The organism is Agrobacterium sp. 22-223-1 (genome assembly GCF_053522385.1).
This window is the reverse complement of sequence record NZ_JBNWCN010000004.1, coordinates 285,927-342,058: the sequence shown is the minus strand read 5'-3', so window position 1 is coordinate 342,058 and position 56,132 is coordinate 285,927. Positions and strand designations below refer to the sequence as shown.

Annotated in this window: 53 protein-coding genes and 1 riboswitch (2 of these 54 cut by a window edge); of the genes, 32 read left to right on the top strand and 21 right to left on the bottom strand. The window is 60.9% G+C overall.

Annotated features, from left to right (window positions below):
• A protein-coding gene (locus ACQZ60_RS19045; protein ID WP_020808888.1) for an LLM class flavin-dependent oxidoreductase crosses the window boundary here: on the bottom strand, nt 1-891 show its 5' portion. It extends 180 nt beyond the left edge of the window; 891 of the gene's 1,071 nt are visible here — the first part of the coding sequence; the start codon lies at nt 889-891; its stop codon lies beyond the left edge, outside the window.
• A 398-nt stretch (nt 892-1,289) separates the two neighbouring features.
• Between ACQZ60_RS19045 and ACQZ60_RS19040 the strand changes: the two genes are divergently transcribed.
• From ACQZ60_RS19040 to ACQZ60_RS19010, 7 genes are all read left to right on the top strand, one after another.
• Nucleotides 1,290-1,892 carry an alpha/beta hydrolase gene (locus ACQZ60_RS19040; protein WP_448735884.1) on the top strand — a complete coding sequence of 201 codons (603 nt, stop codon included), beginning with the start codon at nt 1,290-1,292 and terminating at the stop codon, nt 1,890-1,892.
• Between the two features lie 263 nt (nt 1,893-2,155).
• Nucleotides 2,156-3,085, top strand: a complete 930-nt coding sequence (locus ACQZ60_RS19035; protein WP_448735883.1) for a sulfurtransferase — start codon at nt 2,156-2,158, stop codon at nt 3,083-3,085.
• A gap of 78 nt (nt 3,086-3,163) precedes the next feature.
• Nucleotides 3,164-4,345 (top strand): YeeE/YedE family protein, encoded by a 1,182-nt coding sequence (locus ACQZ60_RS19030; protein WP_448735882.1) that lies wholly within the window; start codon nt 3,164-3,166, stop codon nt 4,343-4,345.
• A gap of 208 nt (nt 4,346-4,553) precedes the next feature.
• On the top strand, nt 4,554-4,751 hold the full coding sequence (locus tag ACQZ60_RS19025; RefSeq protein WP_003524684.1) for a hypothetical protein: 198 nt from the start codon (nt 4,554-4,556) through the stop codon (nt 4,749-4,751).
• A 167-nt stretch (nt 4,752-4,918) separates the two neighbouring features.
• On the top strand, nt 4,919-6,088 hold the full coding sequence (gene ssuD / locus ACQZ60_RS19020; RefSeq protein WP_020808882.1) for an FMNH2-dependent alkanesulfonate monooxygenase: 1,170 nt from the start codon (nt 4,919-4,921) through the stop codon (nt 6,086-6,088).
• Nucleotides 6,089-6,277: 189 nt separating this feature from the next.
• Nucleotides 6,278-6,823, top strand: a complete 546-nt coding sequence (locus ACQZ60_RS19015; RefSeq protein ID WP_003524682.1) for a flavin reductase family protein — start codon at nt 6,278-6,280, stop codon at nt 6,821-6,823.
• A gap of 50 nt (nt 6,824-6,873) precedes the next feature.
• Entirely contained in the window at nt 6,874-7,818 is a 945-nt protein-coding gene (locus tag ACQZ60_RS19010; protein WP_020808881.1) for an acyl-CoA dehydrogenase family protein, read from the top strand.
• Between the two features lie 31 nt (nt 7,819-7,849).
• On the opposite strand, the gene ACQZ60_RS19005 is transcribed toward ACQZ60_RS19010, so the two are convergent.
• Nucleotides 7,850-8,299, bottom strand: a complete 450-nt coding sequence (locus ACQZ60_RS19005; protein ID WP_059753414.1) for an RrF2 family transcriptional regulator — start codon at nt 8,297-8,299, stop codon at nt 7,850-7,852.
• 302 nt (nt 8,300-8,601) lie between these two features.
• On the opposite strand from ACQZ60_RS19005, the gene ACQZ60_RS19000 reads away from it, so the two are divergent.
• The 7 genes from ACQZ60_RS19000 (at nt 8,602) to ACQZ60_RS18970 (ending at nt 16,675) form a co-directional block, all read left to right on the top strand.
• Nucleotides 8,602-9,606: an LLM class flavin-dependent oxidoreductase gene (locus tag ACQZ60_RS19000; protein ID WP_448735881.1), complete on the top strand. Its 1,005-nt coding sequence runs from the start codon at nt 8,602-8,604 to the stop codon at nt 9,604-9,606.
• Between the two features lie 22 nt (nt 9,607-9,628).
• Nucleotides 9,629-10,969: an LLM class flavin-dependent oxidoreductase gene (locus tag ACQZ60_RS18995; RefSeq protein ID WP_448735880.1), complete on the top strand. Its 1,341-nt coding sequence runs from the start codon at nt 9,629-9,631 to the stop codon at nt 10,967-10,969.
• An 82-nt stretch (nt 10,970-11,051) separates the two neighbouring features.
• Nucleotides 11,052-12,239, top strand: a complete 1,188-nt coding sequence (locus ACQZ60_RS18990; RefSeq protein WP_448735879.1) for a M20 aminoacylase family protein — start codon at nt 11,052-11,054, stop codon at nt 12,237-12,239.
• Between the two features lie 21 nt (nt 12,240-12,260).
• Nucleotides 12,261-12,815 (top strand): GNAT family N-acetyltransferase, encoded by a 555-nt coding sequence (locus tag ACQZ60_RS18985; protein ID WP_142780521.1) that lies wholly within the window; start codon nt 12,261-12,263, stop codon nt 12,813-12,815.
• 13 nt (nt 12,816-12,828) lie between these two features.
• Nucleotides 12,829-14,634: an amino acid ABC transporter permease/ATP-binding protein gene (locus ACQZ60_RS18980; protein ID WP_448735878.1), complete on the top strand. Its 1,806-nt coding sequence runs from the start codon at nt 12,829-12,831 to the stop codon at nt 14,632-14,634.
• Between the two features lie 23 nt (nt 14,635-14,657).
• Nucleotides 14,658-15,596 (top strand): ABC transporter substrate-binding protein, encoded by a 939-nt coding sequence (locus tag ACQZ60_RS18975; RefSeq protein ID WP_448735877.1) that lies wholly within the window; start codon nt 14,658-14,660, stop codon nt 15,594-15,596.
• 143 nt (nt 15,597-15,739) lie between these two features.
• The gene (locus ACQZ60_RS18970; RefSeq protein WP_020809916.1) at nt 15,740-16,675 is read left to right on the top strand and encodes an ABC transporter substrate-binding protein; all 936 of its coding nucleotides are present in this window, start codon (nt 15,740-15,742) and stop codon (nt 16,673-16,675) included.
• A 67-nt stretch (nt 16,676-16,742) separates the two neighbouring features.
• On the opposite strand, the gene ACQZ60_RS18965 is transcribed toward ACQZ60_RS18970, so the two are convergent.
• Nucleotides 16,743-17,666 (bottom strand): LysR family transcriptional regulator, encoded by a 924-nt coding sequence (locus ACQZ60_RS18965; protein ID WP_020809917.1) that lies wholly within the window; start codon nt 17,664-17,666, stop codon nt 16,743-16,745.
• A 113-nt stretch (nt 17,667-17,779) separates the two neighbouring features.
• Here ACQZ60_RS18965 and ACQZ60_RS18960 point away from each other — a divergent pair, with 113 nt between their 5' ends.
• The 3 genes from ACQZ60_RS18960 to ACQZ60_RS18950 are packed head-to-tail and all read left to right on the top strand — an operon-like array spanning nt 17,780 to nt 20,596.
• A complete protein-coding gene (locus tag ACQZ60_RS18960; protein WP_020809918.1) occupies nt 17,780-18,091 on the top strand; it encodes a (2Fe-2S)-binding protein in 312 nt (103 codons plus the stop codon).
• Nucleotides 18,070-19,452, top strand: a complete 1,383-nt coding sequence (locus tag ACQZ60_RS18955; RefSeq protein ID WP_020809919.1) for an FAD/NAD(P)-dependent oxidoreductase — start codon at nt 18,070-18,072, stop codon at nt 19,450-19,452. Before ACQZ60_RS18960 ends, ACQZ60_RS18955 begins: the two co-directional genes overlap by 22 nt.
• Entirely contained in the window at nt 19,445-20,596 is a 1,152-nt protein-coding gene (locus tag ACQZ60_RS18950; RefSeq protein WP_020809920.1) for an NAD(P)/FAD-dependent oxidoreductase, read from the top strand. Before ACQZ60_RS18955 ends, ACQZ60_RS18950 begins: the two co-directional genes overlap by 8 nt.
• A 7-nt stretch (nt 20,597-20,603) precedes the next feature.
• Here the strand turns inward: ACQZ60_RS18950 and ACQZ60_RS18945 are convergent, their stop codons facing one another.
• A complete protein-coding gene (locus ACQZ60_RS18945) occupies nt 20,604-21,929 on the bottom strand; it encodes an NAD(P)/FAD-dependent oxidoreductase (protein WP_035264212.1) in 1,326 nt (441 codons plus the stop codon).
• Between the two features lie 230 nt (nt 21,930-22,159).
• On the opposite strand from ACQZ60_RS18945, the gene ACQZ60_RS18940 reads away from it, so the two are divergent.
• Nucleotides 22,160-22,636, top strand: a complete 477-nt coding sequence (locus ACQZ60_RS18940) for an Lrp/AsnC family transcriptional regulator (RefSeq protein WP_003506856.1) — start codon at nt 22,160-22,162, stop codon at nt 22,634-22,636.
• A 216-nt stretch (nt 22,637-22,852) separates the two neighbouring features.
• Here ACQZ60_RS18940 and ACQZ60_RS18935 read toward each other — a convergent pair whose 3' ends face one another.
• From ACQZ60_RS18935 to ACQZ60_RS18905, 7 genes are all read right to left on the bottom strand, one after another.
• Nucleotides 22,853-24,508, bottom strand: a complete 1,656-nt coding sequence (locus ACQZ60_RS18935) for an ABC transporter ATP-binding protein (protein WP_020813310.1) — start codon at nt 24,506-24,508, stop codon at nt 22,853-22,855.
• Entirely contained in the window at nt 24,508-25,359 is an 852-nt protein-coding gene (locus tag ACQZ60_RS18930) for an ABC transporter permease (protein WP_035264215.1), read from the bottom strand. The genes ACQZ60_RS18935 and ACQZ60_RS18930 overlap by 1 nt, the downstream gene beginning before the upstream one ends.
• A complete protein-coding gene (locus ACQZ60_RS18925; protein ID WP_003524664.1) occupies nt 25,359-26,309 on the bottom strand; it encodes an ABC transporter permease in 951 nt (316 codons plus the stop codon). The genes ACQZ60_RS18930 and ACQZ60_RS18925 overlap by 1 nt, the downstream gene beginning before the upstream one ends.
• 92 nt (nt 26,310-26,401) lie before the next feature.
• Complete coding sequence (locus ACQZ60_RS18920; RefSeq protein WP_020813309.1) at nt 26,402-28,012, bottom strand: ABC transporter substrate-binding protein; 1,611 nt, start codon at nt 28,010-28,012, stop codon at nt 26,402-26,404.
• Nucleotides 28,013-28,104: 92 nt separating this feature from the next.
• On the bottom strand, nt 28,105-28,818 hold the full coding sequence (locus tag ACQZ60_RS18915; RefSeq protein WP_003524662.1) for an HAD-IA family hydrolase: 714 nt from the start codon (nt 28,816-28,818) through the stop codon (nt 28,105-28,107).
• A gap of 256 nt (nt 28,819-29,074) precedes the next feature.
• Nucleotides 29,075-30,448 carry an aspartate aminotransferase family protein gene (locus ACQZ60_RS18910; protein ID WP_020813308.1) on the bottom strand — a complete coding sequence of 458 codons (1,374 nt, stop codon included), beginning with the start codon at nt 30,446-30,448 and terminating at the stop codon, nt 29,075-29,077.
• 14 nt (nt 30,449-30,462) lie between these two features.
• Complete coding sequence (locus tag ACQZ60_RS18905) at nt 30,463-31,299, bottom strand: GNAT family N-acetyltransferase (RefSeq protein ID WP_020813307.1); 837 nt, start codon at nt 31,297-31,299, stop codon at nt 30,463-30,465.
• Between ACQZ60_RS18905 and ACQZ60_RS18900 the strand changes: the two genes are divergently transcribed.
• The 3 genes from ACQZ60_RS18900 to ACQZ60_RS18890 are packed head-to-tail and all read left to right on the top strand — an operon-like array spanning nt 31,264 to nt 33,580.
• A complete protein-coding gene (locus tag ACQZ60_RS18900) occupies nt 31,264-31,614 on the top strand; it encodes a hypothetical protein (RefSeq protein WP_147401565.1) in 351 nt (116 codons plus the stop codon). The two genes, ACQZ60_RS18905 and ACQZ60_RS18900, sit on opposite strands and share 36 nt — an antisense overlap.
• Nucleotides 31,615-31,621: 7 nt before the next feature.
• Nucleotides 31,622-32,290 carry a haloacid dehalogenase type II gene (locus ACQZ60_RS18895; protein ID WP_031234533.1) on the top strand — a complete coding sequence of 223 codons (669 nt, stop codon included), beginning with the start codon at nt 31,622-31,624 and terminating at the stop codon, nt 32,288-32,290.
• A 15-nt stretch (nt 32,291-32,305) separates the two neighbouring features.
• The gene (locus ACQZ60_RS18890; protein WP_020813305.1) at nt 32,306-33,580 is read left to right on the top strand and encodes an NAD(P)/FAD-dependent oxidoreductase; all 1,275 of its coding nucleotides are present in this window, start codon (nt 32,306-32,308) and stop codon (nt 33,578-33,580) included.
• Nucleotides 33,581-33,839: 259 nt separating this feature from the next.
• On the opposite strand, the gene ACQZ60_RS18885 is transcribed toward ACQZ60_RS18890, so the two are convergent.
• The 9 genes from ACQZ60_RS18885 to argE all read right to left on the bottom strand — a co-directional run bounded on the left by ACQZ60_RS18885 (nt 33,840) and on the right by argE (nt 45,022).
• Nucleotides 33,840-35,297 (bottom strand): NAD-dependent succinate-semialdehyde dehydrogenase, encoded by a 1,458-nt coding sequence (locus tag ACQZ60_RS18885; RefSeq protein WP_020813304.1) that lies wholly within the window; start codon nt 35,295-35,297, stop codon nt 33,840-33,842.
• Between the two features lie 15 nt (nt 35,298-35,312).
• Nucleotides 35,313-36,356, bottom strand: a complete 1,044-nt coding sequence (locus tag ACQZ60_RS18880; RefSeq protein WP_020813303.1) for a tartrate dehydrogenase — start codon at nt 36,354-36,356, stop codon at nt 35,313-35,315.
• Between the two features lie 13 nt (nt 36,357-36,369).
• Nucleotides 36,370-37,833, bottom strand: a complete 1,464-nt coding sequence (locus tag ACQZ60_RS18875; RefSeq protein ID WP_031234532.1) for an aldehyde dehydrogenase family protein — start codon at nt 37,831-37,833, stop codon at nt 36,370-36,372.
• A gap of 141 nt (nt 37,834-37,974) precedes the next feature.
• A complete protein-coding gene (locus ACQZ60_RS18870) occupies nt 37,975-39,942 on the bottom strand; it encodes a hydantoinase B/oxoprolinase family protein (protein WP_020813301.1) in 1,968 nt (655 codons plus the stop codon).
• A 3-nt stretch (nt 39,943-39,945) separates the two neighbouring features.
• Nucleotides 39,946-41,988, bottom strand: a complete 2,043-nt coding sequence (locus tag ACQZ60_RS18865; RefSeq protein ID WP_448735876.1) for a hydantoinase/oxoprolinase family protein — start codon at nt 41,986-41,988, stop codon at nt 39,946-39,948.
• Nucleotides 41,989-42,116: 128 nt separating this feature from the next.
• Nucleotides 42,117-42,572, bottom strand: a complete 456-nt coding sequence (locus ACQZ60_RS18860; RefSeq protein ID WP_003524652.1) for a GNAT family N-acetyltransferase — start codon at nt 42,570-42,572, stop codon at nt 42,117-42,119.
• Nucleotides 42,569-42,925: a cupin domain-containing protein gene (locus ACQZ60_RS18855; protein WP_003524651.1), complete on the bottom strand. Its 357-nt coding sequence runs from the start codon at nt 42,923-42,925 to the stop codon at nt 42,569-42,571. The genes ACQZ60_RS18860 and ACQZ60_RS18855 overlap by 4 nt, the downstream gene beginning before the upstream one ends.
• Before the next feature lie 26 nt (nt 42,926-42,951).
• The gene (locus ACQZ60_RS18850; protein ID WP_448735875.1) at nt 42,952-43,875 is read right to left on the bottom strand and encodes a 2-hydroxyacid dehydrogenase; all 924 of its coding nucleotides are present in this window, start codon (nt 43,873-43,875) and stop codon (nt 42,952-42,954) included.
• Between the two features lie 22 nt (nt 43,876-43,897).
• Entirely contained in the window at nt 43,898-45,022 is a 1,125-nt protein-coding gene (argE, locus tag ACQZ60_RS18845; protein ID WP_448735874.1) for an acetylornithine deacetylase, read from the bottom strand.
• Nucleotides 45,023-45,225: 203 nt separating this feature from the next.
• On the opposite strand from argE, the gene ACQZ60_RS18840 reads away from it, so the two are divergent.
• From ACQZ60_RS18840 to ACQZ60_RS18820, 5 genes are all read left to right on the top strand, one after another.
• Nucleotides 45,226-46,104, top strand: coding sequence for a GNAT family N-acetyltransferase (locus tag ACQZ60_RS18840; RefSeq protein ID WP_448735873.1), 879 nt, complete (start codon nt 45,226-45,228; stop codon nt 46,102-46,104).
• Nucleotides 46,105-46,143: 39 nt separating this feature from the next.
• Nucleotides 46,144-46,378, top strand: a riboswitch (cobalamin riboswitch).
• Between the two features lie 158 nt (nt 46,379-46,536).
• Nucleotides 46,537-47,568: an ABC transporter substrate-binding protein gene (locus ACQZ60_RS18835; RefSeq protein ID WP_448735872.1), complete on the top strand. Its 1,032-nt coding sequence runs from the start codon at nt 46,537-46,539 to the stop codon at nt 47,566-47,568.
• Nucleotides 47,565-48,593 (top strand): FecCD family ABC transporter permease, encoded by a 1,029-nt coding sequence (locus tag ACQZ60_RS18830; protein ID WP_448735871.1) that lies wholly within the window; start codon nt 47,565-47,567, stop codon nt 48,591-48,593. The genes ACQZ60_RS18835 and ACQZ60_RS18830 overlap by 4 nt, the downstream gene beginning before the upstream one ends.
• The gene (locus tag ACQZ60_RS18825; protein ID WP_448735870.1) at nt 48,590-49,390 is read left to right on the top strand and encodes an ABC transporter ATP-binding protein; all 801 of its coding nucleotides are present in this window, start codon (nt 48,590-48,592) and stop codon (nt 49,388-49,390) included. The genes ACQZ60_RS18830 and ACQZ60_RS18825 overlap by 4 nt, the downstream gene beginning before the upstream one ends.
• Nucleotides 49,387-49,866 (top strand): pseudoazurin, encoded by a 480-nt coding sequence (locus ACQZ60_RS18820; RefSeq protein WP_448735869.1) that lies wholly within the window; start codon nt 49,387-49,389, stop codon nt 49,864-49,866. Before ACQZ60_RS18825 ends, ACQZ60_RS18820 begins: the two co-directional genes overlap by 4 nt.
• A 117-nt stretch (nt 49,867-49,983) precedes the next feature.
• Here the strand turns inward: ACQZ60_RS18820 and ACQZ60_RS18815 are convergent, their stop codons facing one another.
• Entirely contained in the window at nt 49,984-50,814 is an 831-nt protein-coding gene (locus ACQZ60_RS18815; protein ID WP_125145778.1) for a class I SAM-dependent methyltransferase, read from the bottom strand.
• A gap of 113 nt (nt 50,815-50,927) precedes the next feature.
• Between ACQZ60_RS18815 and ACQZ60_RS18810 the strand changes: the two genes are divergently transcribed.
• The 6 genes from ACQZ60_RS18810 to ACQZ60_RS18785 all read left to right on the top strand — a co-directional run.
• Entirely contained in the window at nt 50,928-52,061 is a 1,134-nt protein-coding gene (locus ACQZ60_RS18810; RefSeq protein ID WP_003524640.1) for an ABC transporter substrate-binding protein, read from the top strand.
• 96 nt (nt 52,062-52,157) lie between these two features.
• Nucleotides 52,158-53,297, top strand: a complete 1,140-nt coding sequence (locus ACQZ60_RS18805; protein WP_448735868.1) for an ABC transporter substrate-binding protein — start codon at nt 52,158-52,160, stop codon at nt 53,295-53,297.
• The gene (locus ACQZ60_RS18800) at nt 53,294-54,361 is read left to right on the top strand and encodes a FecCD family ABC transporter permease (RefSeq protein WP_448735867.1); all 1,068 of its coding nucleotides are present in this window, start codon (nt 53,294-53,296) and stop codon (nt 54,359-54,361) included. Before ACQZ60_RS18805 ends, ACQZ60_RS18800 begins: the two co-directional genes overlap by 4 nt.
• Nucleotides 54,355-55,107 carry an ABC transporter ATP-binding protein gene (locus ACQZ60_RS18795; RefSeq protein ID WP_448735866.1) on the top strand — a complete coding sequence of 251 codons (753 nt, stop codon included), beginning with the start codon at nt 54,355-54,357 and terminating at the stop codon, nt 55,105-55,107. Before ACQZ60_RS18800 ends, ACQZ60_RS18795 begins: the two co-directional genes overlap by 7 nt.
• 188 nt (nt 55,108-55,295) lie before the next feature.
• Entirely contained in the window at nt 55,296-55,796 is a 501-nt protein-coding gene (locus tag ACQZ60_RS18790; protein ID WP_020813249.1) for an RNA polymerase sigma factor, read from the top strand.
• Nucleotides 55,797-55,907: 111 nt separating this feature from the next.
• Nucleotides 55,908-56,132 carry the 5' end (the start) of a FecR family protein gene (locus ACQZ60_RS18785; protein WP_020813250.1) on the top strand. 771 nt of this gene lie beyond the right edge of the window, so the window shows 225 of its 996 coding nt (coding positions 1-225); its start codon is at nt 55,908-55,910; its stop codon lies beyond the right edge, outside the window.

The window sequence follows — 56,132 nt, the reverse complement described above, 5'->3', positions numbered from 1 at the left end:
CGGCGCGGTATAGAGATTGTCGTCCAGTACGTCGCTCTGACGGTGCAAATCCAGCAGGCGGCGCTGGCCGACCGCCACGGCCTGAAGATGGTCGTTCCAGCGTACGCCATTGTTTGCGGCCATCTCGGCAACTTTCGCTTCCGCATCGCGCCATGCCTCGGCCGTGGTTTCTCGCACCAGCGTGGTGATCCGCAGGCCGAATTGCAGCGGCGGCAGATCGCGGCCGAGCTTTTCGCTGAAGTTTCTCAGCCGCTCGATCCTTTCACGCACGCCGGCGAGCGGTTCTCCCCAGAAAAGCTGCACGTCGGCCTCGGTTGCGGCAACCTGCTCGGCTGCTTCGGAAGCGCCGCCGAAATAGAGTTTGGGATGCGGCCGGCCTTCGCGCACGGCGATGCGCGGCGAAACGGTGGAGTTCGTCACCCGGAAATGATCGCCATTAAAAGTGACGTTCTCCTCGGTCCAGAGCCGCCGCACCAGCCGCATGAATTCTTTCGTGCGGGCATAACGCTGCGCCTGATCGCCTTCTTCATCGCCATAGGCGGCAAGCTCATCCCTGCCGGAAACGATGTTGATCCGAACTCGACCGCCGGAAAGCTGGTCGAGCGTGGCGGCGGCGGATGCGAGGTTGGCAGGCTTCCAGTAGCCGGGACGAATAGCGATCAGCGGCTCGAATGTGGTGGTGCGGGCCGCAAGCGCCGCCGCCACCGTAAATGTATCCGGACGTCCCCAGCCGGTGCCGATCAGCGCGCCTTTCCAGCCATGGGTTTCAAGCGCCCTGGCATGGCTCGTCAATGTATCGAGACTGTTGTGGTCTTCGCTGACGGCGTCGCCCCGGTGGCCGGGTTTGACGTCGTTGGGAATGTACCAGAGAAATTCGCTTGTGCTGCTCACATTATCCGCCTGAATTTTTGTTTTATGGTGCGGTGGGTGGCCCTGCTGACGTTTGGCCTTCACCACTTGGGCCTACGGGAGGCGCAAACCTCCGCAGGTGCGAGAATGGCAAAGCGGCGGCGGCCCGGCGAAGCAGCGACGTTTCTTTTGTCATGCGGCGGAGGAAAAGCTTTCCGTCTGGAAAGACTATATTGCACATATTTTCTATATAAAAAATTTGAGGAAATGATTCCCTCTGGTCGACATTATCTGCATCGCTGAGAACGCATTTTCTGCATGATCGAAATTGTCTGGATCGATTTTTCGCGAGGCTTCGAAAGGTGAGCAAGGCAATAGTCGACGGAAATCGCGAAATTCACCATGCTTGCGACATACCGCCCACAACCCATGGAGCAGGCATGTGTACCACCTTGATTGTCCCTGGCCTGAATGGTTCGGATGAAGGACATTGGCAGCGGCACTGGTTGCTGGATGATCCCGACTCGCGGCTGGTCGATCAGGACAATTGGCAATGCCCGGTTCTCGAGGACTGGCTTGATCGTCTCGAGGCCGCGCTGGCGACAGTCGAAAGCGCTTATATCGTCGCCCACAGCCTCGGTTGCCTGCTGGTGGCGAATATGGCGTCTCGCCCCTCGGCCGCCAAAATCAAGGGCGTGCTTCTGGTCGCACCCGCTCATCTCGACCGCGTGGAGGCGATGCATCCCTGTATCGTCCGGTTCGGTGCGTTTCCGCAGCAACCGCTTGCTTTCCCCAGCCTCGTCGTGGGCAGCATGAACGATCCCTATATGGATTGCGAAGAGCTCGCGCGCAGTGCGAGCCTGTGGGGGAGCGATCTCATCAATCTCGGCGCCGTCGGACATATCAATATTGCCAGCGGCTACGGACGATGGCCTGAGGGTTATGCTCTTCTCGAACGGTTGAAGGCAGATGGCGCACCTGCAAAGGCGGTGGCCGGATCACGGCTGCGCAGATTGGCTGCCCTGGGCGACGCGCATTTTTAGAGAAAGGCTAGGGCTTTCCAGCCTTCCTTGCCGCATGGGATGAGTGCGGGTTGGTTGATTGCTTCTTTTGGTTTTGGCATCGTTTGCAACCATTGAGCGTTTTATTGATGATTTTTACCGATATAATTTTGAATTTCGCCTGAAGATTGTTTTTGAGTGGCCGCATTTATTTTCCATAAAAAATATAGAAAAACATTTCTTCGCTCCGGTCGGTTTTGCCGTCACCTTTCATAGGTCATCAAATCAGGGAAAGGGGTAAGGAAATGTCCAGGATCAAGCTTGTAACGTCGGCTCTTGGCGGATTGTTGTTGTCGACGGTATCGTTGACCACGGCTGGGGCTTCGGAAGCGCTGGTAACGGCCGGCTGGCTGAAGGAAAATCTCGATAATCCGAAAGTTCGGGTCTTTGAAGTCAGCGTCGATACGGGTGTCTATGAGCGCGGGCATATTCCCGGTGCGGTGAACCTCAACTGGCATACGGATCTCGTCGACAAGGAAAAACGCGACATTGCCGCGCGCGACAATTTCCAGTCTCTGCTGCAGAAGGCCGGCGTGGGTGACGATACGACGATCGTTCTATATGGCGATAACAACAACTGGTTTGCCGCCTGGGGGGCATGGATTTTCGAAACCTACGGTCTGGGCGACCGGGTGAAATTGCTGGATGGCGGCCGCAAGCTCTGGGAAGCGCAGGGACTGCCTTTCGACACATCCGCACCGGCAACGGCTGAAACGAAACTGAAGCTTGCCGAGCCCGACACCTCGGTCCGGGCGCGCTTTGTGGACGTCGTTGCGGTGGCCGAGGGCAAGCACAACATCAAGCTGGTGGATATCCGCTCGGCGGATGAATATTCCGGCAAGATTTTCGCGCCGGATGGCGTCAAGGAGCTGTCCGTCCGGGCCGGCCACATTCCCGGCGCCGTCAATGTTCCGTGGGGCACAATCGTCAACAAGGATGGAACCTTCAAATCGGCCGAAGAGATCAAGGCGATCTATGCCGAGAAGGGCGTCGACGGCTCGGCTCCCATCATCACCTATTGCCGCATCGGCGAGCGTTCCAGCCACACCTGGTTCGCGCTGAAAAATATCCTCGGTTACGATGTCCGCAACTATGACGGTTCCTGGACCGAGTACGGAAATGCGGTCGGTGTGCCGATCAGCAATCCGACGGGAACGGTCTGGACGGGCAAATAAGCCTTAGCTGTCTTCATCCGTGAGCCGGTGCGTCGGGTGGCGCGCCGGCATCCATTCTTCCGACATTGCCGGTATTCCATGCGCTCGACCCTTTCCCGCCTCGTGGCGCTTGCCATCTTATGTGCCGTGACGGTTGCTGCTTATCGATTGGAGCTGCTTGAGAATGGCAGGCCGCTTGCATTTTCTCTTCTGGCCGGGGCCGCTTTCGGCATCGTGATGCAGCGCGGACGGTTCTGCTTTCTCTGCAATTTTCGCGATTTTATCGACGGCAGGCGTTCGGACGGTGCTGTGGCTATTCTTGTCGCCCTGCTGGCGGGGGTGGTTTTTTACCAGATCGTCACCGCAGCGTGGATGCCGGTGCCGCAACCCGGCCGGCTGCCGCCCGATGCGCATATCGGCCCCGTCGGCTGGATTCTGGCGGTGGCGGCGACCGTCTTCGGTTTCGGTGCAGCGCTCTCCGGCTCCTGCCTGTCAGGGCATTTTTATCGGCTGGGCGAGGGGGCTTTCGGTTCCGTGCTTGCCATAGTGGGAGCGGGGGTCGGTTTCCTGCTGGCGTTTCTGAGCTGGAATTTTCTTTATACGGTCAGCATTTTCGACGATTGGCCCATCTGGTTGCCGCATCATCTGGGATACGGCCCGGCGCTGCTGATCGCCTGCACTGTGTTGATCGTTCTGATCCTTCTCGTTCTATTTTTCGATAAAGCCGCCCCCGCTTCTGCGACCGCGGCCCCGGAAAACCGGCTGCAACAGGCATTCCGAAGCGTTTTCATCGACCGCTGGCCGCCCGTCATCACAGGGGTTCTCGTCGCGGCCATCAGCGCCTTTTCCTATTTCCGTGTCGCACCGCTCGGGGTGACGGCCGAACTCGGCAGCATCGTCAGAACGGCAGGGGCTGCGGCGGGCTGGGTGCCGGAAACGCTTGCGGGGCTCGACACGGTGCGGGGATGCATCAGTGCCGTTAAAACGACGATCCTGTCGCCGAACGGCCTCTTCGTTTCGGGACTGATATTTGCAAGTCTCGCGTCTGCGCTTTCATCAGGAAAATTTCAGCCCGCATGGCCTTCCGCCGGTGGCTTGGCGACACGGTTTGCCGGTGGTGTGCTGATGGGCTGGGGCGGCATGACCGCGCTTGGCTGCACCGTTGGCGTGCTGCTGTCGGGCATCCATGCGGGCGCGCTTTCCGGCTGGGTATTTCTTGTTTTTTGCGGTTTGGGCGCATTTGCCGGCCTTCTTCTCAAGCGCCGGTTTGCCTTGCCATGAGGCCGCACACCTGAAAATTACCGCCGTCGCCAGATGAGGCGGCGATGGCCCCATTATCGGTGGTCGGAAACGGATTTTTTCCCGCCGCCGCAACCTTAGTCCACATTTGCCGGCGATCCTCCAATTATAGAATAGTAATTTTATGGAAAATATTGACGATTTCGGACGGTCGCCTGAGGATAAGGGGAGTTGAGCAAAGGAGGCGCACATGCCGCAGGGACTTCATGCGTTTACTTTCGATCTGTTCGGTTTGACCCGGCGTCAGCCGCGGGAAGAGGAACAGGTCAGCCTTCATCCTCTGGATCATTCCGGACGCATCAGGCAGGAGAAAAGCGATCTCGAACTCGAACGGGAAGAGATTTGCGAAATGAACTTTGCGATGCTCGGCCTCTATCCGGTCTTCTGACGACCATCATCGAGGGCTCCTTTTCCCTTCGCAGCGCGGTTTATCCGGGAGAGAAACTCTCCTCGCCGGATGGAAATTGGAACAAAATTTCTTAAACGCGCCGGGGAATTGGCTACCCTTTTATCATCAAGCGCATTGCCCGAGGGCAGATTGCAAAGGACCTGCCGATGAGCACATCCGATAAACCACTCGATTTTCTGTGGTTCATACCCACCTCAGGCGATGGCAGCTATCTCGGCTCGGATGATCTTTCGCGTCCTGCCGATCCCGGCTATTTCCGGGAAATAGCCCAGGCCGCCGATCGGCTCGGTTATTCAGGCGTGCTCATCCCCACCGGTGTCGCCTGCGAAGAATCCTTCATCCTTGCGGCCAATCTCGCCGCCTATACCGAAAAGCTGAAATTTCTCGTCGCCATCCGTCCGGGCGTCGCTTCGCCTGCCTATTATGCGCGGCTTGCTTCGACGCTCGATCGCGTTTCCCATGGCCGGCTGCTTCTCAACATCGTGGTTGGCGGCAGCGCGCAGGAATTGGCCGGTGACGGCATTTTCCTGCCGCATGACGAGCGTTACGATCACGCCGATGAGTTCTTCCAGGTGTTCAATTCGCTGATCGAAACCGGCAAGGGGAGCCTAGACGGCAAATATATCAAGGCGGTGGACGCGAAACTCGGGCTGCCGCCGGTGCAGGAACCGCGCCCGCCGCTTTATTTCGGCGGCTCTTCCGATGCCGGCATCGAGTTTTCCGCCGGTATCACCGACAAATATCTCACCTGGGGCGAACCGCCGGCGCAGGTGGCGGAAAAAATCGCCAAGGTGCGCGCCGCCGCCGCCAAAAAGGGGCGCAAGGTTACCTTCGGCATCCGTCTGCATTTCATCGTGCGTGAGACCGACGAGGAAGCATGGGCCGATGCCGAGCGGCTGATCTCGAAGCTCTCCGACGAAACCATCGCATCTGCTCAGGAGGTCTTCTCCAGGGCTTCGGATTCCGTCGGGCAGGCGAGAATGCAGGCGCTGCACAATGGCCGGCGCGACCGGCTGGAAGTCTCTCCGAATTTGTGGGCGGGCATCGGTCTCGTTCGTTCGGGTGCGGGCACGGCGCTGGTCGGTTCGCCGAAGACGGTGGCGGCGCGGCTCAGGGAATATCAGGCGCTGGGCATCGATACCGTCATCGCCTCGGGTTATCCGCATCTGGAGGAAGCCTATCGACTATCCGAACTGCTGTTTCCGGAAATCGGGCTCGGCGGGCCCCGCAACCAGATACGATCTTCTTTCGGCGCGAAACAGGTTTTCGGCGGCGGCGGTCATGGCGGCAACGTCAAGCTGGTGTCCGGATCCTGATCCTTCGACGGGAGGCGACCTCTGCCTCCCACCTTTTCGGCAGATATCCTTGCGGCGGGGCGAAATTGGACGGCGACACATAAAACATTATTTCTATAGAATATTATCATTATGGAAAACGATGTCTATTTCGCCCCCCGCCGCCGCTGCTAGCTATTGAACAATTCAGCTGTTTTCAGGAGCAACCCGATGACATTGCAATATGCGGCCAAGGATCAACAATTCATCAACCTCCGCGACCCGGTCGCCGGCAAGGCGGCGGATGCCGACAGCCTCAAGGCGGCGCTGAGAACACTGGGCGGTGGCGTCAGCGTGATTACGGCGGGTGAAGGCGACGAACGAACAGGCGCGACCGTGACCTCGGCCACCGCTTTGTCGGTCGATCCGCCGCGCATTCTGGTGGCGCTCAACCGCTCCTCGTCCACATGGCCGGTGGTGCAGCGTTTCGGTCATCTCGCCGTCAATATCGTCGGGGCGAACCACCAGTTCGTCGCCAATCAGTTTGCCGGCATCGGCGGCCTGAAGGGCCCGGACCGGTATCGCGGTGCGGAATGGACCCGGCTGTCGAGCGGAGCGCCCATTCTCGAAGACGCTGTTGCCGCGATCGATTGCACCATTGAAGAGACGATCGAACGGCACAGCCATGTCATCGTCATCGGTAAGGTGGAGGCGATCCGTATCGGCTCCGGCCATTCGCTGCTCTATCAAAACGGGCGTTATCATTCTCTGGACTGAGCGTCGGCCGTTCGGCGCTTTCACTTTGTCATTCTTGGAGGGAGTTGAGCATGGGATCCGTCACGCCTCTCGGCGAAAGACTTCGTTTCGTTCCTCCACGCCTCGGCGCGGATGTCGATGTGCTGACCGTTGCCCGGACGATCGCCGAAAACTGCGCCGTTGAAAGTCCCGGGCAAATCCATGCGCGGATCGCCCGTTCCGGTCTTCTTGCTCTTTCCGTTCCAACGGAACTGGGCGGGGCGGACATCACCAATGATGTTCTCTCGCAGGCGCTCGCCATCATTTCCGCAGCCGATGCGGCGGCGGCGCATGATCTCGTCGAACATTTCACCGCGCTTGAATTCATCAGGAATGCGGGCAGCGAGGACCAGCGCAAGGCGCTCTTCGCCCGTCTCGATCTTGGCGAGACCTTCGCACTGGCAATATCTGCCGCGGATCTGGATCAGGCGGTTACGGTGACGGAAGACGACTACGCCCTGCGGCTTCCCGATGACGTTGCGGGGTCGGTGAGGGGCGACGCGGACTGGATTGTCGTGCCGGCCGTCAACACGGCCGGGCAGCCTTTGCTTGTCGTTCTGCGCAACCGCCCCAATACGTCATGGGAAGGTCTGTTACGCGCCGATCAGGTGGTGTTCCTGGCTCAGGGAGCCGGAAATCTGGCCGTTTCCGTTTCCACCCTTTTGAAAGCCGCCGTGGCACTGGGGCAAAAGCAGCGTGAACTTTCGGCGTTGCTGATCGACAGGCTGGCCGGCGATGGCGCGGCGCGGCCCGTCATAGGCGAAATATTTCTCGCCATCGAACTCCTGAAGGCGCAGATATCCAGCCTTGCGGCCAATATCGATGCGGCGCAGGTGGGAGCGGAAAACGTCACCTTTCGTTCGGTTCGCAACAATGCCATCACGCTTGAAATCCTGATGGCGCGCCTCGGCCTTGTCGAAGGCGTCAGTGAAGCCGGGCTGATCGCGTCGCTGGACGACGATCTGCGCAGGCAATAGGCAAAGCTCGAATGAAGGGCCGTGCGGAATCCTATTCGCCGGCCGGAATGGAGCGGGCGTTCTGCCCGTCCTTCGCCACGAATTGCGCAAGCGTCATATTGTCCAGAATGGTTGCGATGGCGTCACGCACGTCCGTCATCGAAACCCTGACCTGACAGGTCTCCGGATCATCGCAGTCGTCACAGGCTTCAAAGGCCGTGCGGCTTGCACAGCGGATGGGGGCCAGAGGTCCGTCCAGCGTGCGGATGACCTGCCCGATCATGATTTCGGATGGCATTTTCGACAGCGAATAACCGCCATTCGGGCCCTTCTTGGAGCGCAGAATGCCGCTATTGCGCAGCTCCAGAAGAATAGTATCCAGGAATTTTTTCGGGATATTGTTGCGGGTCGCAATTTCGGTCACGAAGGCGGTCTCGCCCTGGGGCAACCGCGCCAGATCGACAAGAGCCTTTAATCCGTATTTGCCTTTTTTGGTCAACATCGCATGATCCGAAAAGAGAGTCGGCACGTTTTACGGCGCCGGGCCATATTATTCCTAACTTACTAAGTAGTTTTTAGCGAATTCCGGCGCAAGCCCGTTTCGTCCGGGTGTGGCGCGGAAAACGGCTTGTTGCAGCCTTTTTGGGCCATTCCTTCGGCTTTGCCGATGGCTTTGCCAGGGCCGGCTTCCGAAAACATCACTGAAAACAATATTTTCTCTGATCGCGCTGCAACGTGGAACGATCATCCTTTATTAGAATATAAAATCGGTAGACAAAGTATGCATCAAAGACACGCGAGGTGATGATGTATACGCTCAGTTTGCTGGACAAGAGCCCGGTTCCGACGGGTGAGGACGCGGCGAGTGCATTCCGCGACACGATCAATCTTGCCAGACGCGCCGAAGAGCTGGGTTACCGCCGTTTCTGGGTGGCCGAACATCACAATTCGCCGGAGCTTGCCGGCTCCGCGCCGGAAGCGCTGGTTGCATGGATATTGGCGAAGACCTCCCACATTCGCGTCGGCTCGGGCGGCGTCATGTTGCAGCACTATAGCCCTTACAAGGTCGCCGAGGTTTTCAACGTGCTGTCGTCGCTCGCGCCCGGCCGGGTCGATCTCGGCATCGGCAAGACACCGGGCGGGTTGCCGCTGGCGACGTCGGCCTTGCAGCAGGCCTATGATCCTGCCCGTAAACCCGATTTCGAAACGGCCTTTAGTGAACTCACCATGTTTTTGTCCGGCGCCGCGCCGCAGGACCACGCACAGGCCGGGCTGCGGGCAACACCTGCGCCGCCGGTCTCTGCGGAACGATTTTTGCTCGGCGCCAGCCCGGAAAGCGCAAGGCTTGCGGCTTCAAGGGGATGGAATTTCGTCTTTGCCGGCCACCTCAATGGCGATGCGGAGGTTCTTCGCCGCAGCCTCTCGGCTTTCCGGGAAGAAAGCGGCGGAAGCGCTCCGATCCTTGCCCTGTCGGCTTTTGCGGCCAGTGACCCCGCCCATGCTGCGAGACAGGTGGAAGGTCAGCGCATCTACCGGGTATTCCTCAGCGACGGCCGGGCATTCAACCTCGGCCGGCGTGAACAGGCGGAGGAATTCGCCCGCCAGTCCGGCGATACCGATTACCGCATCGAAGAGCGAAAACCCAACGTCCTGCATGGCGGGCCGGAGGATATTCACAAGGCGCTTCGTGCGCTTTCCGGGGAGCACGGCATCGAGGAATTCATCATCGAGCCACCGCATGTCGGGGCCGATCAGCGGCTTGCCTCGATAGAACTGCTTGCCACGCATCGCCTTTCCCGGGCGGCGTAATTTTCTCTGAGGAGGGAATGACATGACGAGAAAGAAAATCCGTTTCGGCATCATGCTTCAGGGCCCCGGCGGGCACATGAATGCCTGGCGGCACCCCAAAAGCCCGGTGGATGCCAGCGTCAATTTCGACTTCTTCAGGAAGACCGCGCTGAAGGCGGAAGCGGCGGGCATCGCCTTCGCTTTCGTGGCGGATGGGCTCTATATCAATGACAAGTCGATCCCGCATTTCCTCAACCGGTTCGAGCCGCTGACGATCCTTTCGGCGCTCGCCTCCGTGACCTCGAAGATCGGTCTCGCCGGCACCGTTTCGACCTCCTATAGCGACCCCTTCACCATTGCTCGCCAGTTCGCCTCGCTCGATCTCCTGAGCGGCGGCCGCGCCGGGTGGAATGCGGTCACGACACCGCTTGAAGGTACGGCGAAGAATTACAGCCGCAACCACCCCGAACATGCGCTGCGTTACGAGATTGCCGACGAATATCTCGAAGTGATCAAGGGCCTGTGGGATAGCTGGGACGACGACGCTTTCCTGCGCAATCGTGAGACGGGACAGTTCTTCGACCGCGCCAAACTCCACACGCTCGGCCATAAGGGCCGTTTCTTCCAGGTGGAAGGCCCGCTCAATATCCAGCGTTCGCCGCAGGGGCAGCCGGTGGTGTTCCAGGCCGGCTCCTCCGATGCCGGCATCGGTCTTGCGGGCAAACACGCGGATGCGGTCTTCACCAATTCCGCTTCGCTTGAGGAAAACCACACTTTCCTGAAGCGTGTGAAACAGAGCGCCGTCGCGCAGGGCAGGTCGGCTGCCGATGTGAAGATTTTCCCCGGTATCGGCCCGATTGTCGGCGAGACGCAGGAGGAAGCGGAGGCGAAATACGACGTCATCCGCAACCTCATCACCATCGAGGATGCGCTGGCCTATCTCGGCCGTTTCTTCGATCATCATGATTTCAGCGTCTATCCGCTGGATGAGCCTTTCCCCGAACTCGGCGAGATCGGCAAGAACAGTTTCCGCTCCACGACCGACCGCATCAAGCGGCGGGCAAAGGAAAAGAACCAGACGCTGCGCGAGGCGGCGCTGGAGGCCGCGACCCCGCGTGAAGGTTTCATCGGCACCCCGGACAAGGTGGCTGACGAAATCATCCGCTGGGTGGAGCACGATGCGGCCGATGGCTTCATTCTGGGCTTCCCGGTGATTGCCGAGGGACTGGACGATTTCATCCGCCTGGTCATCCCCGTACTGCAACGGCGCGGTTATTTCGATCCGCATCTGGAAGGGGCGACGCTGCGCGACCATCTCGGCCTGCCTTTCAGGGAAAGCGTCTATTCCCGCGACGAAAACGGGTCGGACAAGGCCATCGCCTGAGCTTGCAGCCGGGCGGAGACGATTGCCGCCCGGTGCAGATTTCAAGACGCGGCGCGTAGCGAGCCGCGCAGGAGACAGAACCATGAATATCCGCATTGACGGCGCGCGTCCGCAGGACGACGCCGAACGGGGAATCCTTGCCTTCATCGACGAGAGCATCGCCATCCGGCATGATCTCCATCGGCATCCGGAGCTTTCGCTCAAGGAAAAACGCACGGCGGCGCTCATTGCCCGCTATCTGTTGTCGTTCGGATATGAGGTGACGGAAGGTGTCGGCGGTCACGGCGTTGTCGCCACGTTGAAACGCGGTCATGGCGACAAGCGCGTCGGCATTCGCGCCGATATCGACGCCCTGCCGATTATCGAGGAAACCGGCCTTGCCTATGCCAGCCAGACGCAGGGCGTCATGCATGCCTGCGGTCACGATGGTCATACGACGATCCTGCTTGCCGCCGCCCGCTATCTTGCCGAAACATCGAATTTTTCCGGCACGCTGACGCTGATCTTCCAGCCGGCCGAGGAGATCGGCGCCGGGGCAAGGGCGATGATAAAGGACCGGCTTTTCGAGCGGTTTCCGGTCGATGCGGTCTTCGGGCTGCATAATTGGCCGGGTGTCGACACCGGGCAGTTCGGCTTCGTCGAGGGCCCCGCCATGGCCTCCGTCGACAAGGCGAAGGTGCGGATCGTCGGCAAGGGCGGGCATGGCGCCGCGCCGCATGAGACGGTCGATCCGGTTCTCGCCTCGGCAAGCTTCGTCACCGCCCTGCAGAGCATCGTTTCGCGCAATGTCGATCCGCGCGAGATGGCGGTTCTGACGGTCGGTTCCATCCATGGCGGAACCGCCTCCAACGTCATTCCCGAGAGCGTCGAGCTTCAGATCACCGCCCGGGCTTTTTCGCCTGCCGTGCGTGACAGGCTGGAGGAGCGGCTTCCGGTGCTGGCCAAAGCGCAGGCCGAGAGCTTCGGCGCGAAGGCCGAGGTCGCCTATTCCCGCGGTTTCCCGCCGGTCATCAACCACACTCCTCAGACGGTCTTCGCCCGCGATGTCGCCAAACGGCATTTCGCCGTCGGGCAAGTTGCCGAAGCGTTCCAGCCGCGCACGGCGAGCGAGGATTTCGCCTTCATGCTGCAGGAGCGGCCGGGTTCCTATCTGTTCGTCGGCAATGGCGACAGCGCGCCGCTGCACAGCCCCCACTACGATTTCAACGACGCGATCATCGCACCGGCAGCACGCTTCTGGGTGCGGCTGGCGGAAGCCTATCTCTCCTGACGCGAAAATTAGGACAAGGACATGAGCGACAGTTTTTTCTACACATCGGTCAAGGATCCGCTCGCAACCCCGCTTCTGGAGGAGTTGCTGTTCGAATATGACAGCCGTTACGGCACATTCTTCAATGCGGAAGGGGCCAAGGCGGAGCTGAACAAATATCCGCCGGAAGCCTTCAGCCCGCCATCGGGCAATTTCCTGCTGCTCCTGCGTGACGGCAAAGCGATCGCTGGCGGCGCCTTCATGCGTTACGACGACGAAACGGCGGAATTCAAGCGGGTCTGGACCCATTCCGCCCATCGCCGGCAAGGACTTGCGAAAATCGTGCTCCGGGAACTGGAGCAGCAGGCGATCCGGCAGGGTTATGCCCGCGTTTATCTGACCACCGGCTTCCGTCAGCCGGAAGCGGTCGGCCTTTATCTCACCAATGGTTATCGCGCCTTGTTCGATACCGCGGCCGATCCCGAGACGATCCGGTCGTTGCCCTTCGAAAAATTTCTTTCCGACACGGCCACCTCCATCCCGGATGGTGCGCCAATAAAGGCCGCCCGGCCGCAACTTTCACCGGCTCATCCCTGAAAGGCTTTCTCCGATGACAATAGCCTCCGATTTTCCGCATGTTGCGGTGAGCGAACAGAAGGGTGAGCCGGCCAGGCACGGCTATGCGCATTTTCGCGTCGTCCCCGCCCGTTATCCGCTGCGCACGGCGGGCACCGTGCTTGCGGTTCTCATCATTGCCGCCATCCTGCATTCCGTCTTCGGCAATCCCCGCTGGGGCTGGAACGTGTTTGCGGAATGGTTCTTTGCCGAACCGGTGCTTGTGGGGCTTGGCCGGACGCTGCTGCTGACCGTGCTTGGCGCTTTTCTGGGTTTCGTGCTCGGCACGGTTCTGGCGCTCGCCCGCGTTTCGGGTTCGCCCCTGCTTGTCGCGATCTCCTGGACCTATATCTGGATATTCCGTTCCATTCCGCTGATCGTGCTTTTGCTGATCCTCAACAATCTCGGTTATCTCTACGAGACCGTGACGATCGGCGTGCCCTATACCGGCATCAATTTCTTCAGCTGGAATACCACGCAGCTGATGACGCCCTTTGCCGCAGCGGTTCTGGGGCTGACATTGCATGCCGCGGCTTTCTCATCGGAAATCGTGCGTGGCGGTATCCTCTCGGTGGAGCAGGGTCAGCTCGAGGCGGCGGCCTCCCTCGGCCTGCCGCGCCGCCGACAGTTTTCCCGGATCGTGCTGCCGCAGGCGATGCGGACCATTTTGCCCAATGGTTTCAACGAGATCATTCTGCTCGCAAAGGGCACGTCGCAGGTCTATATCCTCGCGCTGCCGGAGCTGTTCTATACGATCCAGATCATCTATCGCCGCAATCTGGAAGTGATCCCGCTGCTGATGGTCGCCACCGTCTGGTATCTGGTGATCCTGACCGGGCTTTCCATCGTTCAGCACCACATCGAGCGGCATTTTTCGCGCGGCGCGTTGCGCAATCCGCCGCCCTCGCTGTTTGCCACGCTCTATCGCACATTCCTGCCGCGCAAGCCTTTGCCGGAAGCGGTGGAGACGCCGGCGCCCGCCATTGAAAGACCTGAACGACCGGCCGCCGCCAGGACGGGAAGTTTCCAGCTCGGCAATCGTGGCGGTTCGGTCAATATCCACGGCGTTTCCAAGTCCTTCGGAACCCTGAAAGTGCTGGACGATGTCACGCTCTCCATTCCGGCAGGCAGCGTCACCACCATTCTCGGCCAGTCCGGCTCCGGCAAGTCCACCTTGTTGCGCTCCATCAACCATCTGGAGCGTGTCGACGACGGCTTCATCGCCATTGACGGTGAACTGGTCGGATATCGCCAGAAAGGTGACACGCTTTATGAGCTGAAGGAAAAGGACATTCTGAAGCGCCGCGTCGAAGTGGGCATGGTATTCCAGAGCTTCAACCTGTTCCCGCATCTGACGGCGCTTGAGAACATCGCCGAAGCGCCGGTCGTGGTTCGCGGCATATCGAAAGAACAGGCGGAAGCCGAGGCGCGCGATCTTCTGGCCCGCGTCGGTCTGGCCGAAAAGGCCGGTGCTTACCCCCGCCAGCTTTCCGGCGGGCAGCAACAGCGCGTGGCGATTGCCCGGGCCTTAGCGCTGCGGCCGAAGGTGCTGCTCTTCGACGAGCCGACATCCGCGCTCGACCCGGAGCTGGTCAATGAGGTTCTGGATGTCATCAAGGAGCTGTCCCGCTCCGGCGTCACTCTCATCATCGTCACCCACGAAATCGGCTTTGCCCGCGAAGTCTCCGACAGGGTCGTCTTCATGGAACAGGGCCGCATTCTCGAAACGGGCACGCCGGAGAAAGTGTTCAACAAGCCGGACCACCCGCGCACGGCCGAATTTCTTGCAAAAGTTCTCTAATCAACAACAAAGGAAACACTCACATGGCATTTTCATCGAAATTATTGTCCCTGCTTGCCGGCGGTCTTTTCACCGCCACCGCTGCATTCATCCCGGCCGCGCATGCGCAGGAGGTTGACCTGTCGCCTGAGCAGAAGGGGCGGGTGCGCGCCGAAAAGGTGGAAGAGGCAATCAAGCTTCTGCCCGCCGGCCACAAGTTCATTGCCGATGGAAAGCTGACGGTCGCGACCGTTCCCTTCCGCCTGCCGCTGGTGGATTATGCGAGCGACACAAAAACGCCGATAGGCGTGGAGCCGGATATCGCCCAGCTGGTCGCCGACAGCCTCGGCCTTGAGCTGCAGCTTGTTCCCATCGCCTGGGCGGACTGGCCGCTCGGTCTTGCATCCGGCAAATATGACGCCGTTACTTCCAACATCACGGTGACGGAAGCCCGCAAGGAAAAATTCGATTTTTCCAGCTACCGCAACGATCTGCTCGGCTTTTACGTCGGCAATAACAGCAAGGTCACATCCATCGGCAAGCCGGAGGATGTCGCAGGGCTGAAGGTCATCGTCGGAGCCGCCACCAATCAGGAGCAGATCCTGCTGAAATGGATCAAGGACAACAAGGAGAAGGGGCTGGCCGATACCGAGGTGCAATATTACGACGATCAGGCCGTGCTTGACGTCGCCCTGCAATCCGGCCGTGCGGATGCCTATCTCGGCCCCAACGCGACCTCTGCCTTTCAGGCGGCAAGCCAGAAGAAGACGAAGCTTGTCGGCACCTTCTCCGGCGGCTGGCCGGAAGCGGCCGAGATCGCCGTCGCTTCGAAAAAGGACGCAGGCATAGCCGAGGCCATCACCGCCGCGCTGAACGCCCAGATCAAGAACGGCAATTACGGCAAGGTTCTTGCCCGCTGGAATCTCGGTTCCGAAGCCATCACCGAATCCCGCACCAATCCGCCCGGCCTGCCCAAGAGCTGAGGCCAGATTTTCCAAAGGTTGAGTTGCCAAAAGCTGAGTTGCCAAAAAGCTGAGTTGAAGGTGGGACATCACTCAGCCGGTGGCGCGGGCATCCTCCCGCTCGCGCCACCTCCGTCCCGCAATCATCCTATCGGGAAACCACAATGACCTTCACCTCTCGTCTCGCCACCGCCACGCTCGGCGCATTTTTCTCCATCGTCGGTCTTGGGTCGGCTTTCGCAACCGATGTCTTCGACCTGTCGCCGGATCAGCCCGGCCGCATCCGGGTCGAAAAAGACCCCGGCGCAATTGCCGCCGTTCCGAAGGATTTCAAATTCGTCACGCCGGGCAAACTCACGGTCGCGGTCGCACCCGGCGGACCGCCGCTCGCGACCTATGCGACGGATGCAAAAACGGTGGTCGGCGCAGATCCCGATTATGCGCTTGCGGTAGCCGACAGCCTCGGCTTGGAGCTGGAACTGGTGGCGGTCGCCTGGGCGGACTGGCCGCTGGGGCTTGCCTCCGGCAAATACGATGCGGTGATCTCGAATGTGGGCGTTACCGAGCAGCGCAAGGAGAAGTTCGATTTCTCCACCTATCGTCAGGGCCTGCACGGATTTTTCGTCAAGGCAGACAGCGGCATAACCGCCATCCGCGAGCCGAAGGACGCGGCCGGCCTGAGGATCATCGTCGGCGCCGGCACCAATCAGGAGCGCATTCTGCTGAAATGGAGCGACGAGAACGTTGCCGCCGGATTGAAGCCGATTGAGCTGCAATATTACGATGATGAAGCGACCCGGCTTGTGGCCCTTTCAGCGGGGCGGGCGGATGTGATTGTCCAGCCGCATGCGCAGCTGGTCTTCATCGCCGCGCGCGACAAGACAATCAAGCGTGTCGGCACGCTCTCGGCCGGCTGGCCGGAGCGTTCCGATGTCGCCATCACCACCCGCAAGGGATCGGGACTGGCCGATGCGCTGACGCTTGCCACCAACGATCTGATCAAGAGCGGCGCTTACGCGAAGATATTGGATCGCTGGCAGCTATCGGAAGAAGCCCTGCCGGAATCGCGGACCAACCCGCCCGGCCTGCCGAAAAGCTGATCGTTCGAACACATGCGGCGGACTGCAATACCCGCAGGCTCAGGCCTTGCGGGTATTGTTTTGTCCGTCAATTCTGCGCGGGAAGGGCGCGAAAGAGCTTTCGCAATTCACCGACGAAGGGTTTGAAGAAGCGCGAGAGCGGCCGGGCCGTGTTGGTGGAAACGGCGACATTCATCGTCACTTCAGGCATGAACGGGCGCACCGTCACTCCCTCGAAACTGTTCCAGCGCACCAGGCCGTCGACAAGGGCGATGCCGATGCCGCCGCGTACCAGCGGCACGGCACCGACCGATGAGGTGACCTGCACCGAGACATCCCGCACAAGCCCGTCGCGTTCGAAGACCTCGTTCAGCTGCGGGCCGATCTCGTCCGCATGGTTGCCGTAGGAAATCAGCGGCCTGCCGGCGAGGTCGCGGGGCGTCACCGTCATCATTTCGGCCAGGGGATCATCGTGCCGTATCACCGCCACGACCGGTACGGAGGCGAGAATTTCGCTGCGCACCGTCGGCGCCTGAATGGTGGAGAGCGTTACCGCAAAATCGATGTCTCCCAGCAGCAATTGTTCGGCAATCTCTTTTTTGGGCAGGGCGTTGAGATGGATTTTGACCGTCGGATGCGCCTGCCGGAAGGCAAGCAGCGCCTCGGGCAGCACGGAATAGGTGACCGGCAGGCTGGCGCCGATGCGCAGAAGGCCGAGCTTGCGCTCGCCAATGGTGCGCGTCAGCTTTTTCAGAACTTCAAGTTCGCGAAAAACCCGGTCGGCATCCTCATAGATCAGATGTGCTTCCATCGTCGGCACCAGCCGCCCGCCAATGCGCTCGAACAGCTTGTAACCCAGTTGGCTTTCCAGATGGTGCAGCACCTTGCTGACGCCGGGCTGGGAAACGGCAAGCGAATTGGCGGCCGCCGTCACGGAGCCGTCGCGCATGATGGCGCGGAAAATTTCAAGCTGTCGGGCGTTCATGGAAACCTCCGGCGTCATCTCTTCCATAACCCAAGGTTCTGTTCAAGCGACCATTTGCGATTGGCGGCAAACCTTCTGCCGTGGAAATCTGTGAGGGTGCAGGAGAGGTGCCTGCGAAGGTTTCGGGAAAGGAAACGCGGATGCTGGCCAGATTCAGGCGCATCGCCGAAGAGCGACGCGCGGCTTGCCCTGTCCTGATCGACGGCATGCCGGTCGAGGCGCTGGAGGGAGACACAGTGCTGACGGCGCTGATGCTCTCGCGCGGCTTTGCCCGTTTGTCCGAGTTCGCCGATGGCAAGCGGGCGGGGTTCTGCCTGATGGGCGCCTGTCAGGATTGCTGGGTCTGGACGGGTGAAGGTGAGCGGCTGCGTGCCTGTTCCACCCCCGTCCTCCCGGGCATGGATATCAGAACCGAGGTTCCGGAGGGGTTATGGCAGATTTGCGCGTCGTGATCGTGGGCGCCGGCCCCGCCGGTACGCGTGCCGCCGAGGCGTTGGTGCGGGCGGGGCTCCGCCCCGTCGTCATCGATGAGGGAGATCGCAGCGGCGGCCAGATCTATCGCCGCCAGCCGCAAAATTTCCGGCGTTCCTATGCGGCCCTTTACGGCACGGAAGCGGATAAGGCGAAGGCTCTGCACGAGGCATTCGACGGGCTTTCAGACCACATCGATTACCGGCCGCAGACCCTCGCATGGGCAATCCGCGACAATCGCATTCATATTCAGCGCGCCGAGACATCCGAAGCTCTCAATTTCGATGCCCTTATCATCGCATCGGGTGCGACCGACCGCATCATGCCTTTGCCGGGCTGGACGAGGCCGGGATGTTTTTCGCTTGGCGCTGCGCAGATATCCCTGAAGGCGCAAGCCTGTGCGATAGGCCGGCGGGTGGTTTTCATGGGCACGGGACCGCTGCTTTATCTCGTTGCCTATCAATACATGAAGGCAGGCGCGGCCCCCGTGGCGGTGTTGGATACCACACCGTTTTCCACGCAGATCAAGGGTCTGCCGGGAATGATGGCGCGGCCAACGCAGCTCCTCAAGGGCATGCGGCTCGTTGGGGCGCTGCTGGCTGGCGGGGTAAGGATCAAGCGAGGCATTGTGCCGATAGAGATTATCGGTGACGCCGAGAGCGGCGTGACCGGCATTCGCTACCGGAATGCGTCCGGTGACGAAAAACGCCTCGCCTGCGATGCGGTCGGTACGGGCTATCATCTGCGGGCGGAAAGCCAGCTTGCCGATCTTGCCGGTTGCCGCTTCTCCTTTCATCCGCCGATCCGGCAATGGTTGCCGGATGTGGACGATATGGGGCGCAGTTCGGTGCCGAATGTCTATCTGGCGGGCGACGGCGTGCGTATTCTCGGTGCAGATGGTGCGGAAGCCTCCGGCCGGCTTGCCGCCTTCGCGCTCCTTGAGGATCAAGGCTTGAAGCCATCCCGCACGGAGATCGGCCGCTGCCGGAAGCAATTGAGAGCTGCGAGGCGCTTTGCGCAGGGAATGGCTCGAGCCTTCCCCTGGCCGCATCTGTTGGCGCAGACACTTGCCGACGACACGATCATCTGCCGCTGCGAGGTTGTGACGGCGGGAGAGCTGCGCGCGAGCGTCACCGGCAAGGGCGCAACGGAAGTCAATCGCTCGAAAGCTTTCTCGCGGGCTGGCATGGGCCGATGCCAGGGGCGGTTCTGCGGGCAGGCGGGACAGGAGATTGTCGCCGCCGCCTCTGGTCTGCCGGTGGAATCGGCGGGACGGTTGCGCGGGCAGGCGCCGGTAAAACCCTTGCCGCTGGCGATTGCGAGGGGAGACGATGATGCGTAACGCGCTTGCGGAGGCGGATGTCATTATTGTCGGCGGCGGCATTGTCGGAACCGCCACGGCGTTTTTCCTGCGGCAACGGGGCGTCAGCGTCATTCTGCTGGAGCGTTTCCTTGTCGGTCAGCAGGCGAGCGGCACCAATTTCGGCAATGTCCGCCGTCAGGGCCGTTACCTCGGGCAGCTTCCGCTCGCCAACAGATCGCGGGATATCTGGAGCCGCATCCCGCAACTGACCGGTGCGGATGTGGAATTCATGCCCGTCGGCCATATCCGGTTTCTCTGGACGGAAGAACAGATCGCCACGGTCGAGAAATACCGCGACGATGCCGCACAATATGGTCTGGAGTTGCATATCCTCCCGCGCGAGGTCATCCGGCAGAAATTCCCCTTCATCGGACCGGAAGCGGTGGCCGGATCATGGTCGCCGCATGACGGTCACGCCAATCCGCGCCTCGTCGCGCCCGCCTTTGCCCGCGCGGCGCGGCGGGACGGTGCAACAATCGTGGAAAATTGCGAGGTTCTGGCCATCGAAAAGGCCGGTGAGGATTTCCGGGTGACGACGGCGGAAGGGGATTATCGCGCGCCCGTGGTGCTGGTCGCCAGCGGCGCATGGGGCGGCGGGTTTGCCGGTGCTTTGGGGGAGGCGGTACCGCTGGAAGTGGCCGGCCCGCAAATGGGCGTGACGGAACCCTTGCCATGGTTCATTCACCCGGTCGTTGGCGTCTCCACCAAAATTCCCGGCGAAGTGATCTATATGCGGCAAATCCCGCGCGGAAATGTCATTTTCGGTGGGGTGAAACGATGCGCCGCCGCGCTGGACGAACGCCGGGCGAAATACGATCCCGCCGGGCTCGATGCCCAGCTGCGTCAGCTTCTGCGGCTGGCACCCGCCTTGCGCCATGCCCGGCTGATCCGCACCTGGTCCGGCGTGGAAGGCTATATGGCCGACGATCTGCCGGTCATGGGAGACAGTGCCGCAACCTCCGGCCTCTATTACGCTTTCGGTTTCAGCGGCCACGGCTTCCAGATCGGCCCGGGCGTCGGCGACGTGATGGCGGAGCTGATAGCGACCGGAAAGACCACGACGCCGATTGCGGATTTTCACATCGGCCGTTTTCGTCGTGGTCAGCCTGCCGCATCCCATTAAGGGAGGGTCAGAAATCCGCGACCTTGCCCCAGGACGAATTCAGGAAACGGCTGGGGTGATAGGGGGCGGCATCGACGATCGGGTTCGAGCCCGTCACGATATCGGCGATCAGATGGCCGGCGCCCGGCCCTATGCCGAAACCGTGGCCGCTGAAACCGGCGGCAAGAATGAAGCCGGGCAATTCGTTGGTTTCGCCAATGGCGGGCACGCCATCGGGCGTGCTGTCGATGAAACCGGCCCAGGCGGCGGAAATCTGCGTTTTGCCGAGGGCGGGCAGAAGCTCCAGCGCCCTTCTATGGGTCTCGCGGATGGCGGCGGCATTGGGTTTCGGATCGAGAATACGAACCCGTTCCATCGGCGTCGGCGCATCGAGCCGCCAGCGTTTCAGCGTCTCGTGGCCGCCGCGAATGCCTTCCAGCCCGCCCGGCCGCAGGCTTCGCCAGCGCTTGAGGAACATCGGGATGAATTCACGGGCAAACCGCATCTGCTGTGCCGTCGGGTCGATGCGCCCCAGCCCGCTGATGGCGAGCGTGTAACCGCCGTCTTTTCTCTTCGTTGCCGAAACGGCGGCGGTGTGCAGCGCATCCGGCAGCCCCTCCGCACCCGGCGTGACGGAGAGGATGGAAGAGCGGACGGAGGCCTGCGGGAAACGAATGCCGAGCTGCCGGCAAAAGGACGACGCCCAGGCCCCGCCGGACATGATGGCGGTTTTGGTGCGGATCGTGCCTTTTTCGGTGACGACGGCGCTGACCCGGCCGCCTTCCGTCTCAAGCCCGCGTGCGGCGCAATTCTGATGCACCGTGCCGCCCAGCTTGATGATGGCGCGCGCCACGGCGGGCGCCGCCATGGAAGGATCGGCCGTGCCGTCCGTCGGCGAAAACACGCCGCCCTTCCAGCGCTTTCCCGTGGATCGGCCGCGTTCGCTCGCCTCATCGGCGCTCAGCATATGGGTCGTCACGCCTGCGGTAATGGCAAAGTCGCGCCAGCGCGCCCAGCCGGCAAGTTCGGCCTCATTGTCGCTCAGGTAAAACAGCCCGCAGCGGCGAAAACCCGTGTCCTCGCCGCTCTCTGCGCCAAACTCTTCCCAGAGCGCCAGGCTCTTGGTGGAAATCGGCAATTCGCGGGCGTCGCGGTTCTGCTGGCGGCACCAGCCCCAGTTGCGGCTGGATTGCTCAGCCCCGATCAGGCCTTTCTCGACCAGCGCCACTTTCAGGCCGCGTCGGGCAAGATAATAGGCGGCGAAGACACCGACGATGCCGCCGCCGATAATGACGGCGTCTGCGGATCTCGGCAGTTCCGGCGATGTCGTGATCTGTTGCAGCGGGGCGGGCATGGTCGGACTCCTTGTATTCGTCCTAATTTACCTCAGCCGGCGTGTAAACGCTGCCAGACTGGGCCTCTTGCCGGAATCTCCTGCTGTTGGGCGACGCCTCTGCAACTCTTTATGCTGCATCAAAAAAATATCCCCACGTCGACAGGGCTCGCCCATGTGGTAAGATTTCCTTTGCCGCGCCAGAATTTTATGCCGCGTGTTCAAAAAACAAAAAAGGGGTTCCGCACGTGATGAAACTTGACCGGATCGATATCAAGATCCTCTACGAATTGCAGAAAAACGGTCGCATCACCAATGTCGAGCTGGCGGAGCTTGTCAATCTGTCGCCAAGCCCCTGCCTGATGCGGGTGAAGAAGCTGCAGGCGGAAGGTTATATCGAGGGTTATTCGGCGCAGATCAACATCAACAAGCTCGGCCAGACGCTGACGGTGTTTACGGAAATCACGCTCAAGAACCATCGCCAGATCGATTTCGCCCGCTTCCTCGGCGTTGTCGAAAAGATCGACCAGGTGGTGGAATGCCACCTCGTTTCGGGCGGTTACGATTACCTGCTGAAATTCGTCACCTCTGGCATCGTCGAATACCAGTCGATCATGGAGCGGCTGACCGATATGGACGTGGGCATCGACAAATATTTCAGCTTCGTGGTGCTGAAATCGCCGATCATCAAATCGCATATGCCGCTGACCAGCCTGTTTCCGCTGTGAAATGGAGGGTGCGCCTCAGGCATCCGCAGAACCGCTGGGTTTGGGAAGGCGTTGCATTCACCCTCCGTCACCCCGGACTTGATCCGGGGTCCAGCGTGATCAAGTCTTTGATTGCATGATACTCTTTTCACGACGCAGACGCGTCGTGGCTGGATGCCGGGTCAAGTCCGGCATGACGGAGGAGAGGTTCTCTTACCTGTTTGGCATTCGTCCAGCTCACCTTTTCGAAAACGCCCGCACCAGTTCCGCATCCTGCTGGAGATTGTCGAGCCATGTCGGGTCGAGTTTCGGCACGGAGGAGAACAGCAGTTTCGAATAGGGGTGGGAGGGCGATTTGATCGCTTCGGTTTCCAGATGCTCCACCTTCTGCCCGCCATACATCACGACAATCTCGTCGCAGATGGTTTCCACCACCGAAAGATCGTGGCTGATGAAGATGTAGGAGAGGTTCAGCTCCCGCTGCAGTTCTCCGAGAAGATCGATGATCGCGGCCGCGACCACGGTATCGAGCGCCGAGGTGATTTCATCGCAGATGATGAGCGAGGGTTCGGCGGCTAGTGCGCGGGCGAAATTGACGCGTTGCTTCTGCCCGCCGGAAAGGCCGGAGGGGTGGCGGTGACGCACCGAGCGCGGCAGCTTCACCATATCGAGAAGCTCATCGATCCGGGCGTCGCGCGCCTTGCCTTTCATGCCGTGATAGAAGGTCAGCGGCCGGCCGAGAATATCCTCGATGGGTTTCGACGGGTTGAGTGCGGTATCGGCATATTGGAACACGATCTGCATCCGGCGCAGCTGGTCGCCGGTTCGACGCCGGGCATCCGCATCCAGTTCCCGGCCTTCGAAGATGACATGGCCGCCGGCCGCCGGCAGAATGCCGGCAATGGCGCGCGCCAGCGTCGATTTTCCGCAACCGGACTCGCCGATGATGCCGAGATTGCGACCGGGATAGACCGAAAGGCTGACGCTATCCACCGCACGCACCAGCGGCATCTTGTCTTCGCCCTTCGTTCCGTAACCGGCGATCAGCTTTTCGATATCCAGCAGCGGCGTTGCCTGCTCCTGTTTGGCGGGTGTGATGACACGCGCCTTGTCGTGAAAGGCCGTCAGCAGTTCCTTCGTGTAGGGATGCTGGGCATTTTCGAGGATATCCGTGGTCGTACCGGTTTCCTGAACCTCGCCGCCTTTCAGCACAACGATCCGGTCGGCGATCTGGGCGACGACGGCGAGATCGTGCGAAACATAAACGCCGCCGATGCCGTTCTTGCGCATTGCCGATTTGAAGGCGCGCAGCACCTCTATCTGGGTCGTGACGTCGAGCGCGGTGGTGGGCTCGTCGAAAATCACCAGCTTCGGGTTGCCGATCAGCGCCATTGCGGCGGAGAGGCGCTGAAGCTGGCCGCCGGACACCTGATGCGGGTAACGCTCGCCGATGGTCTCGGGGTTGGGCAGTGACAGCGCCTTGAAAAGTTCCACCGCGCGTGTGCGTGCCTCCTGCGGCGGCATCAGATGGTGGATGCGGGTGACTTCGATGACCTGATCGATGATTTTCTGCGCCGGGTTGAAGGCGGCGGCGGCGCTTTGCGGCACATAGGCCACTTTCGTGCCGCGGACTTTGGCGCGTTCAGCCTCGGAAAGCTGCACCATGTCCTGGTCCGCCACCTTGACGCTGCCGCCGGAAATGCGGCAGCCCGGCCGGGCATAGCCCATCAGGGTCAGCGCGATAGTGGTCTTGCCGGAACCGCTTTCGCCGATCAGCGCGACGATTTCGCCATCGGCGATGTCGATGTCCACGCCCTTGATGATGTCGATACGGCGGCCGGAATCGGTGGTGGCCTCGACTTTCAGTCCACGGATTTCAACGAGATTGCTCATTATTCGCTCCTGTCGCGGATTTTCTGCGGCAGATTGTCGATCAGCAGGTTGACGCTGATCGTCAGGCTGGCAATGGCCAGCGACGGGAAGATGACGGCAGGGGCCGCAAACGGTAGGCCGCCGATGTTCTCGCGCACCAGCGCGCCCCAGTCCGCATTCGGCGGCTGCAGGCCGAGGCCGAGGAAGGAGAGGCCCGACAGAAGCAGCACGATGAACACGAAGCGCACGCCAAGATCGGCCAGTACGGGCCGGACGATGTTCGGCAGGATTTCAGAGCCGATGAGGTAGAACAGGCTTTCGCCGCGCACCCGGGCGACGGTGACGAAATCCATCGTGTTGACATTGACGGCGAGCGCCCGGGCGAAACGATAGGCGCCCGGAGTATAGATGACCGAGAGCGTGATGATCAGCACCGGAATGGAAGAGCCGACGGCGGCCACGACCACGAGGCCGAAAAGCTTGCTCGGAATGGAATTCACCGCATCGAGAAACCGGCTCAGCGCCGCATCGAACCAGCCGCCGATGACGGCGGCGCACATGCCGAGCACGACGCCGGAGGTGCAGGCGACGGTGACGGCGGCGAGCGATATGCCGACCGTGAAACGCGCGCCCATGAGAATGCGGGAAAACACGTCGCGGCCGAGATAATCGGAACCGAGCCAGAGATCGGAGGTCATCGGCCCGAAATAATCGAGATCGACGATTTCACCGACCGGATGCGGAATGAGATAGGGCGCGAAGATTGCGACCATGGCCCAGACAAAAATGACGAGAAAGCCGAAAACGCCGACTGCGTTGATCTTGTAACCCAAACGCGAGGTCCCCGAAGTTGTTTTGATATTGTCGGCCATCAGCGCAGCCTCGGATTGGACATGATGGCGATGATATCCGCCGTCGTGATGAGGAGGAGATAACCGACGCAGAAGATCATCGCGCAGCTCTGGATCAGCGGCAGGTCGCGGGTTGCGACGCCATCGACCATCAGCTTGGCGATGCCGGGATAATTGAAGATCGTCTCGACGATGATGACGCCGCCGACGAGATAGGAAAGCGACAGCGCCACCGCATTGACGATGGGACCGAGCGCATTGGGAAGCGCATGGCGAAGCACGATGCGCATGCGCGGCGCGCCCTTCAAAAGCGCCATTTCCACATAGGGCGTATCCAGCGTCTCGATGACGGCGGCGCGGCTCATGCGGATCATCTGTGCGGAAACGACGAAGGTCAGCGTGATGACCGGCATGGCATAGACCCGCAGAACATCGAAAAGCGTGTGAACCTCGCTGACCAGCGACAGCGCCGGAAGCCATTTCAGATAGACGGCGAAAAGCAGCACGGCGAGTGTGGCGATCATGAATTCCGGCACCGAGATGACGCCGATGGTCAGCACGGTGACGGCCCGGTCATAAAGCGTTCCGCGCAACATGGCGGAGCTGATGCCGAGGGTCAGCGCCAGCGGCACGGCGATGATGGTGGTAATGCCGGCAAGCTTCATGGAGTTGACAAAGCGCGGACCGATAAGATCGGCAATCGCCATGTTGTTGGCGTAGGATGTGCCGAGTTCGCCCTGCAGCAGGCCGAGAAGCCAGCGGACGAAACGCAGGAGGGCAGGGTCGTCGAGATGCATGGCGGTGCGCAGGCCGGCCACGGCCTCCGGCGTCGCCGCCTGGCCAAGAAGGATCGTCGCCGTGTCGCCGGGCAGCAGGCTGGTAGCGGAAAAGACGATAAACGACACGATAAGCAGCGTCGTCAGCATGACGACCAGCCGCCTGGCGATAAGGGATAATATCCGGCTGTTCATTCACATGCTCCTGCGACGTGCCTGATTGTGGAGGCTTTCCGCAACGACGGAAAGGCTGCCGGGCGCATTTTCGCGCCCGGCTCCATGGTCTATCAGGCTTCGAGCCAGACGTATTCCGCAAAGGCATAACCCATCATGCCGCCGAGCGGATTGGCTTCCAGCCCCTTCAGCTTGGAGGTGATGGCGTCGACGTTCGAAATATAGGCGGGAATGATGGTGCCGGCTTCGTCGGCGATCATCGTTTCCAGTTCGAAGTAGATCTGCTTGCGCTTGTCCATATCGAGCATGCCGCGTGCTTCGAGCATCAGCTTGTCGAATTTCGGCGACTTGTACTGGCTTTCGTTCCACGGTGCGTCGGAAGCGTAGAGCAGGGAGAACAGGATATCCGGTGTCGGGCGCGGGTTGATGTTGCCGAAATGGACCGGCGCCTTCAGCCAGTAATTGCTCCAGTAGCCGTCCGAAGGCACGCGCTGCACATCCAGCTTGACGCCGATTTCGGCGGCGGAAGCCTGGATGATCATCGCCATGTCGACCGACGAGCTTGCCGCATCCGATGCGATGACCGGAATGGACTGGCCGATGAGGCCGGCTTTTTCAAAGTGGAACTTCGCCTTGTCCGGATCGAAGGCTTTCGGCTTCAGGTCCGGATTGTGGTAGGGGTTCATCGGCGGAACCGGCTGGTCGTTGCCGACTTCACCGAGGCCGCGCAGCGCCGCCTTGACGATCTGCTCGCGATTGACGATCGACTTCATGCCGGCGATGAAATCGGCATTGTTGCCTGGCGCCTGGTCGAGACGCATGTTGAGGTTGGTGTAGTTTCCGGATGTCGTCTTGGAAAGAACGACACCGTCCTGCTTGTCGAGCAGGCGCAGCGCACGCGGGTTGATGGAGGCCGCGAGCTGGATGTCGCCGGAAAGAAGCGCGTTCACGCGGGCATTGTCGTCCGAGATCGCGAAGAACTCGAAGCTGTCCACATGCGGCCCGCCCGATTTCCAGTAATTGGTATTCTTGGCCATGATCGAGCGCACGCCCGGCTCGAATTTTTCGATCTTGAAGGCGCCCGTGCCGTTGCCCTTGGAAAAATCGGTCGTGCCATCGGCGACGATCATGAAATGGTGCATGGCAAGGATCGTCGGCAGGTCGGCATTGGCGCTGGCCAGCGTGATTTCGACGGTGCTCTTGTCGACAGCCTTGAAGCCGGTCATCTGGGCGGCGATCTTGGCGACCTTGGAGCCGACTGCCGGATCGAGATGGCGCTTCAGCGAATAGACCACGTCATCAGCGGTCAGCGACTTGCCGTCATGGAAGGTGACGCCGGAACGCAGCTTCACGGTCCAGGTCTTGGCGTCCTTGGATTCGATCGACTCGGCCAGCTCCATCTGTGGCGTGCCCGAAGCATCGAGGAAGCTCAGGCGGTTATAGAGCGCGCAGCAACGGACGTAGTCCGTCGACAGCGAAGCCTTCGCCGGATCGAGCGTATCGGCGGTGGAGGAGGACCAGCCGGCAGCTTTCAGCGTGCCGCCGGATACCGGCGTTGCGGCCACGGCGCCAGAGGCGCGGCCGAGGATGGCCGAACCGGCGGAAAGGGCGACGCCGCCCGCCAGCAGCATGTGAAGCAGCTCACGCCGCGTTGCGCCGCGCCGGATCGCCTGTTCAACGGCGGCATCGTCGGAGCGGGTCCAGTTTGTAATCCTGTCACTCATGGTCTTCCCCTTTTGTATGATTTGTTGAAATGCGTCTGAAGAAATTTCCGGCTGCCGCATCCCAGTTCGCGGCACGCCATTGGCGGGGCGGCTCAGCCGCCCGTCTGTTTCACTGCTTCGGCAAGGCCGGCCATGGAGGTGAAGTGGTAGTCCGGCTCGGTAAAGTTTTCCGGCTCGATCGTACCGCCATATCCCTTCTGGGCGTGGCGACGCTCGATCCAGCAATTGGTCATGCCCAGTTTCCGGGAAATGCCGATATCGTGGTACTGGCTTTGCGCGACGTGCAGAATGTCGTCCTTCGATGCGCCTTCGCTTTCCACAAAGGCAAAAACCTTTTCGAAAAAGGCGGGATCGGGTTTTTCGGTGCCAGTGTCATCCGCGGTGAAAGCGGCATGAAAGGGATTGCCGAGTTCCTTCGAGAAATATTCGAAGGCCCAGCGCTGGGCGTTGGTCATGGCGATGAGGCGATGCGTCTTGGCAAGCTCGGCCATGGCGGCGCGGCTGTCTTCAAAGCCTTTCCAGCTTTTTGCCGCATCGCGCAGGCGTTCACCGAATGCGCGTTCCGCCGGCAGGCCGAGTTCGGGAGCGATAATCAGGTATACGCGGACGAGGTCATCCGGAAACAGGTCGGTCGCGTCGGAATAACGGGCCGCGCGGTAAAGCGCGAGCGCCTTTTCACCATCGACCTCCACGCCGTTTTCCGCGCCGATTGCGGCCAGCGTCGATTTCAGGCCGCCTTCGAAATCGATGAGGGTCCCCACCACGTCGAAGCTCATATATTTGAAGTCGCTCAGTTTTTTGGGCAATGTCGGTCTCCGCTTTGCCGCCTCGGCCTCTTGGGGAGCCTGCGGCAGATTATTCTGTTCCCGGACGGGATCCTTGCCCCGTTCCCATTTGCGATTACGCCCTTTTTTATGGCGTTTAGTGCCGTTTGCATTAATAGTTTGGCACTTTCGGCACGCCGGATTCGCCGAAATGGATCGGCTCTTCGGCAGAATATTGCGAATATGCGGTGCATTGCGACATTTCGAGAGGGTGCCGCAACGCCACCCGGCTATCGCCTCAGGCCATGGCGGCCCGTACCGCGGGGTCTTCGAGCGTCTGGTCGAGGGTCTTCAGCGTCCGCTCGATGATGGCGTCGATCTCGCTGTCGGTGCAGCAGAGCGGCGGCGCGTAACCCAGAATACCGTTCGCAAAGGCGCGCACGATCAGGCCGTTTTCCCAGGCGCGGTCGAAAACCTTGCGTGCGGGGGCCGCAGCGGCCGGCAGCGGGGTCTTTTTGTCCTTGTCGGTCACGAGTTCGACGGCGGCGAGCATGCCGCGCCCGCGGACATCGCCGACCAGCGGATGGCTTCTCAGGCTCTCAAGCCCCGCCATCAGCCTTTCACCGGCGCGGCGGCCGTTTTCCAGCAGCCCGCCCTCGTAAAGTTTCAGCACTTCGAGACCGACGGCGGCGCTGACGGGATGGGCGGAATAGGTATAGCCATGCCCAATTGCGGCCTCGCCTGCGAAGTCGGCTATTGTATCATAGACGTGGTCCGCCATGAAGACGGCGCCCATCGGCACGTAGCCGGAGGTGAGGCCCTTGGCGGTGGTGATGAAGTCCGGCACGATGTCCTCGTCGGCACAGGCAAACAGCGGCCCCGTGCGGCCAAAGCCGGTAATGACTTCGTCGGCGACGAAAAGGATGCCATAGGAACGGCAGAGGTCGCGCATGGCCTTGACCCAGCCGGGAGGCGGCACGAGAACCCCGCCGGAACCCTGGATCGGCTCCGCATAGAAGGCGGCGACGCGGTCCGGACCGATCGTCTCGATCTTGTCCTTCAGGATTTGCAGGGAGGATGCGATGATGGCGGCCGGGTCGCTTCCCACCGGGTTACGGTAGGCGTAATGCGACGGGATTTTGTGCTGCCAGTCGTAAGGCACGCCGAAACCGGCATGGAAAGCGGGCAGGGCGGTGAGGCCCGAACCGGCGGTGGTGGAGCCGTGATAACCCTGTTCGATGGAAATGAACTGGTCGCGCTGTGGCTGGCCCTTGGCATGCCAGTAATAGCGGATGAACCGAATGGTGCTGTCCACCGCATCGGAGCCGCCAAGCGTGAAATAGACGTGGTTGAGATCGCCCGGTGCGCGGTCGGCAAGTTCCGAGGCCAGCCGAATGGCCGGTTCGCTGCCAATGTCGAAATAGGCCGTCGCATAGGGCAATTCCCGCATCTGCTTTGCCGCCGCCTCGACGATGCTGTCATGGCCGTAACCGGCATTGACGCACCACAGGCCGGCAAAACCATCGATGAGCTGATGGCCGGTAATATCGGTGACGGTTGCGCCGCGTGCCGATTGCAGTACCCGCACGCCCAGCTTCTCATGGCCGCGGAAGGAAGAGACAGGGTGCACCAGATGGGCGCGATCCAGTTCGATGAGTGAATTGCTTAACATGGGTCTCTCCCGATTCAGCCCAGCGCCTGGCTGGTCAATGCGAATGTTTTCAGTTTTTTGTCAGCGGGGATTTCGGTTTTCGACCGGCGCATGGCGATGCCGCCGCCGACATGGCCAAGACCGCGTTCGGCAAGCCAGGGGGCCAGGCCCGTGTCGGCCGTGGTGTCCACACGAAGGAATGCGCCGGGACGTTCATAAAACACGAATGCGATCAGTTCTTTCGCGATTTCAGCATTTTCCGCGACGACCGGGCCGATGACTTCGCCGCGCCCGAAGGCGCGAAGTGCTGCAAAGCCCTTGATGACGCCCTGTTCCTGCACGAGTGCGAAACGCGCCCTTTCGGCAAGTGCTGCAAAGAGGGCCGTGCGATCCGCACCGAAAGCCTGCGCATCGAGCGCGGCGAGTTCGGCCGGATCAATGGTTTCCGCCCAGGTGACACCTTCCGGCCTGTCGGTCGCGGCCGGAATGCCCTGATGCTGGAGCACCTCGCCGCAGGCGGCGAAGCCCAGCTTTTCATAAAGGGGCAGGCCGTCGGCCGTGGCTACAAGACGGCACTCGCGATTTTCTGCTGCGTCCATTGCAGCGCCCATCAACTGGCGTCCAAGGCCGCGGCCGCGCATGCTCTCGTCCACGATCACCATATTGACGGTGGCGCAGGTGTCTCCGAGAATCGTCGCCATGGCGGTTCCGACGACGCGCCCGTTTTCCAGCGCGACGAAACCCTTGCTCAGGGAAAGGACCAGCGCCCAGTCTTCTTTCCGGTGCGGCCAGCCGGCCTGGCGGGAAAGTTCAACGGCCGCGTCGAGGTGGTCCGGTTGAAACGTTTGGATATCGATCAGGCTCGCCTGCATGCCGGAACTCCGTTTTTCTGCTTATTCATTGATAGACCGATGCCGAAAGAAGATTGTCCCGACAAATGGGAAGGTTCGATATGTTTCGCTGTTGCTTTTATCCGCCGCCGCATCTTATGCCGCATCTTGTCCGCACCTGGCTGTAAACCGGGGACCGGCGGCGGCTTCCGGTTTGCCTCGACGCAACTCTCTGCCAAACTGGCGGCTGCATACGCAACAATCTGCTTCCGCGAATGGCAATTGCGGTGCGTCGACCGGGCAAAGGCTTTCTATGATCAATTCATTCCGGCACGGCCGATCCCCAAGCAAGGATGACGACGACATGACCATCTTCCGCCCGAAATACATCTCCTTCGATTGCTACGGCACGCTGATCAATTTCCAGATGGCAGAGGCCGCCCGCGATCTTTATGGCGATCGTCTCGATGAAGCGCAGATGCAGCAGTTCATCAAGAATTTTGCGGCCTATCGTCTGGATGAGATCATGGGCGACTGGAAGCCCTACGCCCAGGTGGTTCACAATTCGCTTTCGCGCAGCTGCAAGCGCAATGGCGTGGCCTTCAAGGATGAAGATGCCACCTTCGTTTACGAGCACGTTCCGACCTGGGGCCCGCATGCCGATGTTCCGGCCGGGCTTGCCAAGGTTGCGAAGGAAATTCCCCTCGTCATCCTGTCCAACGCCATGAATTCGCAGATCATGTCGAATGTCGAAAAGCTCGGTGCGCCCTTCCACGCTGTCTATACGGCTGAGCAGGCACAGGCCTACAAGCCGCGCTTCAAGGCTTTCGAATATATGTTCGACATGCTGGGCTGCGGTCCGGAAGACATGCTGCATGTTTCCTCCTCGTTCCGTTACGATCTGATGTCGGCCCATGATCTCGGCATCAAGAACAAGGTCTGGGTCAATCGTGGTCACGAGCCCGCCAATCCCTATTACGGTTATGTCGAAATCGCCGATATTTCCGGCCTGGCAGGCGTGGTTGGATTGTAAGGAAAGGTCGGGACCATGAAGTTCGTCTCCTATTGGCACGATACCGCGCCGCAATTTTCAGGTGCCGCGCAAGGTCCCGTCGAAGGTCATTACGATGTCGCCGTCATCGGTGGAGGTTTCACCGGTCTCGGGGCCGCGCGCCAGCTGGCCAAGGCCGGCGCGCGGGTGGTCGTTCTTGAAGGGGAGCGGGTCGGCTGGGGCGCCTCCGGCCGCAATGGCGGGCATCTCAACAATGGTCTCGCCCATTCCTATCTCTCCGCCAAGGCCGAGCTTGGCAAGGAGCGCGCGATCGCCCTCTACAGGGCGCTCGATTCCTCCATCGATACGCTGGAGGCGCTGATCGCTGAGGAAGGCATCGATTGCAACTTCCGCCGCTCGGGCAAGCTGAAGCTTGCCTCCAAGCCGCAGCATTTCGAAGGTCTGGCGAAGAATTTCGAGGCGCTGCATGCCGAGGTCGATCCCGACACGGCGCTTCTTTCCGCAGCCGATCTCAAGTCGGAGATCGGTTCGCCCTTTTATGGCGCCATGCTTTCGAAGAAGAGCGCGATGATGCATATGGGTCGCTATGTGGCCGGCCTTGCCGAAGCCGCCAGCCGTCATGGCGCGGTGATCTTCGAAAATGCGGCGGTGACGAAGCACATCCAGAACGGCAGGACCCATGAACTGGAAACCTCGCGCGGCAAGGTGACGGCCGACAATGTTCTGGTGGCGACCGGCGCTTACACGCCGTCCGGCTTCGGTTATTTCCGTCGCCGCATCATCGCCGTCGGCAGTTTCATCATCGCCACGCGGCCGCTGACGGATGCCGAGGTTCAGGCCTCGGTTCCGGGCAACCGCACCTATGTCAACTCGATGAATATCGGCAATTATTTCCGGCTCGCGCCGGATAACCGGTTGATCTTCGGCGGCCGTGCGCGCTTTTCCGCCACGTCGGACCAGCGTTCGGATGCCAAAAGCGGTGCGATCCTGACGGAAAGCCTGCATCGCATCTTCCCGCAGCTTTCGCATGTGCCGATCGATTATTGCTGGGGCGGTCTGGTGGACATGACCAAGGATCGTTATCCGCGCGCCGGTTTCCACGACGGCGTCTGGTACGCCATGGGCTATTCCGGCCACGGTGCGCAGCTTTCCACCCATCTCGGCATGATCATGGCTGACGCCATTCTCGGACGGCCGGATAACAACCCGCTGAAGGGACTGGAATGGCCGGCGGTGCCGGGCCATTTCGGCAAGCCGTGGTTCCTGCCGGTCGTGGGCCTCTATTACAAGATGCTGGACAAGATTCAGTAGAGTGCGGTCGCTTTCCTGTCGCTCAGGCTTCTTACGAACCATCCTCCACATTCGACGTCATCCTCGGGCTTATCCCGAGGATCTGTCCACCTATCGCAAAATCAATCGGTAGCAGATGCTCGGGACAGGCCCGAGCATGACGGAGGAGAGGTTTGTGGGCGTTCCATCAATCTAACAGCAGCTGTCCGGCCGTTTTATTGCCTCCACACAAAAAAAAGGGCCGCAGAGCGGCCCTTTAGGCGGGGAGAAGGAAGCGGGCTCAGGAAAGCCCGCCAATATGAAACGTCTTGATTTCCAGATATTCCTCGATGCCGACCTGTGCGCCCTCACGGCCGAGGCCGGATTGTTTGACGCCGCCGAAGGGTGCGACTTCGGTGGAGATTGCGCCGGTGTTGAGGCCGACCATGCCGAATTCCAGCGCCTCGCCCACGCGCCAGGCGCGTTTCAGGCTTTCGGTATAGAAATAGGCGGCGAGGCCGAAGGGCGTGCCGTTGGCGATGGCGATGGCTTCTTCTTCCGTCTCGAAACGGAAGAGCGGTGCCACCGGTCCGAAGGTTTCTTCGCTTGCCAGCCGCATCCCGGTCGTGGCGCCGGTCAGCACCACGGGGGCGGTATATTGCGGACCTTCCGGCAGATCATGTGGTTTGGTAATGACCTTCGCGCCCTTGGAAACGGCGTCATCGATATGGGCGCGGATCTTGGCGATGGCCGGTTCGTTGATCATCGGGCCGATGGAAACGCCTGCCTCGGTTCCGGGTCCGACCCGCATGGCATCGACGCGATCCGCCAGTTTTTTCGCAAACGCGTCATAGACGCTCGACTGCACGAGAATACGGTTGGCGCAGACGCAGGTCTGGCCGCCATTGCGGAATTTCGAAACCAGCGCGCCTTCGATGGCGAGATCGAGATCGGCATCATCGAACACGATGAAGGGCGCATTGCCGCCCAGTTCCAGCGACAGCCGCTTGACGCTGTCGGCAGCACCGCGCATCAAAAGCGAGCCGACACGGGTGGAGCCGGTGAAGGAAATTTTCCGAACCGTCTCGTTGGCCATGATTTCGTTGCCGATTTCCGTAGGCATGCCGGTGACGATGTTGATGACGCCGGCGGGAATGCCGGCCCGTTCGGCAAGCACGCCGAGCGCCAGCGCCGAATAGGGCGTGAATTCCGAAGGCTTGATGACAACGGTGCAGCCGGCCGCAAGTGCGGGCGCGACCTTGCGGGTGATCATGGCGTTCGGGAAGTTCCACGGCGTGATGATGCCGCAGACGCCGACCGGTTCTTTCAGCACCACGATACGCCGGTCTGGCGTCGGTGAAGGGATGGTGCTGCCGCCGATACGACGAGCCTCTTCCGCGAACCATTTGACGAAGGATGCGCCGTAGCGAATTTCTCCCTTCGCTTCATCCAGCGGCTTGCCCTGTTCGGTGGTGAGGATCAGGCCGAGATCGTCGACATTGTCGATCATCAGCGCGAACCATTTTTCGAGAAGCGCTGCGCGCTCCGCGTGGGTCTTTTTCTTCCACGGGCCGAAGGCGGCGTTGGCGGCTTCGATGGCCGCGCGGGTTTCCGCGCCGCCCATATCCGGCACGGTGCCGATTACCGCCTGCGTCGCCGGGTCGATCACGTCGACCGCCTTGCCCGATGCCGCCGCCTTCCATGCGCCGCCGATCAAGCCCGTCTGGCGAAAGAGTTCCTTGTCCTTCAAGCCCTGCATCATAATTCTCCGAAATCAGTCGAGCGCCGCAAGAATTGCGGCGGTGATGGCGTCTGTCTTGTCCTTGCCCGGCACCGTGCCGATACCCCGGCCGGTCGCCGTTTCCAGCGCCGTCATGATACGCACGGCCGCGTCCTTTTCATCGAGATGCTCGAGCATCATCGCGCCGGACCAGATGGCGGCGATGGGGTTGGCAATGCCGAGATGGGCGATATCCGGGGCCGAACCGTGCACCGGCTCGAACATGGAGGGCGCGCTGCGGTCAGGATTGATATTGGCGGAGGCGGCAAAGCCGAGGCCGCCCTGAATGGCTGCGCCGAGGTCGGTCAGAATATCGCCAAAGAGGTTGGAGGCGACCACGACATCGAGGCTTTCCGGGGCCATAACCATGCGGGCCGCCATGGCGTCGATGTGGTAGCTGGAAACCTCGACGTCGGGATATTCGGCAGCGAGCTTGTGGGTCACCTCGTCCCAGAACACCATCGAATATTTCTGGGCATTGGACTTGGTGATGGAGGCAAGCTTGCCGCGACGCTTCTGCGCCTGTTCGAAGCCGAAGCGCAGGATGCGCTCCACACCCTTGCGGGTGAAGATCGAGGTTTCGACGGCAACTTCATCGTCGGTGCCCTGATGCACGCGGCCGCCGGCGCCGGAATATTCGCCCTCCGTGTTTTCACGGATGCAGAGAATGTCGAAGCCATCGGCCTTCAAAGGCCCCTGCACACCGGGCAGAAGCCGGTGCGGGCGGATATTGGCATATTGCACGAAAGCCTTGCGGATCGGCAGCAGCAGGCCGTGCAGCGAGACAGAGTCCGGCACTTCCGCCGGCCAGCCGACCGCGCCGAGCAGGATGGCGTCGAAGCTGCGCAGGGTTTCGATGCCGTCCTTCGGCATCATCGCGCCGGTTTCCTTGTAGAAGGCGCAGGACCAGGGGAATTCCGTTCCTTCAAGCGCAAAACCGGAGGTTTTGGCGGCGGCGTTGAGAACCTGCCATGCGGCGTCCGTTACGCTTTTGCCGATGCCGTCTCCGGGAATGAGTGCGATGCGATGCGTTTTCAAGACATTACCCCTGTTACAGTCCGATAAGGACGCTTTTGCTCTTGCGGTTGGCGAGATAGGCCTCGCGTCCGAGATCCTTGCCGATGCCGGAGCGTTTGTAACCGCCGGTCGGCAATATGTGGTCGCGCGAGCGGCCATAACGGTTGACCCAGATCGTGCCCGCCTGAATGGCGCGGGACAGGCGCATGACGCGCGAGACGTCACGGCTGAAAAGACCCGCCGCCAGACCGTAGGTCGGATGGTCGGAAAGCGCCAGAGCCTCTTCTTCCGTGCGGAAGGTCTGCAGCGTCAGCACCGGCCCGAAGATTTCCTCGGTGACGGCAGGAGAGGTCTGGTCGACATTGGCGATCAGCGTCGGCTGATAGAAATAGCCGGGACCGTCCATGATCGCGCCGCCGGTCAGGCATTCGCCGCCATGGGCGACCGCCGCCTGCACGATGCCGTCGATGCGCTTGCGCTGCACCTCGGAGATGATCGGCGAATATTGCGTCGTCTCGTCCCAGGTCGGGCCGGGTTTCACCGCCTTCATGCGGGCGATGATGGCCGTGGAAAGGGCATCCGCCGCACTTTCCTCGACGATGATGCGCGAGCCCGCCACGCAGGCCTGCCCGGCATTGGAGAGAATATTGCCGGCGATGGCCGCTGCCGCCTTCTCTATATCGGCATCGGCAAAGACCAGTTGCGGGCTCTTGCCGCCGAGTTCCAGCGTCATGGGCTTGATGCCGGTGCGGGCGATATTGGCCATGATGGCGGCGCCCGCGGCGGTGGAGCCGGTGAAGCTGACCTTGGAGATATCAGGGTGTCCGGTGATGGCATTGCCGGTCACGGGCCCGTCGCCCAGCACGATGTTGATGAGACCTGCCGGCAATCCGGCCTTGATCGCCAGCTGCGCCATGAAGATGCTGGAGAAGGGCGTCATTTCAGACGGTTTCAGCACCACGGCATTGCCTGCCGCGAGTGCCGGGCCGAGCTTCCAGCCGGCCATGGAGACGGGGAAATTCCATGGTGTGATGGCGCCGACGACGCCATAGGGCTCGGTCATGATCATGCCGAGGCTCGCATCGTCGGTCGGCACCAGATCGCCGCCTTCCTTGTCGGCAAATTCGGCGAAGAAGCGGATCTGTTCGGCGGTGACGGCGATATCGCCGGCGATCAGCTGGCCCACCGGCCGCGTCGAGGACAGCGCCTCGATTTTCGCCAGCGTCTCGGCCTCTTGCTCGATCAGGTCGGCCCAGCGCTGCAAGACCTTCGTGCGCTCGCGCGGGCGCACGCCGCCCCAGTTGCTGCTCTTCAACGCGGCCTTGGCAGTCTGCACTGCCTCATCGACCAGCGCCGCATCCGCCTTGGGGCAACCGGCATATTCGATGCCATCCGAGGGGCGGTGCATGTCGATGCCGTTTGCCGCCGGAACCAGCCGGTCGCCGATGAAGTGGCCGATCGGCAGGGATAAGCTGTCTGGATCGAAGCTGAGCGTCATGTGGAATCCTCTTTGGATATGCCCCAACGCTAATCCCTGATGGCAAGCAGCATCGACCGACTGCGGCGCGGGCGGTGAATGAAAATCCTGTTTTGCCACCGGCAGACAGTGCAATCTTCGGCGGCCGGTATATGCCGCAGGTCAAACGCCGTAGCGGGCGCTTATACGGTCGAAAATCCCGGCCATCCGCTCGCTAAGGGGGCGGGGATCATCGCCCTCGTTTTCGACCGCTTCAAACACCCGGTGTTTCAGGAAGAAGCGCCATCCCACGGGCGATTTTTGCAGGAATTGCGTCAGAAGATCATAACGCTCCCGGGTCCAGACCGCCTCGAAGGCGAGCCGCTCCGGTCCGTAGCTGATGATATCGTCCGTCTTCCCGCGCGGCGCGGCGCGCAGGGCAGTCGTCGCCTCTTCGTCGATATCATCACTGTTGAGCGCCACCCCATAGTGTCTTGCAGCATTTTCTGCCGAGACCGCACCACGCCGCACATCGCGCAGCACGGCCTGCTGCGGGCGGGTGAAGGGGTCGCCGTAACCGCCGGCTCCCGGTCCTATGACACGAATGACATCGCCCGGGCCGCAATGGACGATATCGGTATTGCCGAGCGAGATTTCGCCCTCGGTATCGGGATTGCGGAGGAAGCGGGAAATCAGCCCCGGACCTGCGCCGTTGACACCCCAGCTCGCCATCACCGAACGGTTGCGATTGCGGGCCGTGACCACCGTTTCCGGGGAGGATATTTCAAACTCCATGACAGCCGAAAGCCCGCCGCGAAAACGGCCCGCCCCGCCGGTGTCGCGTTGCAGCCCATAACGGCGGAAAAGGATCGGTACTTCCGCTTCGCTGATTTCAATCGGCGTGTTGCGCAGAAAACCGGTGGCGCCGCCCGCGCCGTCGCTGCCGTCGCAGAAGGGCGTGCCACCGCCGCCGCCGCCGACCGGGCCGATGGAGGCCATGACCGGGCGGCCGTTCCTGTCGCTGGTCTTGATGTTCATGATGGCGTTTCCGCCGGGTGAGGCGGCGGGAATAAGCTCCGGCAGCGCCTTTGCAAAAGCGCCGATGGTGACGATCTGCGTCATGGCGCAGGTCAGCGAACGCATGCCGACGGCGGCCGGGCGCTGGCAATTGACGATCGTGCCTTCCGGCAGCACGGCCCGCGCCGGGCGCAGGGTGCCGGCATTCAGGAGCAGGCTGTTATCGAGCGTATAAAGCACATAGGTCAGGCCGACCATGACGAGTGAATGCCGCTCGCGGCCGCCGGTCGGCATGTTCAGCGACGAGCCGAGCTGCGGGTCGCTGCCGGTATAGTCGAGGACGGCTTCGCCGCCGCGGATTTTCAGCGTCAGCGCCACGCGGCATGGCCGGCCCCCGACGGAATCCTCATCGGCATAATCGGCAAAGAAATAGTCGCCATCGGGCACCCGGGTCAGGATTTGCCGGGTCTGCTCTTCCGCATAGTCGAAAATCTGGCGCACACCGTCCAGAAAATCGTCAAAGCCGAAGCGGGCGATGATCTCCTGCATCTTGCGTTCGCCGATATTGACGGAGGCGATCTGGGCGTGGAGGTCGCCGATATTCTGTTCCGGCATGCGGACATTGGCCTTCATCATGTCGATGATGAAGGGATCGAGCCTGCCTTTGCGCACGAGCTTGACCGGCGGGATGCGCAGGCCTTCCTGCTCGATTTCGGAAAGCGAGCGGGACAATGAGGCCGGAACCGCGCCGCCGACATCGGTATTGTGGATGTGCCCGACCACGAAACAGGCAATTTTGCCCTCATGGAAGACCGGTTTCCAGATGTGGATATCTGGAGAGTGAGTGGCGACGAAACCGCTATAGGGATCGTTGGTGATGCAGATATCGCCCTCTTCATATTCCTCGAACATGGAAAGCAGCGGCGCGTAATCGATGCCGCTATACCAGGGCGCACCGAATTGCCGGGGGTTGGCGAAGGCCAGCCCCTCGCGCGTCACCACCTGACAGGAAAAATCCTCGGTCTCCTTGACGAAGGCGGAATGGGCGGTGCGCATCAGCGTAAAGGCCATGGCATCGGCGGCGGCCGAGCAGAAATTGGCGAGCACCTTGAGATTGCGGCGATCGATGGTCATGGGTCAAAACTCCCGCTTGGTAATGACGAGATTGCCGAAACGGTCCACATGGACCGAAAAGCCGGGCGGCACGACGGTGGTGGTATCGTCCTGAAGGACGATGGCGGGGCCGTCGAAATCGTGACCGGCCGCCAGATCGTCACGGTGATAGATCGCCATGTCGTGTTCCATGCCGCCAAACCAGCCTTTCGTGTGAAAGCGCGGCGTTGCGGGGCCAGTGGCCACGCCTGTCTCGCGAAGCGGCGGCTTCGGTGTTTTCCCGGAGACGACAAGTCTGAGATTGACCATCTGCACCGCCGCCCGCTCATCGGAATGACCGTAGAGGCGGGCATGTTCCTCATGGAAAGCCCTGTTTATAGCGCCGGCGTCGCCGCTGCCCAGCCATTCCGACTGCAGCGTGGTCTCGATTTCGTAGGATTGGCCGCGATAGCGCATGTCGGCGGAAAGCCGCATCTCGCAATCACCGTTAAAACCCTGTTCCTTCAGCCAGTTGCTGCCGGTTTCCTGCATTTCGGCGAGAAGGGGGGCGAGATCGAAGATTTCCCTGTCGTTCACATCGCAATAGGTGGTGCGGATGAAATCGTTCTTCAGATCGGCAATCAGGCCGCCGAGCGCGGAAACAACGCCCGGGGTGGGCGGCACCACCACACCCTTCATGTCCAGCTCGCGGGCGAGGAAGCAGGCGAGCATCGCGCCGGCGCCGCCGAAAGCGAAGAGGTGAAATTCGCGTGGGTCGATGGCGAAACGGGAGGTCAGGGCATTCACCTCCGCATACATGCCGGAGACGGCGATATCGACGATGTTGCCGGCGAGCGCCTCGACGGAAAGGCCGAGTTTTTCGGCGAGCGGCGAGAGCGCGGCGCGCGACGCGGCGTGATCGACGGTCACCGCGCCATAACCGAGCGGCATATGGCCGATGAGATTGGCGGCCGCCATGGCGTCCGTGATCGTCGGGCGGTTACCGCCACGTCCGTAACAGGCGGGTCCCGGCGTCGAGCCGGCACTTTCAGGCCCCACCTGCAACAGGCCGAGGCTGTCGACCCATGCGACCGAGCCGCCGCCCTGGCCGACGGAGCTGACCGAAACGGAGGGGACATGAATCTGGAAATCGCCGATCAGTTCGCCGACCCCATATTGGGCCTCGCCATCAAGGATCACGGCCACATCGGCGCTGGTGCCGCCGATATCGAGGCTCATCACTCGCTCAAAGCCGCTGGCCTTTGCCAGATAGCCTGCGCCGATGACGCCGGAAGCGGTGCCCGACAGGATCATCTGCACACATTCCCGCCGCGCCTGATCGATGCCCATGACGCCGCCATTGGTCTTGGTGATGAGCAGCGGGCAGGCAATGCCTTGCCCGCGCAGCACCGTTTCGAAACGGTCGAGGTAATGTGCGACGCGCGGCTGGACATAACCGCTGATGACGGCGGTGACGGTGCGCTCATATTCGCGGATGATCGGCCATGTCTCGGCAGAGGAGACCACCGGCAATTGCGGCGCGATGCGTTCGATCATCGCCTTCACGGCAAGTTCGTTTTCGGGATTGCGGTAGGAATGCAGGAAGGCGAGCACGATGCCGTCGCAACCGACTGCAAGTGCGCCAGCGACAGCCTGCGCCACATTCTCTTCGTTCGGAGCGAGCTTTACCTCGCCGGTCGCCAGCATGCGCTCGGCTATGCCGAAAACCCGTTCGCGCGGGATGAGCGGTTCCGGCCGCACGGAATAGAGATTGTGGATCTGCGGAATTTTCAGGCGTGCAACACCCAGCACATCCTCGAAATTTTCGGTGGTGAACAGCGCGACATTCTGGCCGTTGCGCTGGATGACGGTGTTGACGCCGACGGTGGTGCCATGGGTGAAATAGGAAACGTCCTTCGCTTCGATGCCGTCGCGCTTTTTCAGCGTATCGAGCGCGAGAAGGATTTCTTCTCCGGGCGCATCGGGGCGGGAAAACACCTTCAGGGTGGAAAGCGAGCCGGTCCCATCGTCGAACACGGCAAAATCCGTAAACGACCCGCCAACATCGACGCCAATGCGATATCCCATCTCTTCCGTCTCCTTTTCCAGTGCGGACGATGCTGTCATCGGGACCGGAAAAGGGCCAAGCATTTATGGGGTAAGGGTCATAGCCCCAGGTTATGAGGACGGCCGGGGTGACCCGTAGGGAGGGTTGCTCAACCCTCGCCGGGTTTCGGCACCGTCATGTAATATTCGGGATGCGGTGCTGCGCGATAGCCGGCCTTTTCGTAAACGCCATGGGCGTCGCGGGTCGCCAGCATCCAGCTCGATACCGTCGAAAGCTCCGGGTGTTTGCGTATCTCGGTGGCGATCCAGGACGCAAGGCCGCGACCGCGATGATCCTCCACCGTGAAGACATCGCGCAGATAGCCGAAAACGGCATAATCCGTCACCAGACGGGCGAAGGCGGCCATGGAGCCGTCAGGGGCGTAAACGCCGACCGGCAGCGAATGCGAAAGCGCCCGCTTCAGCCGGTCGGCGGTCATTCCCTGCGCCCAGTAGGAATCGCGGGCGAGAAAACCATGGACCAGATCGAAATCCACCCGTGCCGGATCGGTGCTCAGCACATAGCCGTCGCGGGTGATTTCGAAAATGGCCGGTTTCCAGTTCATCCGTTCACCGTAACATAGATCTTGCGGACGGTTTCAATGGTTTTCCAAACGCCGACGAAGCCCGGCTTCATGACGAAACTGTCGCCAGCCGTATAACGCAGCGGTGCGCCGCCTTCCGGCGTGATTTCGATGACGCCTTCGAGAATATGGCAGAATTCGAAGGTTTCGCCCTTGATCGAACGGCTTTCGCCCGGCGTCGCTTCCCATATGCCGGTGTGGACGGTGCCGTTGCGGGCTTCGTCCAGCGGCCAGGTCTTGAAGGACGGATCGCCGGAAATGAGACGTTCCGGCAGGGCCTTGGAGGCTTTCGGTTCGAAGGCGGGGTGCGTGTCGATGGTCTTGAGAAGCGGCATGGGTGTCCTTTCCTGGAACGGGATGATCAATATCCGCGATTGCGGTCGACGAGGCCGAGCGGCTCGAGGCCGGACTGGTATCGTTTGATGTTCTCGACAACGGTGCGTGCTGCCGAATGCGGCTGGGTGACGCTGGCGATGTGCGGCGTCAGGAGAATTTTCGGATGCGTCCAGAAGGCATGGTCTTCCGGAAGCGGTTCCGGATCGGTGACGTCGATCACAGCACCCGAGAGCCTGCCGCTGTCTAGCGCATCGATGAGGGCGTCGTGGTCGAGCTGTTTGCCACGCCCGGCGTGAACCAGCCCCGCACCCTCGGGAAGCATCCCCAGGCGTTCGCCATTCAGAAGTCCCGTCGTTTCGTCGGTCAGCGGCAGCAGGCAAACGAGAATATCGCTGGTCGAAAGGATCGTGGACAATCCGGCTTCGCCATGATGGCAGGTCACACTATCGATCTCGCGCGGTGAACGGCTCCAGCCGGAAAGCGGAAAGCCGAAGGGTTTCAGCCGTTCCAGCGCCGCAACGCCTAGCATGCCGAGGCCGAGAACGCCCACCCGGCACTCTTCCGCCTGACGCTGCGGCAGGGCCTTCCAGAGTTGCTGGCGCTGCTGCTTCAAATAGACCGGCAGGTTGCGGTGAAGCGCCAGCACGCCGAGGCTCACATATTCCTGCATCATGCGGATGATGCCTTCATCCACCATGCGCACGACCTTCACATGCGCAGGGATGGTGTCGATATGAAACTGGTCGACGCCCGCACCGATGGAAAACAGGATTTCGAGATTACGGTAGCGGCCGATATCCTCCGGCACGGTCCAGGTGATGAGGTATCGAACCGCATCCGGATCGACGCTTTCGGCATCCATCGAAAAGGGCAGTTCCGGCAGGTCGCGGGCCAGAGCCTGCCGGAAAATCTCGCCGCGCTTCGCGTCCGAATTGAAGAAGAAAGTCATCTGAAATCCGTGTTCCAAAGGTTTAAACCGTGCAGCGGTTCGCCAGTGTTTCCAGCATTGACTGGCAAGCCGACAATTCGCCGGCCGTTATGAATTCGTCCGGTTTGTGGGCGCGGCCAATATCGCCCGGGCCGCAGATGATGGCATCGATGCTGGCCGCCTGAAAAAGCCCGGCCTCCGTGCCATAGCTGACGGCGGCGATGCAGGGCGCGTCGGTCAATTCTTCCAGAAGCGTCACGAGGGGTGCATCGGCGGCAAGGGAGAGCGCCGGATAATCGCTCATCGGCGTCCATTCTATGTCGATGCCCTCGGCGGCGAGCGCGTCGACGCCGTCGCGCACCGGCTGAAGCAGGGCGATCGGCGATACGCCAGCAATCGCCCGCGCCTCCAGTTCGATGGCGCAGAGATCGGGGATGATATTGATCGCCTGTCCGCCTTTCACTGTGCCGATCTGCAGCGAGGAATAGGGCGGTTCGAACGTCGCTTCGAAAGGCCCCTCGGTGAGAGCCTGTGCGGTCTCGACCGCCTTTGCCATGATGCCGGTCATCAGATGAATGGCGTTCACGCCCTGATCCGGCCGCGAGGAATGGCCGGAGCGGCCGCGAATGGTGATGCGTGCGGCGGCCTTGCCCTTGTGGGCGCGCACCGCATGCAGATTGCTCGGTTCGCCGATGATCGCGCCCGCCGGTTTTGCGCATAGCTCCGGCAATCGGGCGATGAGATGCGGAACGCCGCGGCAGCCCGCCTCCTCGTCATAGGAAAAGGCGATGTGAACGGGCCGCTTCAGCGCCATGCGTGAAAATGCCGGTGCTGCGGCGAGAACCGTGGCCAGAAACCCTTTCATGTCGGTGGTTCCGCGTCCGTAGAGGCGCTCGCCTTCAGTTCTCAGCGTGAAGGGATCGGAGGACCATTCCGGCTCACCGGCAGGCACCACATCCATATGGCCGGACAAGATGTATCCGCTGGCATCGGTCGGGCCGAAGCTGGCGAAGAGATTGGCGCGGTCGCCTTCCGGGCCGGCAAGCAGCGATACTTTCGCGCCGTGGCTTTCCAGATAATCGGCGATCCATCCGGCAATGTCGCCATTGGCGGTTCCGACCACCGACGGGAAGCCGACAAGACGCTCCAGAATGTCGATTGCGTTCATGGCTGTCTCCGTCGCTTCAACGCCGAAAAGCTTAGAGCGGCCTGCGGCGTTTATCTGCTGAAATACGGGTGATTTCAGTAGATTGTTGTGTCCTTCCAGCGCTTTCGGAAAATTCCTGCTGACGAGGCTGGTTATCTTCGGATGTCGTGAACTGGGCTGCCGGGATCAAGGTTCCGCGCCGGAGGGAATGAGAGCCGTTTGTCATGGAGCTGCTCAAAGTCGATAGTTTCGAGTTGCGGACAGTGGATATCGCCGATGTGGAGGCCGATCATCTGCATGCTTTGTCCATGGCTGTCGGATGGCGATATCACGCGAACGAATGGTGTTTCCTGCGGCAGTGCGGCGTCGGGCTTGCCGCGCTTGACGAAATCGATCGCGTTGTCGCAACGGCAATGCTGTTTCCTTATGATGAGGGTTTCGCGACGGTCGGCATGGTCATCGTTTCCCCCCGTTTGCAGAGGCAGGGCGTTGCGCCATGGCTGGTGGGCCAACTCATCGCGGGTCACTCTGACGCCGCCCTGCGGTTGAACGCAACGGAAGCCTCGCGACGGCTTTTCGCACGGCTGGGTTTTTCCGGAGATACCGAAAAAGTACATCTCCTGCGCGGCAAGGCGCGCTGCCCTGCCGAGATGCCGACACTTGGAAGAAAACAGAGAATCGAGCCGCTGTCCGAGGATCATTTGTCCGCCGTGGCGGATTTGGATCGCGCGGCTTTCGGTGTTTCGCGCCGGGGCGTCCTGCAACGCCTTCTCCGGGAAAATACGGGTTATGGCCTGTTCGAGGCCGATCGTCTTGCCGCCTTTGCATTGCGGCGTGCAGCGGGGCGGGGCCATATTGTCGGCCCGGTCGTCGCCGGTGACGAGGCGGATGCGATTGCGTTGGTGAGGCGACATTTTTCCGATCTCGACGATCAGCTTGTCCGTCTCGATGCCGTGCGGGATAGCGGTCTTCTGACCGAGTTCCTGGCGCAATCCGGGCTGGTGGTGATCGAAACGCTCACCGCCATGTCGAAAGGCGCGCCGCAACCGGCAGGTTCCGGTTCTGCAAAGATTTTCGCCCTGGCAGGCCCGTCTTTGTGCTGAGGTGCGGCACTATCGCAATTGACGCCCCGCCTCTTGCCCCTTATGTGAGAAAGCGACGGTTCCTGCAGCCGAAAGGCGAAGGGATTAATAGGGAACATGGTGCGGGCGATCTTTTTCGCCCAATGCCGTGGCTGCCCCCGCAACTGTAAGCGGATTGTCGTTCATCCCCGTGACGCTTCAAGGCGTCATGCCACTGTATTCTCCGGAATGCGGGAAGGCAGATGAGCGACGCAAATCCGTGAGCCAGGAGACCTGCCGTCGAAATATAAACCATCGTTACGGGCGGGGAAGCCCGGAGGAGGAGATTGTAATGTTATTTCATAACATTTCGTTTGCGTCCTATTGCCGTTCTCCGTACAAGACGTCCCGCTGTTGCTGCGCGTTTTGACGCCTGCTGCTCTGGAATAAGATTTACTTTCGACTGGAGAACACATGTTTCATTCTAGACGCCTGCCGGTCCATGCCGGCTTTCTGGCCGCTGCGCTTGCGGCTTTGCCCGTCGCCGGCGCCAATGCTGCCGAAACCACCTATCCCCTGACGATCAACAGCTGCGGTCAGGACATCACCTTCAAGCAGGCACCCGCCCGCACCGTGTCCGTCGGCCAGAGCACGACCGAGGTTCTTTACCTCCTCGGCCTTTCCGACAAGGTGGTCGGCACGGCGCTGTGGATCGGTCCGGTTCTGAAGGGCTACGAAGAGGCCAATGCCAGGGTCGAGCGTCTGGCTGACAATGATCCGAGCTTTGAGGCGGTCATCGGCAAGAAGCCGGACCTCGTGACGACGCAGTTCCAGTGGCAGATCGGCCCGGAAGGCGTTGTCGGAACACCGGCGCAATTCGCCGAGCTTGGCGTTCCCGTTTATACCTCGCCCGCCGATTGCATGGGCAAGGACAATTCCGGCGGCGGTGACGGCGTGCGCAACACCGTCTTCACCATGGATCTGATTTACCAGGAAATCCGCGATCTCGCCAAAATCTTCAACGTGCAGGATCGCGGTGAAGAGGTCGTTGCCGACCTGAAGAAGCGTGAAGAAGCCGCCCGCGCCAAGATCGCCTCGGCAAATGGCAAGCTTTCGGCAGTCTTCTGGTTCTCCAGCGCCGAGCTGGATATCGATCCCTATGTGGCCGGCCGCAATGGCGCCCCCGGCTACATCATGTCCGCGTTGGGCTTAAAGAACGTCATCGAAAGCGATGAAGAATGGCCGACCGTCGGCTGGGAAACCATCGCCAAGGCAAATCCCTCCATCATCGTCGCCGGCAAGATGGATCGCCGCCGTTTCCCGGCTGACGATGTCGCCGTCAAGCTGAAGTTCCTCGCCACCGATCCCGTGGCCAGCATCATGCCAGCCGTCAAGGAAGGTCATGTGTTCGAGATGGATGCGCAGGCGATGAACCCGACCATTCGCACCATTGAAGGCATCGAAACGCTGGCCGAGGCGATTTCGGCTGCCGGCCTCGCCAAGTGAACGGTCTTTCCATCCATCTCGGCAGGGTAGGGCTGGCTTTTGCCGCGCTCGCCCTGCTGCTCGTCGCGCTGATGGCCGGGGCGGCCATCGGCGAGACTGCCATTCCTTTTGACGTCGTGGCGAAAACAATCGCCAACCGCGTCTTCCATGCGACCTATCCGCTGGAACCGCTGGATGAGGGCATTGTCTGGAGTTACCGCCTCAGCCGCGCCGTTGTTGCCGCCTGTTGCGGCGCTTCTTTGGCGCTGGCCGGGGCGGTGCTGCAATCGCTTTTGCGCAATCCGCTTGCCGATCCTTATATTCTCGGCATTTCCGCCGGCGCCTCCACCGGTGCCGTCGCTGTCGCGTTGCTTGGCTTCGGAGCGGGGTTCCTGACGATGCCGGCCGGGGCGCTCATTGGTGCCTTCGTTGCGTTTTCGCTGGTCAGCCTTCTGGCGGTGCGGGGGGGACATGGCAACAGCGCTATCATTCTGGCCGGGGTGGCCGGGTCGCAGCTGTTTAATGCCATGACCTCTTTCATCGTCACCAAATCCGCCAATGCCGAACAGGCGCGCGGCATCATGTTCTGGCTGCTGGGCAACCTCTCGGGCGTGCGCTGGCCGGATGTCTGGCTGGCGCTGCCGGTCAGCCTTGCGGGACTTGCGGTGTGTCTCTGGTATGCCCGGGCGCTCGATGCCTTCGCCTTCGGCGGTCAGGCTGCTGCCTCGCTCGGCATTCCGGTGCGCTGGGTCTATGCGGTGCTGATCTCCGTTTCGGCGATCATGACGGCTGCGATGGTATCGCTGGTCGGCTCCATCGGCTTCGTGGGCCTCGTCATTCCGCATGCCGCACGCATCTTCGTCGGCGTTCGCCATGGTATATTGCTGCCGGTGACGGCGCTGACCGGCGCGGTTTTCATGATCGTCGCGGATATTCTCTCGCGCATTGTCATTCCGGGGCAGGTGCTGCCCATCGGTGTCATCACTGCGCTCGTTGGCGCACCCGCCTTTGCCTTCATCCTTGGGCAGAAGAGGGGGCGTTCATGAAATTATCCGCTCACGACCTGCATTTCCACGCCGGCAATATCGATATCGTGCGCGGGGTCTCACTCGATGTCGGTTCCGGTGAGTTTCTCGGCGTCATCGGACCGAACGGTTCCGGCAAAAGCACGCTGCTTTCCATGCTGGCGGGTATTCGCAAGCCGCGCCGGGGGCACGTTACGCTCGGGGGTGAGCCGCTTGCCTCATTGGGACGGCGAGACCTTGCCCGCCGGCTCGCCTTCGTGGAGCAGCAGGCCGAAACCACCGAACGCATTACCGCACGACAGGCGGTGGAACTTGGGCGCACGCCCTATCTCGGGCCGCTTTCCGCCTGGTCGCAGCAGGATGACGCCATTGTTGATGCAGCACTTGCCAATGTCGACATGGCCGACAAGGCGGAGCGCAACTGGCACCATCTTTCCGGCGGCGAACGCCAGCGCCTGCATATTGCCCGCGCGTTGACGCAGGAGCCGCATATCCTGCTTCTGGACGAGCCGACCAATCACCTCGACATAGGTCACCAGATCGGCCTGCTCGATCTGGTGCGCCGGCAGGGCCTGACCGTTGTGGCGGCGCTGCACGATCTCAATCACGCCGCCATGTTCTGCGATCGCGTCGCCATCATGCACCGGGGCGAGATGATTGCGGTCGGTCCGCCGCGGGAGGTTCTTACACCGGCGAGAATAGCCGCCGTCTTCGGGGTGGAATGCGTCGTCACCACGGATGAGGGCGGCTTTTCCCATATTCGTTTTCTGCCGGCCCACGGGCGGGCCGAGCATCCAAGGAAAGTACTGGCACGATGATGACATTGACGACGCTCGCAAACGCCGCTGCAAAGACCAGCCTGTTTTGGGCCGCTGCCGTCATTGCCGTGGTGTTCACGGGCTTTCCGCTTCAGGCTTCAGCCGAGACCTTCGAGGTGAAAATGCTGAACCGGGGCGAAAAAGGCCCGATGGTATTCGAGCCCGATTTTCTCGAAATAGCGCCCGGCGACCGCGTGCGCTTTGTGCCTACCCACAAGAGCCACAATGCAGCGACCATCGATGGCATGATCCCGGAAGGTGTCGAAGGTTTCAAAAGCCGGATCAATGACGAATTCGAGACCGGCTTTGAAAAGCCGGGCTTTTACGGCATCAAATGCTCGCCGCATTACGGCATGGGCATGGTCATGCTGATCAAGGTCGGCGAGGCCACCCTGCCGCAGAGCTACCGGACGGTGGACGTGCCCGGCCGGGCAAAGCCAAGGTTCGAGGACCTTTTCGAGCAGGCGGAAAAATGAGGCTGCATTGAGCTCTCATCCGTCATGCCGGACTTGACCCGGCATCGAGCCACGGCGCGTCTGCGCCGTGGGAAGAGTCTTTTGCGATCAAGGGCTTGATCGCACTGGACCCCGGATCTAGTCCGGGGTGACGGAGTAGTTCCCCGGCTTCACTGCGCACACGGCATAACGATGCTGCAGCCCGCGCAGAATGCCTTTCAGCAGGCTGAAATTTTTCGCCTGGGCGCGGTGAATGGCCTGAAGCTCCTGATCGATTGCGACAGGTTCGAAGCCGGTCGCACGCAACAGCGCCGCGACATCGCCGGCCCTTGCGCCCTTCGAAAAATAAACGCGGGAAAGAATGCTGTTGAAGGTGTTTTCCGGGTCCGCCGGCTTGTGCGGCTGGTCCGGTTTGACGAGGCCGATGCTTTCGAGGCTGGCCGCCAGTTTCTTCACCAGTTTTTCGCGCCAGCCGGTATTCACGAAGTCGCCGTCGACGATCAGAAGCCGTCCGCCGGGTTTCAGAACGCGGAACCATTCGGCAAAGCTTGCCTGCGGGTCCACCAGCGTCCAGACCAGATGACGGGTGATGATGACATCGGCGCTTTCATCCGGTTCCATCGTGTTTTCGGCGTCGCCGACGAAAAAGCGGATGCTGCGGCCACGGCTTTTCGCTTTTTCACGGGCAAGCGCCAGCATGGTTTCCGACCAATCCATGCCGGTGACCTGAAAACCGAGATCGTCCATCAGGTGCGAGATGACGCCGGTGCCGCTGGCAAGATCGAGCGCCCTGCGGCCTTCTCCGCGGCCGAGATGTTTCAGGATAAGCGCGTGCCAGGCCTCGCGCTCGTCTTCGGAGAAAATTTCATGTCCGGGGGAAAGGTCGAAAGTCGCGGCGCGGCCGGACCAATAGGATTTGATTTCGTCTCTCAGACTGTCGTTTTTGCCATATTGGATTGTGTCGATCATCGGTCTTCAACTCATGTACCGGTCAGTTAAGAATGGCTCTAAAACATAAATGTTGACTAGTATAGTCAGAAAATAATACAGCCGCGCCAGTCAACACTGGAGAGCAATATCCGATGCGCATCTCAGCCAAATCTGCGGCACTTGCCCTTGGCCTTCTCGTATCCGCCGCATGGCCGGCATTCGCCGAAAAGGTCACCGTCAAGGATGTGACGGGCCGCGATGTCGAGGTGAATGTGCCGGTATCGCACGTTATCCTCGGTGAAGGTCGCCAGATTTATTTCCTGGCTGCGCTCGACAAGGAAAACCCTTTCCAGCACGTGGTTGGCTGGCGCGACGATCTGACGAAAGCCGACCCGGAAACCTATGCGGCCTATCTCGCAAAGTATCCGGAAATCGCCAAGCTGCCGACTTTCGGCGGCATGAAGGACGGCACTTTCGACATAGAGCAGGCTGTCGCCCTGAAGCCTGACGTGATCCTGATGAATATCGACGCCAAGACGGCGACCGAAGAAGCGGGCTATATCGAAAAGCTCGCCAAGGTCGGCATTCCGCTGGTCTACGTCGATTTCCGTGAAAAGCCGATGGAAAATACCGAGCCGAGCATGCGCCTCATGGGCCAGCTGACAGGCAAGGAAAAGATCGCCGAGGACTTCATCAAGTTCCGCGCCGACTCCATCGCCAAGGTTACCGATACGCTCGAAAAGGCCAATCCGAAGAAGCCTGTCGTGTTCATGGAGCGCGCCGGCGGTTACTCCGACGATTGCTGCATGTCCTTCGGCAACGAGAATTTCGGCAAGATGGTGGAGCTTGCCGGCGGCGTCAACATGGCCAAGGACATCATTCCCGGCACCTTCGGCACCGTCAATCCGGAACAGATCATTGCCTCCAACCCGGAGCAGATCATCATCACCGGCGGCAACTGGAACGGTTATGTTCCGGGCGGCAACTGGGTCGGCGTCGGTTATGGCGCGGATCTGAAGGAAGCCCATCGCAAGCTTGAAAACCTGACCAAGCGCCCGGCTTTCACCGGCGTGCAGGCGGTGAAGGACGGTAATGTCCACGCCATCTGGCATCAGTTCTACAACAATCCCTATCAGTTCGTGGCCGTTCAGGAAATCGCCAAGTGGCTGCATCCGGACCTCTTCAAGGACCTCGACCCGGAGGCGACCTTCAAGGAACTGCATGCCCGCTTCCTGCCGCTCGATTACAAGCCCGGCTACTTCGTTTCGCTGAAGGACGCCAAGTAATAAAGGGACGGTGAAGGGGAGCGCCGTCCGACCGATGGATAAAGCCGCAGCCATGCGGCTTTATCGCTTTGTTTTGGAACTCAGTGAGGACTTCTCATGCGGCTCAACGCTCTCAGGCATCTTGCGGTGCTGGCTTTCTCCCTTCTCGCCGTGCCGGTTCTGGCTGCCGAGATTACCGATGTCACCGGTCGCAAAGTCGAGCTGGACCTGCCGGCCAGACGCGTCATCGTCGGTGAGGCGCGCCAGGTGCATGTCATTGCCGCACTCAAGGGCGACAAGACCTTCGACACCATCGTCGGCTGGCGTGACGATCTTCTCAAGAAGGATCCCGACAGCTACGCCGCCTATGTCGAGCGTTTTCCGCAGATCGAGAAACTGCCGCGCTTCGGTTATGTGCCTCAGGGCGATTTCAGCCTGGAAACGGCCATCACCCTTTCGCCCGATGTGATCACCCTCAATCTGGAAGCGGAGAAATCCGCCAAGGAGAGCGGTTTCGAAGAAAAGGCCGCCGCCGCCGGCATCAAGATCATCTATCTCGATTTCCGTATCGATCCTGAAAAGAACAGCGAAGCCTCGGTCGAAATTCTCGGCAAACTGTTCGGCGCCGAAGAGCGGGCGAAGGAATTCATCGCCTATCGCCGTGCCGAAATCGCTCGCGTGGCCGACCGGCTCGCCAGCGTCAAGGACCTGAAGCGCCCGAACGTCTTCATCGAACGCGCGCCCGGCATTTCCGGTGAAAACAATTGCTGCCGCACTTTCGGACCGGTCAATTTCGGCGCGATGGTCGATCTTGCCGGCGGCCACAACATTGCCGACGGCATCATCAAGACGACCTTCGGCGATCTCAATCCCGAACAGCTCGTGGTTGCCGATCCTGACCACGTCATCGTCACCGGCTCCAACTGGGCTGCCGAGTCCGACATCAACCAGTTCGTTCCGGTCGGACGCGGGGCGGATATGGCTCTCTCGCGTGAGCGACTGGCCAACCTTATGAAGCGCACGCCTTTTCCGGAACTGGAGGCCGTGAAGCAAGGCAATGTCCATGCCGTCTGGCACCAGTTCTATGGCGCGCCCTACGAATTCTTCCCGATCCAGCAATTCGCCAAGTGGTTCCATCCCGATCTCTTCGCCGATCTCGATCCGGAAAAGAACTTTGAGGAATTTCACCGCAAATTCCTCCCCGTCACTTACAAGCCGGGCTATTTCGCCTCGCTCGAAAAAGGTTTGAACCAATGAGTTCGGTGAATGAAAGCGCGGTTGGCATCAGTGGGCGCGATCAATATCGCGCCCTTGCCGCGCGCAGGATAATCATCCTCTTCGGGCTTTTTATCGCCCTGTGTTTCAGCATGGCCGCCGATATGGCGCTGGGTCCGGCGCGCTATACGCTCTCCGAGGTTCTGGCGACGATTGCCGATCCGGCCGCCGTCGGAAACCAGCTTCGGGTGGTGATCTGGGATATTCGCATGCCGATCGCGCTGATGGCGGTGACCGTCGGAGCGTCGCTTTCGGTTGCGGGCGCGCAGATGCAGACCATCCTGTCGAACCCGCTCGCCAGCCCCTTCACGCTCGGTATTTCGGCGGCGGCAAGCTTCGGTGCGGCGCTGGCGCTGGTTGGCGGCGTGGCGATCTTTCCGGGCGCCGTGCATTACATGGTGCCGATCAATGCCTTCATCATGGCCATGGTCGCGGCTCTGTTCATCCATTTCGCCTCGACGCTTCGCGGGGTGACGGTCGAAACCATCGTGCTGCTCGGCATCGCGCTGGTGTTCACTTTCAATGCGGCGCTGTCGCTGCTCGAATATCTGGCCTCCGAACAGGCGCTTGCCGCCGTGGTTTTCTGGACCATGGGCAGCCTGACGAAGGCGACCTGGGACAAGGTCTATGTCACCGCCGCCATCCTCCTCGTCACCGTGCCGCTGTTCATGCGCAATGCCTGGGCGCTGACGGCGCTGAGGCTCGGCGATGACAAGGCGGCCAGCATGGGCATCAATGTCCGGCGGCTGCGGTTGACGACCATGCTGACGGTCAGCCTGCTGGCGGCCATTCCAGTCTCTTTTGTCGGCACAATCGGTTTCGTCGGGCTGGTCGGTCCGCACATCGCCCGCATGGTGGTGGGTGAGGACCAGCGTTTCTTCCTGCCCGGCTCGGTGATCTGCGGTGCGCTGCTTCTGTCGGCAACCTCGGTCATCAGCAAGATTCTCATTCCTGGCGCTATTCTGCCGATCGGCGTCATCACGGCGCTTGTCGGCGTTCCGTTCTTCTTCGCGCTTATTTTCGGCAACAGGAGGCGCGCATGGTAGCGCTCGCACTGAAAGATGTCGGCGCCGCCTATGGGCGCATCACGGTTCTCTCCAAGGTCGGCATCGATACGCTGGAAAGCGGCAGTGTGACGGCGGTGATCGGCCCGAATGCCGCCGGCAAGTCGACGCTTTTCAAGCGCATCGCCAGCCTGATTTCCGGTCCCGGACTGGTCGAACTCTCTGATACGGCCCGCGGCAACCGCGCCATCTGCTACATGCCGCAGGATACCGGCGCCAACGCCGTGCTGACCGTTTACGAATCCGTGCTTCTTTCTGCCAAGCAGGGCGGCGGCTGGCGGGTCCATGACGATGAGCTTTTCGAGATCGACGCCATTCTCAAGGCGCTGAAAATCCATGACCTGGCTTTCCGCGGGCTTGGCGAATTGTCCGGCGGTCAACGCCAGCTTGTTTCGCTGGCGCAGGCGCTGGCGCGCAAGCCGGAAGTGCTGCTCATGGACGAGCCGACATCCGCGCTCGATCTTCACCGGCAGATCGAGGTTCTGGGTTTCGTCAGCGATCTGGCGCAGAAGACCGGCATGATCGTGCTGATCGCCCTGCATGACCTCAACCATGCGCTTCGTTATTGCGCCAATACGATGGTTATCGCGCGTGGTGAAATGGTGGTGAGCGGTAGCACGGAGGCGGTGATAACCCCGGAGATGCTGCGCGATATCTATCGCATCGATGCGCGTATCGAGCCCTGCTCGCAGGGCAGGCCGATGGTCATCGTCGACGGGGCCATCTGACAGGTCAAAACCCGGCCGCGCTTGCTGCCGGGTCCGCTCGATGCGGGCTGCACAAATTCTTGATGATAATAGTCATGAATTATCTGTTCGATCCACGGTTTGGATGCTAGAGCTTTGAGCGGCAGAACTGCGCGGCCATTCGGGGGCGGCAGGTTTCGTCGATCCTTGAAATTTCTCTCGGTTGAGACATGGGCATACGGGAAGATGACAAGCGTTATAACGCTTACGTCGCGCATAGGGTCGACCTGATCAAATACGCCACCCTGATTTTAGGGTCGCGGGCGGATGCAGAGGACGTGGTTCAGGAAGCATTCCTGAAATTCGTGCCGGAAGCCTCCGGCAATCCCTCCAACCTCAAATCTTATCTTTTTCGCATCGTTCGCAATCTTGCGCTCGACAACCGCCGGCGCAACCGGCAAGACCTGCGGGAGCGACCGGATGACACCCCCTTCTGGGGCGTGCCGCAGGATCATGGTACGCCGGAAGAGCATGCGCTGTTCTGCGATGAAGTTCGGCAGATGCAGACAATTCTGGAGACCCTGCCGGTTCAGGCGCGCGTGGCATTGGAAATGCACAGATTCGGTGGTTACAATATGGAGGAGATCGCTCGTCACCTTGGCGTGTCCGTGGCCAGCGCTCACCGCCTGATCAAGGGTAGCATTGCCGCGATTACCAGAGAAATGAAGTGAAATTGCCCTGATTGTCCCATTATGTGAAAAAAAACTTTCCGTTAAACGTCTATATAACAACGCGGAAGACGAGGCGGCTTTTCTGCCTCGCAAAGGAACTGGCCCGGTTCAATGACCATTGATCCAGATAGGAAAATAGAATTGCCTGACGGGAAGGCGGAAGAGGCGGCTGACTGGCTGATACGTCTGCAGGCGGGATCGGTGGAGCCGCGGCTGAAGGCGGAGTTTGATCGATGGCTGGTTGCCTCGCCGGCAAACCGTCTTGCCTGGGAGCGGACATGCAAAACGTGGCGCAACCTCGGTCTGGTTGAACCGGCTTTCAAGAACCTCTGGGAA

What these genes read in the sequence shown, in the direction of transcription:
- ACQZ60_RS19040 (WP_448735884.1), top strand. Translation starts at nt 1,290, where the DNA reads ATGTGTACCACCTTGATTGTCCCTGGCCTGAATGGTTCGGATGAAGGA.
- ACQZ60_RS19035 (WP_448735883.1), top strand. Translation starts at nt 2,156, where the DNA reads ATGTCCAGGATCAAGCTTGTAACGTCGGCTCTTGGCGGATTGTTGTTG.
- ACQZ60_RS19030 (WP_448735882.1), top strand. Translation starts at nt 3,164, where the DNA reads ATGCGCTCGACCCTTTCCCGCCTCGTGGCGCTTGCCATCTTATGTGCC.
- ACQZ60_RS19025 (WP_003524684.1), top strand. Translation starts at nt 4,554, where the DNA reads ATGCCGCAGGGACTTCATGCGTTTACTTTCGATCTGTTCGGTTTGACC.
- ssuD (WP_020808882.1), top strand. Translation starts at nt 4,919, where the DNA reads ATGAGCACATCCGATAAACCACTCGATTTTCTGTGGTTCATACCCACC.
- ACQZ60_RS19015 (WP_003524682.1), top strand. Translation starts at nt 6,278, where the DNA reads ATGACATTGCAATATGCGGCCAAGGATCAACAATTCATCAACCTCCGC.
- ACQZ60_RS19010 (WP_020808881.1), top strand. Translation starts at nt 6,874, where the DNA reads ATGGGATCCGTCACGCCTCTCGGCGAAAGACTTCGTTTCGTTCCTCCA.
- ACQZ60_RS19005 (WP_059753414.1), bottom strand. Translation starts at nt 8,299, where the DNA reads ATGTTGACCAAAAAAGGCAAATACGGATTAAAGGCTCTTGTCGATCTG.
- ACQZ60_RS19000 (WP_448735881.1), top strand. Translation starts at nt 8,602, where the DNA reads ATGATGTATACGCTCAGTTTGCTGGACAAGAGCCCGGTTCCGACGGGT.
- ACQZ60_RS18995 (WP_448735880.1), top strand. Translation starts at nt 9,629, where the DNA reads ATGACGAGAAAGAAAATCCGTTTCGGCATCATGCTTCAGGGCCCCGGC.
- ACQZ60_RS18990 (WP_448735879.1), top strand. Translation starts at nt 11,052, where the DNA reads ATGAATATCCGCATTGACGGCGCGCGTCCGCAGGACGACGCCGAACGG.
- ACQZ60_RS18985 (WP_142780521.1), top strand. Translation starts at nt 12,261, where the DNA reads ATGAGCGACAGTTTTTTCTACACATCGGTCAAGGATCCGCTCGCAACC.
- ACQZ60_RS18980 (WP_448735878.1), top strand. Translation starts at nt 12,829, where the DNA reads ATGACAATAGCCTCCGATTTTCCGCATGTTGCGGTGAGCGAACAGAAG.
- ACQZ60_RS18975 (WP_448735877.1), top strand. Translation starts at nt 14,658, where the DNA reads ATGGCATTTTCATCGAAATTATTGTCCCTGCTTGCCGGCGGTCTTTTC.
- ACQZ60_RS18970 (WP_020809916.1), top strand. Translation starts at nt 15,740, where the DNA reads ATGACCTTCACCTCTCGTCTCGCCACCGCCACGCTCGGCGCATTTTTC.
- ACQZ60_RS18965 (WP_020809917.1), bottom strand. Translation starts at nt 17,666, where the DNA reads ATGGAAGAGATGACGCCGGAGGTTTCCATGAACGCCCGACAGCTTGAA.
- ACQZ60_RS18960 (WP_020809918.1), top strand. Translation starts at nt 17,780, where the DNA reads ATGCTGGCCAGATTCAGGCGCATCGCCGAAGAGCGACGCGCGGCTTGC.
- ACQZ60_RS18955 (WP_020809919.1), top strand. Translation starts at nt 18,070, where the DNA reads ATGGCAGATTTGCGCGTCGTGATCGTGGGCGCCGGCCCCGCCGGTACG.
- ACQZ60_RS18950 (WP_020809920.1), top strand. Translation starts at nt 19,445, where the DNA reads ATGCGTAACGCGCTTGCGGAGGCGGATGTCATTATTGTCGGCGGCGGC.
- ACQZ60_RS18945 (WP_035264212.1), bottom strand. Translation starts at nt 21,929, where the DNA reads ATGCCCGCCCCGCTGCAACAGATCACGACATCGCCGGAACTGCCGAGA.
- ACQZ60_RS18940 (WP_003506856.1), top strand. Translation starts at nt 22,160, where the DNA reads ATGAAACTTGACCGGATCGATATCAAGATCCTCTACGAATTGCAGAAA.
- ACQZ60_RS18935 (WP_020813310.1), bottom strand. Translation starts at nt 24,508, where the DNA reads ATGAGCAATCTCGTTGAAATCCGTGGACTGAAAGTCGAGGCCACCACC.
- ACQZ60_RS18930 (WP_035264215.1), bottom strand. Translation starts at nt 25,359, where the DNA reads ATGGCCGACAATATCAAAACAACTTCGGGGACCTCGCGTTTGGGTTAC.
- ACQZ60_RS18925 (WP_003524664.1), bottom strand. Translation starts at nt 26,309, where the DNA reads ATGAACAGCCGGATATTATCCCTTATCGCCAGGCGGCTGGTCGTCATG.
- ACQZ60_RS18920 (WP_020813309.1), bottom strand. Translation starts at nt 28,012, where the DNA reads ATGAGTGACAGGATTACAAACTGGACCCGCTCCGACGATGCCGCCGTT.
- ACQZ60_RS18910 (WP_020813308.1), bottom strand. Translation starts at nt 30,448, where the DNA reads ATGTTAAGCAATTCACTCATCGAACTGGATCGCGCCCATCTGGTGCAC.
- ACQZ60_RS18905 (WP_020813307.1), bottom strand. Translation starts at nt 31,299, where the DNA reads ATGCAGGCGAGCCTGATCGATATCCAAACGTTTCAACCGGACCACCTC.
- ACQZ60_RS18895 (WP_031234533.1), top strand. Translation starts at nt 31,622, where the DNA reads ATGACCATCTTCCGCCCGAAATACATCTCCTTCGATTGCTACGGCACG.
- ACQZ60_RS18890 (WP_020813305.1), top strand. Translation starts at nt 32,306, where the DNA reads ATGAAGTTCGTCTCCTATTGGCACGATACCGCGCCGCAATTTTCAGGT.
- ACQZ60_RS18885 (WP_020813304.1), bottom strand. Translation starts at nt 35,297, where the DNA reads ATGCAGGGCTTGAAGGACAAGGAACTCTTTCGCCAGACGGGCTTGATC.
- ACQZ60_RS18875 (WP_031234532.1), bottom strand. Translation starts at nt 37,833, where the DNA reads ATGACGCTCAGCTTCGATCCAGACAGCTTATCCCTGCCGATCGGCCAC.
- ACQZ60_RS18870 (WP_020813301.1), bottom strand. Translation starts at nt 39,942, where the DNA reads ATGACCATCGATCGCCGCAATCTCAAGGTGCTCGCCAATTTCTGCTCG.
- ACQZ60_RS18865 (WP_448735876.1), bottom strand. Translation starts at nt 41,988, where the DNA reads ATGGGATATCGCATTGGCGTCGATGTTGGCGGGTCGTTTACGGATTTT.
- ACQZ60_RS18860 (WP_003524652.1), bottom strand. Translation starts at nt 42,572, where the DNA reads ATGAACTGGAAACCGGCCATTTTCGAAATCACCCGCGACGGCTATGTG.
- ACQZ60_RS18855 (WP_003524651.1), bottom strand. Translation starts at nt 42,925, where the DNA reads ATGCCGCTTCTCAAGACCATCGACACGCACCCCGCCTTCGAACCGAAA.
- ACQZ60_RS18850 (WP_448735875.1), bottom strand. Translation starts at nt 43,875, where the DNA reads ATGACTTTCTTCTTCAATTCGGACGCGAAGCGCGGCGAGATTTTCCGG.
- argE (WP_448735874.1), bottom strand. Translation starts at nt 45,022, where the DNA reads ATGAACGCAATCGACATTCTGGAGCGTCTTGTCGGCTTCCCGTCGGTG.
- ACQZ60_RS18840 (WP_448735873.1), top strand. Translation starts at nt 45,226, where the DNA reads ATGGAGCTGCTCAAAGTCGATAGTTTCGAGTTGCGGACAGTGGATATC.
- ACQZ60_RS18835 (WP_448735872.1), top strand. Translation starts at nt 46,537, where the DNA reads ATGTTTCATTCTAGACGCCTGCCGGTCCATGCCGGCTTTCTGGCCGCT.
- ACQZ60_RS18825 (WP_448735870.1), top strand. Translation starts at nt 48,590, where the DNA reads ATGAAATTATCCGCTCACGACCTGCATTTCCACGCCGGCAATATCGAT.
- ACQZ60_RS18820 (WP_448735869.1), top strand. Translation starts at nt 49,387, where the DNA reads ATGATGACATTGACGACGCTCGCAAACGCCGCTGCAAAGACCAGCCTG.
- ACQZ60_RS18815 (WP_125145778.1), bottom strand. Translation starts at nt 50,814, where the DNA reads ATGATCGACACAATCCAATATGGCAAAAACGACAGTCTGAGAGACGAA.
- ACQZ60_RS18810 (WP_003524640.1), top strand. Translation starts at nt 50,928, where the DNA reads ATGCGCATCTCAGCCAAATCTGCGGCACTTGCCCTTGGCCTTCTCGTA.
- ACQZ60_RS18805 (WP_448735868.1), top strand. Translation starts at nt 52,158, where the DNA reads ATGCGGCTCAACGCTCTCAGGCATCTTGCGGTGCTGGCTTTCTCCCTT.
- ACQZ60_RS18800 (WP_448735867.1), top strand. Translation starts at nt 53,294, where the DNA reads ATGAGTTCGGTGAATGAAAGCGCGGTTGGCATCAGTGGGCGCGATCAA.
- ACQZ60_RS18795 (WP_448735866.1), top strand. Translation starts at nt 54,355, where the DNA reads ATGGTAGCGCTCGCACTGAAAGATGTCGGCGCCGCCTATGGGCGCATC.
- ACQZ60_RS18790 (WP_020813249.1), top strand. Translation starts at nt 55,296, where the DNA reads ATGGGCATACGGGAAGATGACAAGCGTTATAACGCTTACGTCGCGCAT.